The sequence below is a fragment of the Bradyrhizobium sp. RD5-C2 genome, assembly GCF_019972155.1.
Lineage (GTDB): Bacteria > Pseudomonadota > Alphaproteobacteria > Rhizobiales > Xanthobacteraceae > Bradyrhizobium.
Genome location: NZ_BOVL01000059.1, coordinates 111,300 through 156,585, shown reverse-complemented (window position 1 = coordinate 156,585; position 45,286 = coordinate 111,300). Strand labels below are relative to the sequence as shown.

Here is a 45,286-nt window from a genome sequence, read left to right as displayed (position 1 = left end):
TGGCCTCGACCTGATCGTGGGTGACGTAGATCGCCGTGGTGCCGAGCTGCTTCTGCACCCGCGTCCCCTCGAGCCGCATCTGCACCCGCAGCGCGGCGTCGAGGTTCGACAGTGGCTCGTCGAACAGGAAGGCCTTCGGCTCGCGCACGATGGCGCGCCCGATCGCGACCCGCTGGCGCTGGCCGCCGGAGAGCTCGCGCGGCTTGCGCTCAAGATAGGGCGTGAGATTGAGCGTCGCCGCGGCGGCCTCGACCTTGCGGTTGATCTCGTCCTTGGCGATCCCGGCCATCTTCAGGCCGAAGGCGATGTTGCCGCGCACGCTCATGTGCGGATAGAGCGCGTAGGACTGGAACACCATCGACAGGCCGCGCTTGGCCGGCGGCACGTCGACCACATTGCGGCCGTCGATCAGGATGGCGCCGCCGGTGACGTCCTCGAGCCCCGCGATCAGCCTCAGCAGCGTGGTCTTGCCGCAGCCCGACGGACCGACGAAGACGACGAAGGAGCCGTCGGTGATCTCGAGGTCGGCGCCCTTGATGATATGGACCGGCCCGAACGATTTTTGCACACCCTGCAGCGTAATCTGACCCATGGGACAAGCCTTTCTGCTACTTGACCGCGCCGAACGTCAGGCCGCGGACGAGCTGCCGCTGACTGAACCAGCCGAGCACGAGAATGGGCGCGATCGCGAGCGTCGACGCCGCCGACAATTTCGCCCAGAACAATCCTTCCGGGCTGGAATAGGATGCGATGAACACGGTGAGCGGCGCGGCTTCGAGCGTCGACAGATTGAGAGTCCAGAACGCCTCGTTCCACGCCAGGATCAGATTGAGCAGCAAGGTCGAGGCGAGCCCCGGCACCGCCATCGGTGTCAGCACATAGATCAGCTCGCGCCCGATCGTGGCGCCGTCCATCCGGGCAGCCTCGAGGATGTCCTTCGGGATCTCCTTGAAATAGGTGAACAGCATCCAGATCACGATCGGCAGGTTGCCGAGGCACAGGATGAAGATCAGGCCGCTTCTTGTGTCGAGCAGGCCGAACGTCCGGTAGATCAGGTAGATCGGCACCAGCACGCCGACCGGCGGCATCATCTTGGTGGAGAGCATCCAGAGCAGCACGTCCTTGGTACGCTTGGTCGGCGAGAACGCCATCGACCATGCGGCCGGGATCGCGATCAGCATCGCAATCAGCGTCGACCCGCCGGCGATGATGATCGAGTTGAGCGCGTGGTGGAGGTAGTCGCTGCGCTCCTGCACCGTGACGTAGTTCTCCGTCGTCCAGTGGAAGAACAGGAACGATGGCGGGATCGCGAAAGCCTCGAGCTCGGTCTTGAAGCTCGCCAGCACCATCCAGAGGATCGGGAAGAAGATCAGGAAGCCGACCAGCCAGGCCGCCGCCGTCGAGATCACCTTGTTCCGGGTCGTGACCATCCGCGCCATGACGTTACGCCTCCAGATTCCGGCCGACGATGCGAACGAGGAAGAACGCAACGATGTTGGCGAGCACCACCGCGACCAGGCCGCCCGCAGAAGCGCTCCCGACGTCGTACTGGATCAGCGCCTGCGAATAGATCAGGAAGGCGATGTTGGTGGTCTGCAGCCCGGGGCCGCCGCCGGTGGTGACGAAGATCTCCGCGAACACCGTGAGCAGGAAGATGGTCTCGATCAGGATCACCACCGTGATCGGGCGCGCGAGATGCGGCAGCGTGATGTAGATGAAGGTCGAGATCGCGCTCGCGCCGTCCATCTCGGCGGCCTCCTTCTGTTCCTCGTCGAGCGATTGCAGCGCGGTGAGCAGGATCAGGGTGGCAAACGGCAACCACTGCCAGGAGATGATCAGGATCACCGAGAACAGCGGCGCGTCGTTGAACCAGTCGATCGCCGGCAGGCCGAACAGTTGTGCGATCCAGGCGAACAGGCCCGACACCGGATGCATCAGGAGATTCTTCCAGACCAGCGCGCTCACCGTCGGCATCACGAAGAATGGTGCGATCACCATCAAGCGGACAATCGAGAGCCCGACCACCTGCTGGTCGAGCAACAGCGCCAACGGCACGCCGAGGATGATCGTGATCGCGAGCACGGAGCCGACCAGCACCAGGGTGTTCTGCAACGAGGCGAGGAAGGCAGGATCGGTGAGGAAGTAGCGAAAGTTCTCCAGCCCGACGAAGGATTCAGAGCCGGGATCGAGCAAATTGTAGTGCAGGGTCGCGAAGTAGATCGTGAGCGCCAGCGGCACGATCATCCAGATGAACAGCAGTGCCACGGCGGGCGTGAGCAGCGTGCGTGCGAGCAGTTGGGTCTGCTGGGTCGCCATCCCCGCCTCCTTCTCTCGAAAGGAGCGACCATCCCGCTGCGGGACAGGATGGTCGCAGTGATCCAGCTCGGGAGGTTTGAGCTGGTCGGGCGGCCAATGCGCGTGCTGCGCCCTGGCTTTGTCTGGGCGTGGTTTATTTGATGTAGCCCGCGCGCTTCATCTCGCGCTCGGTCGCGGACTGCGCAGCCGAGAGCGCCGCATCGACGGTGGTCGAGCCGGACAACGCGGCCGAGAACTGCTGGCCGACCTGGGTGCCGATGCCCTGGAATTCAGGGATCGCCGCATACTGCACGCCCACGTAAGGCACCGGCTTGACGGTCGGATGGCTGGGGTCAGCCGCATCGATCGAGGCCAGCGTCATCTTGGCGAACGGTGCCGCCTTCAGATAGTCGGGATTCTTGTAGAGCGAGGTGCGTGTTCCGGGAGGTGCGGCGGCCCAGCCCTGCTTGTCCGCGACGAGCTTGGTGTAATCCTTGCTGGTCGCCCAGGCGATGAATTTCTCGGCCGCATCGACCTTCTTGGAGCCGGCGGGGATCGCGAGGCTCCATGCCCACAGCCAGTTGGCGTTCTTGCCGAGCCCGGTGTTCGGGGCCAGCGCGAAGCCGACCTTGTCGGCAACCTTGGAATCCTTCGGGTTGGTCACCATGGACGCCGCCACTGTCGCATCGATCCACATCGCGCATTTGCCGGCGCTGAACAGCGCGAGGTTCTCGTTGAAGCCGTTGGACGAGGCGCCGGGGGGTCCGGCCTGCTTCATCAGGTCGACATAGGTCGTGAGCGTCTTCTTCCATTCCGGCGAATTGAACTGCGGCTCCCACTTCTCGTCGAACCAACGCGCGCCGAACGAGTTGGACATCGCGGTCAGGAACGCCATGTTCTCGCCCCAACCGGCCTTGCCGCGCAGGCAGATGCCGTAGACGCCGCCGGCCTTGTCGGTCAGCTTCTTGGCTGCATCGACCACGAAGTCCCAGGTCGGGCTTTCCGGCATCTTCAAGCCGGCCTTGTCGAACAAATCGGTGCGATACATCACCATCGAGCTCTCGCCGTAGAACGGTGCGGCATAGAGCTTGCCGTCGACCGAGACGGCATCCTTGATCTTCGGCAGCAGGTCACCGACGTCGTAGTCGGCGCCGAGCTTGTCGAGCGGCACCAGCCAGCTCTTCTTGGCCCAGATCGGTACCTCGTAGGTGCCGATGGTGAGCACGTCGAACTGGCCGCCCTTGGTGGCGATGTCGGTGGTCACGCGCTGGCGCAGCACGTTCTCCTCGAGCGTCACCCATTTCACGGTGATGTCGGGGTTCTTCGCGGTGAATTCGCTGGTGAGCCCCTGCATGCGGATCATGTCGCTGTTGTTGACGGTCGCCACCGTCAACGTGGTCTGGGCGATCGAGGGGGCAGAGATCAAAAGAGCAGCCGCGCCCGCAACGGCGCAAAGGACGTTTTTCAAGGTGACCTCCCTTATGTCACGTTGAGCATATGCCCACGTGTTGAGCGTATGTTCATCCCGTCGTTAAAATTTGTCAAGCACGCGGGTGCGCCGTCCCGCGCGATCGCGGGTTCCATCACAGCCTGGGAGGGAGGTGTTTGCGGAGGCGACCGGGAAACGGCTGGCAGTGAAATGGATGAGCTGGAGCGGCATCGAAGGTTCACCTCTCCCGCTTGCGGGGGAGGTCGGATTGCATCGAAGATGCAATCCGGCTGGGGGCTCTCTCCACGACACGACTCGAGGATAGACCCCCACCCAACCCTCCCCCGCAGGCGGGAGAGGGAGCGCACCCAATTCGTGACTTCTAGCGATCCAGCACCGCGCGTGCGGTGGCCTCATCCGTAATGAGGCCGTTGATCACCCGGCCCGCCAGCGCGGCCCTGATCGACGGCACCTTGGCGACGCCGACGGCCGCCGCAATCGTGGTCGACACCGCAGGGATCTGCGGCGGAATGCTGGTCAGCCGCTTGTTGGTGCCACCCTTGATCAGTTTGCCCTTGGCGTCATACGCCCAGCCGGTCACCTCGCCGACCGCGCCGAGCCGCATCATCTCCAGCAACTCCTCGCGGGTGACGAAGCCGTCGACATGGACCTGGGCCTTCTGGTCCATCTGGCCGATGCCGATCAGCCGCAGATCGGCCTTGGCGGCGACCGCCCTCACCCGCGCGATCGGATCGATCCGGATCATGCGGTTGCGCTCGTCCTCGCTCGACATCAGGAACGGCAGCGGCATCGGGTAGTGCCGCGCACCGGTGCGGTCGGCGAGCCGTCCGACCGTGTCGTAGAAGCTCGCCGAGCCGTCGGCGGAGATGTTGCCGACCAGCGAGACGATCTGATGATCGGGCCGCTCGATCGGCGAGACCCGCTCGACAGCGGCGCGCACCGCGCGGCCAGTGCCGAGTGCCACGATGACAGGCGTCTCCGAGCGCAGCGTCATCTCGAGCAGATTGGCACTGCGTTCGGCGATCCCGGCATTCGACAGCGGCGCCGCCGGATCGGATGGCACGACGTCGCAATGCACCAGATCGAACCGCGCCTTCAGCCGCGATGCCAGCTCCATGCAGGCCGCAATGGGGTGCTCGAGACGAAACGTGATCAGCCGCTCGGCAAGACAGAGCGACACCAGGCGCTGCGCCGAGGCACGCGACACCTGCAGCATTTTCGCGATTTCATCCTGGGTGTGGCCCGCGATAAAATACAGCCAGCCGGCGCGCGCCGCATCGTCGAGGCGAGACTTTTCGTTATCGGGCGCAGCCATGATTGTGCGTCAGCCTTCGTTCCAGAAATCCGTCATCGCGGCGAAGATTCGATCCGCCCCGGCCTGCTTCAGCAGAGCACTGCCGTCCGCCAGCCGATAGTGGGAGCCACCGACAAATCCCCACACTTTCATCCCGGCGGCCCTCGCCGCCATCACCCCGCTGACGCTGTCCTCGATGACCAGCGTGCGGCGTGGCTCGGCTCCCATTTTGCCGGCGGCAAACAGGAACAGGTCCGGCGCCGGCTTGCCATGCTCGACCATCTGCGCGGTGTAGAGCCGCTGTCCGAAGCTCGCGGCAAGACCGGTCAGCTCCAGCGAATACTTCACCCGCTCGAGATCACTCGATGAGGCGACACAATACGGCAGCTGCAATGCCGCGAGCACGGCGGCGATGCCCGCAATCGGCTTGAGCTGCGAGCGGAAGGTCTCGCGCACCTGCTGCGCCAATTCAGGCAAGAAGGTCGCCGGCAACGGCTTGCCCACGCTCCGGCAATACGCGACCAGAGCCGTGGTGCTGCGCCCGAGGAAGAGTTCGAGCGCCCGCTCGGTGCTCATCGCGATGCCGGCCTTCATCATCGCCTCGGCGAGGCAGCGGCAGCTCAATTCCTCGCTGTCGACGAGCACGCCGTCACAGTCGAAGATGACCAGATCGGTCTGGGGCAGCCGCGGATCCATCCGCACATGAGATCATATGCTCACGCCATGAGCAATAGATCACAGTTCCGCGCGCGGAATGCCGCGCCTCAAATGGTCGCGGTGCACCGCCAACCATGCTGTGCGACAAGGCGAAATGCCGCATGACACACCTCTGATCGCGACCGTCGTCGCGGGCCTTGGACTCGCTTTCGTCTTCGGAACCATCGCGCAGCGCTTCCGGGTTCCGCCACTGGTCGGTTATCTCATCGCGGGCGTTGCCGTGGGTCCGTTCACGCCCGGCTTCGTCGCCGATCAGGCGCTGGCAACCGAGCTCGCCGAGCTCGGTATCATTCTCCTGATGTTCGGCGTCGGCCTGCACTTCTCGCTGAACGACCTGCTGTCGGTGCGCGCGATCGCGGTGCCCGGCGCCATTGCGCAGATTGCGGTCGCCACACTGTTGGGCCTCGGCCTCGCGCTCATGATGGGCTGGACCATCGGTGCCGGGCTGGTGTTCGGGCTCGCGCTGTCAGTCGCAAGTACCGTGGTGCTGCTGCGCGCGTTGCAGGAGCGCCGCCTGATGGACACCGAACGCGGCAAGATTGCGGTCGGCTGGCTGATCGTCGAGGACCTCGCGATGGTGCTCGCGCTGGTGCTGTTCCCGGCGGTGGCGAGCTTCCAGGGCGGCGATGGCGCCGCGCTCGTCTCCGATCCACTCGCCACCCGCTTCGGCCTCGGGCTGACCGGCGTGCTGGTGCTGACGCTGGTCAAGATCGCCGTGTTCATCGCGCTGATGCTGGTGGTCGGACGCCGGCTGATCCCATGGGCCCTGCACTACATCGCACACACCGGCTCGCGCGAGCTGTTCCGGCTGGCCGTGCTGGCGATCGCGCTCTGCATCGCGTTCGGCGCGACCAAGTTGTTCGGGGTGTCGCTGGCGCTCGGCGCTTTCTTCGCCGGGATGATGCTGCGGGAATCGCCGCTCAGCCAGCGCGCTGCCCAGGAGACCCTGCCGCTGCGCGACGCATTCGCGGTGCTGTTCTTCGTCTCAGTCGGCATGCTGTTCGATCCGTTCAGCGTGGTGCGCGAGCCGTGGCCGTTTCTCGCGACACTGTTCGTTATCGTGGTCGGCAAGTCGCTGGCGGCACTTTTGATCGTCGTGCTGTTCCGTCACCCGATGGCGACCGCCCTGATGATCTCGGCGAGCCTTGCCCAGATCGGCGAATTCTCCTTCATCCTGGCCGAACTCGGCGTTGCGCTCAATCTGCTGCCGAAGGCCGGCCGCGACCTGATCCTGGCCGGCGCGATCTTCTCGATCATGCTCAACCCGCTGGTGTTCGCGGTGGTCGACTGGCTGACCTCGCGGCTCGAGAAACCGCAGGCTTCCTCGCCAACCGCTGCAACCGCTGAACCGATCCCGATCACCGACTTGCAGGATCACACCATCCTGATCGGCTACGGCCGGGTCGGCAGTCTCGTGGGTGATGCCCTGCATCAGCGCAAAGCGCCGTTCCTCGCGGTCGAGGCGTCCGACGACACCGTCGCAAAGCTCAGGCGGCGCGGCATCGAGGCCCTGATGGGCAACGCCGCGCGCGCCAGCGTGCTGCGCGCGACCAATCCGGCCGGCGCACGATCGCTGGTCATCGCCATTCCCGAAGCCTTCGAGGCCGGACAGATCGTCGAGCAGGCGCGCGCCGCCAATGCCGATATCCGGATCATCGCACGCGCGCATTCCGACGCCGAGGTCGATCATCTGAAGGGCCTCGGCGCCGACATCGTGATCATGGGCGAGCGCGAGATTGCCCGCGGCATGATCGAGGAACTCGACCGCAGGCACGCTGGCATTGCCGTGCAGACTGCGACGACCGCGAGGGAAGATTCTGCGGCCTGAGATAACAGCATCCACTGCGCGACGAAAGGAGATCAAGACGTGGCATTCAAGAGCCCGCACGTTTCACTGGTGTCGTTCTCGATCGAGATCGGCGCCGATGCCGCGACTAATGTGATGCAGATCGAGACCGACCTGCATCTGAACACCCGCCATCCGAGCTATGACGCCGCGGCAATCGAGCGTCTGGTGCGCGACGCGCAGGCCTATCTTGCCGGCAATGCCGACCAGATCACGCAAATCCGGCTGGTCTCCAACCGCAGCGGTCAGACCTGAAGAAATCAACCGCCGAGGAATGCGGGCGCCAGATCTTCCTGCACGATGATGTTGGCAGCCTCCGTCGTCAGCTCGCTGCCGACGAGATCCAGGTTTTTCGCGGCCTCGAACAGCATCGCGCGGACGTCGTCCGGCGTCAGGACGCCCTTTGCGATCAGCTTGCGCACCAGCGCCTGCAAAATCAGAACGTCAATCTCGCCATGGGCCAGCGGCGTCGGCTTGTCCGTCATGATCGTCTCCCGGGACTGATGATCGCCGCTAGCGAGGCGGCTAGCGCGGCGATGACGCGATATCCTTGTGCAATTCTTCAAACGCACGGCGCAGGCCGTGCAGCTGGTCGACCAGATGCAGGATGACGTCGATCCCCTCGTCGTTGACGCCGAAATCGCCCTTCAGATCCCGGATCAGATGGGCGCGCGCCACGTCGGTGTCGGAAAAGCTGATCTCCTGCGTAGTCTCGTCCGGAACCAGCCATTGCTGCTCGATCCAGAACTCCAGGGTCTGCACCTCGAGACCCGCATCGATGAGGAACTGCTGCCTGTTCATGATGCACCATCATCGCGTGGATTGAATCCCTTACGATCCCAGTCCGACACGAACGCCTCGAGCGCGGGATCGGGTCCCTTGGGCAGGACCAGCTTGAGCTTAACGAACTCATCGCCGTGACCGCCGCCGACCTTGGGCGCGCCCTTGCCGCGCAACCGCATCGTCGTGCCGGTGTTCGATCCCTTGGGAACGGTCATGGTGACCGCACCCGTCGGGGTCGGAACGTTGACCTTGCCGCCGAGCACAGCCTCCGACAGCGAGATCGGCAATTCGAGCGAGATATCGTCGCCCTCGCGGGTGAAGCGCGGATCGGGGCGCACCTCGACCTCGATCAGCGCGTCGCCGGGACCGCCTTTGCCGCTGCCCGGCATGCCCTTGCCGCGCAGACGAATGACCTGGCCGTCGATGAGGCCCGGCGGGATCGTCACCTCGAGCGTGCCGCCATCAGGAAGCGTCAGGCGCTTGCTCGCGCCGGTGATCGATTCCGCGAAATCGATCGCAAGGCTGTAGTGCAGGTCGCGGCCGCGTCGGTTGGCGCGTGCCTGCTCGCTGCGCCGGAGCAATTCGGCGAACGCATCGTCCTGGTCCATGTAGTCGGCATAACCGGAATTGTCGGCATAGGGATGCCCCCCGTCCGCGGTGGCGAAATCCCGGTAGTAGCGATGCTGCGGCCGTTCGGCGCCGCTGGCGTCGATCTCGCCGGCGTCGAAGCGCTTGCGCTTGTCGGCATCCGAGAGCAGATCGTTCGCCGCAGCGACTTCCTTGAACTTTTCTTCGGCCGCCTTGTCGCCCGGATTGAGATCCGGATGCAGCTTCTTCGCCAGCTTTCGATAGGCCTTCTGGATATCGGCCGAAGACGCCGTCGGGGCAACGCCAAGAACCTCGTACGGATTTCTCACAACCTGCTCCGCAACACCGTGAGGGCACCTGCAATCATGAGGGCGCAAAAGCAGCCGATTTGCAAGTGCGCTCGCACGTCGCCCGGCGATGGGCGAGCCAGCATGCGCGCAGATCGCGGCCCGCTACGAGGTATGTCCGGGGTCGAGATAATTCGGAATGTTCTTTTTCTGCTGCGGCGTCATCCTGGCGGGATCCGGCTTGCCCGGCACGCCCCTCGGACCGAGCAGGGCGCGCTGCATATCGTCTTCGCTCAGGCGCGGCTTGCCGTCGTCAAGCTGTCCGCTACCACCGTGACTCTGTGCCATGACCGACCTCCAGTGATGATCGCTTGCGCACGGGCAGAAGAGAGTGCGCGCTCCGCAGGAACGAGCCGGCGGAGCGCGATCTTACCTCAACGTTGCTCCCCCCGCTTCTCCTCTGCAGGGTGACCTGCGGCCGGCGCAGCATGCGGCGGCGCCTGAACGTGCGGCGCGGCCTGAACGTGCGGCTCCGGCCGAGCCGCCTGCTGCGGATGCGCCTCAGGGCGAGCCATCGTCTCCGGCCGTGCTTCCGGCCTAGCCGCAGGCTCCGGTCGTGGTTCGGGCCTTGCTGCCTGCTCCGGCCGCGCGGCAGGCTCCGGCCGCGGTTCCTCCTTGCGCACCTCCTCAGGCCGCCTCTCCGGCGCGGCAGGCCGCGCCGCTTCCGTTGCAGGCCGCGGCTCGACCCTCGGCTCGGCGGCGGGCGCTGCGCGCTTCTCCTCGACCGCAGGCTTGCTCACCTCGGCGGGCGGATGTGCCGCAACGCCCTTCTCGGGGACCGGAAGCGCATGGGATTCGGCGGGCGCCGGTGCGGCGGGACGCGGCTCAACCTTCGTCTCGGGAGCCGGAGCTGCGCGCTTCTCCTCGGCTGCCGGCTTGTTCTGCTGCGCCGCCGGAAGCTCCTTGCCCGGCACCGGAAGCGCGTGGGAGTCGGCCGGTGTAGCTGCGGTTCCTGGCCGCGCCAGCTCCCCGGCCGCCGGCCGTGCAGCGTTGGCAGGCACCACCTCGCCGGCCGGCCGCGCGCGGACCACGCCCGGTCCCTTCAGCTCGCCGGGCCGCGCCGTTGCGGCAACGGCGGGCACGCCATTGTTGGTTCGCTTGAACAGGCTCGGATCCTGGCTTGCGGTCTCGACCTGCTTGCGTTGCAACGGCGTCGCCGCGAAATGCTGCTCCTTGGCGATCGTACGTTCGGCGGGAGTCGGCCGTACCTCGATGCCGCCGCGGCCGCCATTGTAGCTGACGTTGTTGATGGTGGTCTGATTGATCGTGACGTTCTTCTCGTAGACGTTGGTGATGCGAGCGCCTTCCAGATTATTCACGGTGCGATTGTAGAAGAAGTTGCCGTGATCCCAGCGGCCGCCTTCATAGCCTGAACCGCCGTAACCGAAGCCGTAATTGACGCCTCCGTAGAAGCCGACGCGATCTCCCCAATAGCCCTGATGGAAAATGAAGCCGCCGCCGAACGCGCCCCAGTAGCCGGGGGTCCAGAGCAGCCCGACCCGCGGCGGCTGCACCCAGGTGCCCGGCACCCAGTAGTAATCGCCCCGATCCTCGTCCCACGACCAATTGCCCGGTGACCACATGTAACCGGGCCCGGGCACCGGCGGCTGATCGTAGGTCGGCAGCGGCGGCGGCGCGGTGTCGACGGCAGAGACCGGCGCGCATGCCGCATCCTGCGCGATTGCCGGCACAGCCGTCGCAGTGAACAGCGCCGTGGCGATCGCGGCGCACGACGCGGTCGAAAGGAAACGAGTGATCATTGGGAGCCTCTTCGATGAACACGTTCAACGTGAGAACCGGAACAAAAGTTCCGTGTATCGGCAACGCACCGATACACTTCATCGCTAGCGCCTTGACCTTACATCAACCTGAAACAGCCGGAAACGCAGCGCGCAGCTATTCATCGACGGTTCAGAGTGTGCAGTGACTCATCATCGCGCGATTCAGTGGAACAACGCGCGATTCACGTCTGCATCATCGCGTGCACTCCGCGAGGTGCGAGTCGACAGTTACTGAATCGCGAACATGACTTCGGCTCTCGCACGATTGCAACGATCCAGGATCGTCGCGCCGCTCGCTTCGCAAGCACCGCGATCAGCCGAGCCACCACCGCCGTGATGCGGACCCCGATTTGTCGGCGCGTCCGTAGCAGTGCCGCCGGATGAGTGCCAGAAGCGAACACCGGCAGTCGCAACACCTCAAAAGCGGTATGCCGGCGGCCACGCTCCGCGATTGACACACCCCTGAAACGACCACACGATACGACCTGCGACAGCGTCAGGCCCGCGGTTTTCCGCCGGCGCGATTGCAACTCGGCTGCCGCATGATGGATGTCATCGTTCCGCCATCTGTCGCCGGCGGCAATGCGTGGCATGACTTGATCTCGACGAGCCTGTGCTGCCTTGAGGTGCCACCATGAACATTGAAAAATATACCGATCGCCTCCGCGGCTTCATTCAATCGGCCCAATCGTTGGCGATGCGCGAGGGGCATCAGCAGTTCTCGACGCTCCATATCCTGAAGGTGCTACTGGACGACAATGAGGGCCTCGCGGCCGGCCTGATCGACCGGGCCGGCGGCAACTCGCGCGCGATCCTCAAGGCGACCGAAGACGCGCTGGCGAAGGTGCCCAAGGTCAGCGGCGCCGGCTCCGGACAGATCTATATGGCGCCCGAGACCGCGCGCACCTTCGCCGCCGCGGAACAGGCGGCCGACAAGGCCGGCGACAGCTTTGTCTCGGTCGAACGCATGCTGCAGGCGCTGGCAGCCGACAAGGACAGCGAAGCCGGCAAGCTGCTCGCCAAGGGCGGCGTCAATCCGCAGAACCTGAACGCGGCGATCAACGCGCTGCGCAAGGGCCGCACCGCCGACAGCGCGTCGGCCGAGAATGCCTATGACGCGCTGAAGAAATACGCCCGCGACCTCACCCAGGCCGCGCGCGACGGCAAGCTCGACCCGGTGATCGGCCGCGACGAGGAGATACGCCGCACGATTCAAGTTCTGTCACGCCGCACCAAGAACAATCCCGTCCTGATCGGCGAGCCCGGCGTCGGCAAAACCGCGATCGTCGAGGGCCTGGCGCTGCGCATCGTCAATGGCGACGTGCCGGAAAGCCTGCAGGACAAGGCGCTGCTCGCGCTCGACCTCGGCGCGCTGATTGCCGGCGCCAAGTATCGCGGCGAGTTCGAGGAACGGCTCAAGGCGGTGCTGCAGGAGGTGACGTCCGCCGAGGGCGGCATCATCCTGTTCATCGACGAGATGCACACCCTGATCGGCGCCGGCAAGGGCGACGGCGCGATGGATGCATCGAACCTTCTGAAACCCGCGCTGGCCCGCGGCGAACTGCACTGTATCGGCGCCACCACGCTCGACGAATATCGCAAGCATGTCGAGAAGGATGCGGCGCTGGCGCGGCGGTTCCAGCCGGTGTTCGTCTCCGAACCGACCGTCGAGGATACCATCTCGATCCTGCGCGGCCTCAAGGACAAATACGAGCAGCATCACGGCGTGCGCATCGCGGATTCGGCGCTGGTCGCCGCCGCGACGCTGTCGAACCGCTACATCACCGACCGCTTCCTGCCCGACAAAGCCATCGACCTGATGGACGAAGCGGCGGCGCGGCTGAAGATGCAGGTAGATTCCAAGCCTGAAGAGCTTGACTCGCTCGACCGCGAGATCATCCGCCTCAAGATCGAGCAGGAGGCGCTGAAGAAGGAGACCGATCTCGGCTCCAGGAGCCGCCTGCAGACCCTCGAGAAGGATCTCGTGGATCTCGAGAAGAAATCGGCGGACATGACGTCGAGATGGCGGTCGGAGAAGAGCAAGCTCTCCGACGCGCAGAAGATGAAGGGCGAGCTCGAGCAGTTGCGCACCGAGCTTGCCAATGCGCAGCGCAAGGGCGAATTCCAGAAGGCGGGCGAGCTGGCCTATGGCCGCATTCCCGAACTCGAGAAGAAGCTCGCATCGGTCGAGGCGAGCGAGACCTCGTCCGCCAGCGAGACCGTGACCGCCGACAATATCGCGCAGGTGGTGTCGCGCTGGACCGGCGTGCCGGTCGACAAGATGCTGGAAGGCGAGAAGGACAAGCTGCTGCGCATGGAGGAGATGCTCGGCAAACGCGTCGTCGGCCAGGCCGAGGCGGTCCGCGCGGTGTCGACCGCGGTGCGCCGCGCCCGCGCCGGCCTCCAGGATCCGAACCGGCCGATCGGCTCGTTCATGTTCTTAGGTCCGACCGGCGTCGGCAAGACCGAACTCGCAAAAGCGCTCGCCGAATATCTGTTCGACGACGAGACCGCGATGGTCCGGCTCGACATGTCCGAGTTCATGGAGAAGCACTCGGTCTCGCGGCTGATCGGCGCGCCGCCCGGCTATGTCGGCTACGACGAGGGTGGCGCACTGACCGAAGCCGTTCGGCGGCGGCCGTATCAAGTGGTGCTGTTCGACGAGATCGAGAAGGCGCATCCCGACGTCTTCAACGTGCTGCTGCAAGTGCTCGACGACGGCCGTCTCACCGACGGCCAGGGCCGCACCGTCGATTTCCGCAACACGCTGATCATCATGACATCGAACATCGGCGCCGAGTATCTCGTCAACCAACCGGAGGGACAGCCGACCAGCGCGGTGCGCGAGCAGGTGATGAACATGGTGCGGGCGCATTTCCGCCCCGAATTCCTCAACCGCATCGACGAGATCATCCTGTTCCACCGGCTGCAGAAGAGCGACATGGGCCGCATCGTCGAAATTCAATTCTCGCGCCTGCGCAAACTGCTCGAGGATCGCAAGATCGATCTCGAACTCGATCCGAAGGCGCGCGATTGGCTGGCGGAGAAAGGCTGGGATCCAGCCTATGGCGCCCGCCCGCTGAAACGGGTGATCCAGCGCAGCGTGCAGGATCCGCTCGCCGAAATGATTCTCGCCGGCGACGTGCGCGACGGCTCGCAGGTGAAGCTCTCCGCCACCAAGGCCGGCCTCACCTTCAACGGCAAGAAGCCCGAGAACGCTGCGGCGGACGAATTCGAACCGGTGTGAGAGAAGCCCGGATGGCCAACGACGCGCTGTCATCGCCGCGTCGTCCAGGCGCATCATATGCAAGCTGAATGTGCAAGCCGACCTGCAACCAGGGAGAGCGTCATGACGCAGCAGAACATCAAGGACAACATGGAGGTCATCGGCGCCGATGGTGTGCATGTCGGCACCGTCGATCACGTGGAAGGCAACCGCATCAAGCTCAAGAAGAGCGAGAGCGACGGCTTCCACAAAGGCCATCACCACTATATCGAGCTCGGCTTCGTCGCCGGTGTCGAAGGCTCCAAGGTCCGGCTCTCCGCCAACGCCGCCATTGCCGTGACCCTTGAGGAGGAGAAGTCCGGCAAGCCGGTTGGTCCGTCCGCGGAAGCCTAGCGATCCGGGCTCTTGTAAAGGCTCCGATGGCATGCTCCTCTGCTCTGTCTGGACGTCGATCCGGCGTCCAGGCGAGACCTTTTTCGCGTTAAAGTGCCGTTAGTTAAGGAGAGATGCGTGCCATCAGCCGTTCCGCAACCGGTCGCTGCGAAGCTGACGCGCGCGGCCATCTTCCTTGCGGTCACGATCAAGCCCAATCCGGAATATGATACTGTGGTGCGGTCGCTGTGTGCGGACGTGGCTGCGCTGGTGCGCGCGGTCGGCTTCCGCGATCTCGAGGGCCGGCTGTCCTGCGTCATGGGCATCGGCTCGGATGCATGGGACCGGCTGTTCGGTGCGCCGAAGCCGAAAGGTTTGCATCCGTTCCGCGAGATCAACGGCGTCCACCACGCCGTTGCGACACCGGGCGACCTGCTGTTTCACATCCGCGCGGTGCCGATGGACCTGTGCTTCGAGCTCGCGACACAGATCATGTCGCGGCTCGGCGATGCGGTTGCGACCTCGGACGAGGTGCACGGCTTCAAATATTTCGACGAGCGCGACCTGCTCGGCTTCGTCGACGGCACGGAGAATCCGGAGGACCAGGCGGCCACCGACGCCACCATCATCGGCGACGAGGACCCAGCCTTCGCCGGTGGCAGCTATGTGATCGTGCAAAAATACCTGCACGACCTGGAGAAGTGGAACGAGCTGCCGGTCGAGATGCAGGAGAAGATCATCGGCCGCACCAAGCTGTCCGACATCGAGCTCGACGATGCGGTGAAGCCGAGCTACGCGCACAACGCCCTGACGACGATCGTGGAGAACGGCGAGGAGCTCGATATCGTCCGCGACAACATGCCGTTCGGCAACATCAGCAAGGGCGAGTTCGGTACCTACTTCATCGGCTATGCCAAGTCCCCGCACCGGATCGAGCAGATGCTGGAGAACATGTTCGTCGGCAGGCCGCCGGGCAATTACGATCGCCTGCTCGACTTCAGCCGCGCCGTGACCGGCACGCTGTTCTTTATTCCGTCGGCGACCTTCCTGGAAGATGTCACCGGCGAGCCACCCGCGCCGGCTGAGCCGTCGCTGGACGACGCCGGGGCTGGCGAGGCACCTGCACAAAGAATATCGCCGTCCGACGGCTCGCTCGGGATCGGCTCACTGAAAGGAGACGCTGGACATGAATAATCTTCATCGGGGATTGGCCCCCATCTCTGACGCGGCATGGGCCCAGATCGAAGAGGAAGCCTCGCGGACGTTGAAGCGCCATCTGGCCGCGCGCCGTGTCGTCGATGTCGATGGGCCGAAGGGCACGGACTTCTCCGCGGTAGGCACCGGCCATCTGAAGAAAATCGCGACACCCGGCGACGGCGTCGAGGCAACGCAACGCGACGTCCGCGCGCTGGTGGAGCTGCGCGTGCCGTTCGAGCTGTCGCGCCAGGCGATCGACGATGTCGAACGCGGCTCCAATGATTCCGACTGGGATCCGCTCAAGGACGCCGCGCGAAAGATCGCCTTCGCCGAGGATCGCGCGGTGTTCGACGGCTACGCCGCCGCCGGCATTCAGGGCATCCGCCAGGGCACCAGCAACCCGGTGCTGACGCTGCCGTCGAGCATCAAGAATTACCCCGCCGTGGTCGCGCAGGCGGTCAGCCAGTTGCGGCTCGCCGGCGTCAACGGTCCCTATACGCTGCTGCTCGGCACCGAGCCCTACACCGCGATCGGCGGTGCGACCGACGACGGCTATCCCGTGCTGCAGCACATCCAGCGCCTGATCGACGGCAAGATCATCTGGGCACCGGCGATCGAGGGCGGCGTCCTGCTCACCACCCGCGGCGGCGATTTCCAGCTCTCGATCGGTCAAGACCTCTCGATCGGCTATCTCAGCCACTCCGCGACCTCGGTCCAGCTGTATTTCCAGGAGACCATCACCTTCCTGATGCTGACCAGCGAAGCGTCGGTGGTGCTTGCGCCGGAGGCGAAGAAACCCGCCTAGTCTTACCGGCGTTGACTCTTCCAGGACGCCTCCGGCCAATCTGTGCCGGAGCTTCCGTTGAACTGCAACGAAGAGGAGGCGCGCAATGGACTACGATCTCTACATCAACCCGAAGAAGGCATCGGTCGGCCTTTATGTCCGCAAGGGCGCCGGCCTCCCCGATCTCGGCGACGCCAAGGACTGGGTGTTCGACGGCACCTCGGCGCAGGCCAACCTGCCGCCGCAGCTCGTGAAAGAAATCGAGGCCAACGGCCACGCCTTTCGCGACATGGACTGAGCTCAGCGGCTACTTCTCGCCGACCTTCACCGGCGCGGTCTCGGGCATCAGGCTCATGGCCACGATGCCGACCGCCGCCGCGAGCAGCAGATACCAGGACGGCGCCAGCGGATCTCCGGTCACGTGCAGCAGCCACGTGACCACGAGCTGCGCAGTGCCGCCGAAGGTCGCGATCGCCACCGCGTAGATCGTCGCGAACACACCGCCGCGGATATTCTGCGGCAGCGCTTCGGTGAAGGCGGCGTAGAACGCCGTGAACGGCAGCGATCCGATGAATGACAGGATGCCGAAGCCGAACAGCAGCGACCACGCGCCGGGGTCCCGGACGATCCACAGGAAGGCCGGATAGGTCAGCACCAGCACGACGAGCTGCGGCCAGATCATGATCGGCTTGCGTCCGAGCCGGTCGGCAAGCCAGCCGCCCAGCACCGCGCCGATGATTTGAAGTCCGTTGCTCACCAGCGATACGGTGAAGGCGAGCGACGGCAACACGTGCAGCGTATTCTTGGCGTAGGTCGTCATGTATTGCGTCACGTAGGTCGAGATCGTGCCGCTGGCCAGGATCATCACGGCCAGCAGGATCACGCGACTGTGCCGGCGCGCCAGCACGACATGGTTCGCGCGCTCTACGCCCGCCGCGGCGCGCTCGCCGTGCGGCACGGTTTCCGGCAGCGTCCGGCGCATCCAGATGCCGAACGGCAGGCAGACCGCCCCGAGCAGGAATGCGACGCGCCATCCGTAGGCCTGCAGCATGTCGGGCGCCATCGTGCTGCTCAGGATGACGCCGACAAGAGCGCCGACGGTCGCCGCGATCTCCTGGCTGGCCGGCTGCCATGCCACCACAAGGCCGCGATTCCTGGGTGCCGCGATCTCGATGAGATAGGCCGTGGTCGGTCCGACCTCGCCGCCGAGCGCGAATCCCTGCATCATCCGCGCCATGATCACGATCATCGGAGCCACGACGCCGATCGCGGCATAGGATGGTGTCAATGCGATGGTCAGGATCGCGCCACCCATCAGCGCAAAGCTCAGCAGCATCGCCGGCCGCCGGCCGACCCGGTCGGAGAAGATGCCGAGCACGACGCCGCCAATGGGGCGCGTCAGGAAACCGGCGCCGAAGGTCGCAAGCGACAGCATGAGGCTGCCGTATTCGCTATGCGCGGGAAAGAAGGTGCGCCCGATCTCGGTCGCAAAGAAGCTGTAGGTGATGAAGTCGTAGAACTCCAGCATGTTGCCGATGGTCGCGGCGAAGGCTGCGCGCTTGACATCGAACCCTTCCCTGCTCGCAATGTCCGGCAACGCTCTCGTCCTTAGGCTGGCTGTCCGGAGCGAGTATCATTCCTCAGGCCATGCAAGGCAAGCTATGGCGTAGCGCGCGTCCGCATGCAACGCGAGCGATGATATCGCTGTGCTACCCGCATCGAATGGGTTTGCAACCGCGGAGGATCGGCCCGGAACGCAGCTTGCACGCACCAGCAAGTTCAGTCCCTTGTCGACGAGGACCCGGTACCGTTGAACAGCAGATACAGGGCGTGTGGGTTGGTCGTCAGATAGCGCCAGAACAGCCGGCGCGGCTCGAGCCAGACACGCCAGGCCCATTCGAGCCCGACGATCTGCATCCATCTCGGCGCGCGCGGCCGCGATCCGGACAGGAAGTTGAACAATCCGCCCGACGTCTTGATGACACCGACATTGCCGAGCCGCGACATGAACTCGTCGACGAAGGCCTGTTCGTAGGGCACGCCAAGCGCGACCCAGAGAAAGTCCGGCGCCAGGGCGTTGATCTCATCCACCTTGGCCCGAAGCGCATCGCCGCGCAGATAGCCGTGCGAATGGCCGACGATCTTGAGCGCCGGATAGGCCCGGCGGACATTGGTGATGGCCGCCTTGTTCTCGACCTCGTTGGCACCAAACAGATAGAAGGTCAGCCCGAGTTCTTCTGCCTTGCGCGCGACGTCGTGGAACAAGTCCGTGGTCGCAACGCGCTCGGGAAGCGGGTTCGGCGACCGCAGCTTCGACACCATCACCAGCGGCTGCCCGTCGGCATTGATCAGGTCGGCGGCACGGAACAGCCGATCGGTCATCGGCTCGGTGGAGCAGCGCGACAGCACCTCGCCATTGGCTGACGTCAGATACAGCGGCCGATTGATACGCCGGTTCGGATGCACCGCCTCGACCATGAAGTCCGCGGTCTGCTCGCGATCGAGCACGGCGAGCCGCAGCCCGCCGATGGTCGCCCGGAGAACGCCGGCAGTCGCAGCCCTGCCGACAGGATTGATGCGACGCTCCACGCCGCTCGATGATCCGGCTGGCACATCCGAGGACGAAACCGGTTGCCCGGCGCTCGAAGTGTCGCAAATCCGGACAGATGGAGCAGCCACATCCGAATCGAGACGCCGAGGCCGCTCGCGATCGGCCTGTAGGGGCGAAATTGCGTCGGAAACACGGGCTTTTTGGCTGTTAGTCAACATTTCGGCAGGGCTCCAGTCCTTACGAGCCCTAAACTGCAATATCCGGTCCAGACCGCTTGCGATCTCGCGTGGCAGTTTGATGTAAGACGAGCCGCAAGAGATTGTTAACGAAATCTGGCGGCACCGCGACAGCATCACACTGGATCCCGCCAGGCCGGCGACGTTCGAGCAGCAACACTGCGCAAAAGGTCGAGGGACCGCATTAATACAAATCGCATTCTCCCGGTGCCCGAGGTCGTCAGCCTTTGCTATAAGGAGATCACGGCGGCTCGACCGACGCTTTTGAAAACTCGTTTGTTTGGTTTCACATGAATAAGAATGATGACGCGTTCGATGTCTGCATCGACGACGCATTCGACTTCCTGTCTGAAGAATACGCGACATTGTTCGAAGGCTCGGACGCGACCGCCTTTCAGCATCCGCTGTGGCTCGACAGCCTCTATCGCAAGCTCGCTCCCGCCGCGGCGGCGAAGCCGCTGGTCGTCGTCGTCCGTCATCGCGCCAACAAGGCGCTGGCGGCCGTGCTGCCGCTGTTGCGCGTGCGACGCGGGCCGATGCGGACGATCGAATTCGCCGACCTTCGCGTGTCCGACTATTTGTCGCCGGTCTGCGCCACGACGACATTCGCCGACCTGCTGCAGGACCGGCAGGCCTGCGAGAAGCTTCGCAAGCTGGTCCGGCCGTTCGACCTGCTGCGCATTCCCAAGCTGCTTGATGCCAGGATGCCGATCGAGAATTTGCTCGGGGCGCCTCACCGCAGTCTGATGGATACCAATGCCTACGCGACGGTCTTGTCCGCGCCGTTCGAACAATGGCAGATCAACGCGCTGGGCAAGTCCTATGTGAAAGAGCTGGCGAAGAAGTGGCGCCAGATCCACAAGAAGGGCACGCTCACCTTCGCATGTTGCACCGACAGCGCTTCGATCGGCGAAGCCATGGACGTGATGAGGAAGTTTCGCGGTCCGCGGTTCCACGCACACGGCGATGGTGACCTGCTGCAGCGACCGGAGTACTTCGATTTCTACTCGAGCGTGGCGCTTCGCGGCATGGGCTCCTTTACCCGACTCTACACCATGAAGATGGATAGCGAGGTCATCGCCACGGCACTTGGCCTCGCCCACAGCGGCCGCCTGCTCATCGTCATGACGGCTTTCGACATCGAGGGATACAAGAGCCAGTCGATCGGCGCGCTGACGTTCGAAAGTGTCGCCAAGGATTGCATTGAGCGTGGAGACCGGGTGCTGGATTTCACCATCGGTGACGAGCCCTACAAGATGCAGTTCGGCGGGCAGCCCACGCCGATGTCGAGCGTGACGCAGGCCGGCAGCGCGGCCGGTTCGCTTGCATTGTTTGCGCTGAAGCAGGCGCCCTGGATCAAGCAAGCGGCGAAGCGGGTGACCGACCTCAGGCCGATCCGCACTTCGACCGGTACACGCTAGATCGTGATGAGATCAGTTTGAGCTGGACCGCGTCGAAAGTTCACCCCTCCCTTGGGAGAGGTGAACCGAGACCGCACCAAGCCGATTTCAATCAAAACTCATCCGGCTTTAGAGCCGTTTGACACGCGCCCCCTTAGCGGAGTGCGCTGCGGACACGCATGACCCATCCCGGATGAATCCGGTCCACCTGATGCGTGACCATGCGGCGCAGGAAGTGCAGTTTCCGCTGCATGGTCCAGCGCACGTCGGTGTTGGAGGTCAAAGCCTCGCGGAAGCGCGCCAGTTGCAGCGAATGCCGGTCGGCGGCGAGCTTGTCGTGATCGGAATAGAACTGCGCGATCTTCTCCGTGCCCATCCCGTCTGTCTCGAGCCAGCGCGGCACATATTCGGTGCAGAGACGCTCGACATCCACCAGGAGCCGGCTCACGCCGGTACCGGCCGCGGGACAATTGGTCTGGTAGGCATCGCCGATCAACACGACGCCGGGCTGCAGATGGCCCTCGGTCACTGACAGGTCCATGACCCAATTGTGGACCTGGCCGACGATCTGGAAATCGCCGAGGTAGCGCTCCAGTCCCGGCATCAGGCGAAGCAGCGTCCGTCTTGTGTCGCGGCGCAGCTCGCGCATGATCGGATCGGTCGGATCGCGGAACATGAACAGGTTCGCCCGCATGCCACCCGACATCGGAAACAGGCTGAGATAGTCGACGCCGTCAGCCGCCTGCTTGCCGTAGCAGGTCAGCGCGTCGAAGCCGAACGGCGCGTTGTCCGGCTTTGCAATGGTGAACCCGAACGAAATCGAGTGGCGCTCGGCAAGCATCTGCCGGCGCATTCCGAGATTATAGCCAAGCGCGCCCGCCATGCCGGTCGCCAGGACGACCAGGCGCGAGACGACGCGCTTTCCGGAGGCCAGCGTCAATTGCTGGCGGTCCTCGCTGCAGCTGACATTGGTCACCTGGTCGAGCAGGAAGCTGGACGCATCCAGCGTCAGGCCGCGGGCCATATTGACGAGGTTGGCGTAGGAAATCCCGTAGGACCGGCCGACACCGATATCGACCAGTCTGCCGTCCCTGATGTTGAGCACGCGGTCATAGGGCGCGGCGACCGCCTCGACGTCATCAATGAAGCCCAGGCGTCGGAAGATATCGATCTGCCGCCCGGCGATCTTTTCGACCCGAAATTCATCCGGCGGGATCGAGCGCTTGTCGATCAGGACGACGCGATAGCCAGCCCGGGAGAGGACGGCCCTCGCGAGCGAGCCCGCCAAACCGGCGCCGACAATGGCGACATCCGCTTCGATCGTTTCAGCCTCGCAGGTTGCGATCGGCTGGGTCATGCTTTCCTCGGCAATCATCTTTGTCCGCTCCGACGGCTAATTGGTCACGGAACTGCAATTTCCTTGCCCGCCCTGCCGCCGCGCCAAACGGACACGACGAGTTCCAGTATTGAGGTTAACAAAACCCCCCGCACCACGATCAGCCCCTTCCCGGCACGTGGCTTGCAGTCATAGAGGTCGTGAAACTGATGTTTTGGACGCTCCACAGCAGGCTGGCAGGACGATCGGCTGGCCGTGGAGCTTCGGCGAATGCCGTTGACGCGCTAACGCGGTTTCAACCAGCAGGGTCCACGCTGTTGAACCGAGCGGCGGGGAACAATCCAATCTGCACCGTTTGGACACAGCAAGGACGGCAGCGTTCCAGAATGGAGCAGCGCGACATATTGGCCAGGTTCACGGCTGCGTGGCGCCTGAAGGCTGAAAGGAACGGAATTTTAGCAAGAGAACATTAACGCTCCTGACCTCACCGATTGCTAGGGTCAGCAGCCTGACAGGATATTGAGACCTCACTTGTGATTGCCTCTGTTCTTCAAATGCTACGGCGCGATGTCACGCGCGGCGTTGCCGGCACCATCCTCCTCAAGGTTGGCAGCGGCGGACTCGCGTTTGCCCTGTTCTCGCTGGCGGCGCGGACGATGACGCCCGACGCGTTCGGAGACTTCGCAACCTTGCTCTCCGTCGCCCAGATCGCGGCGGTCGTGGGCCTGGTCGGTCAGGAGCTGCTGCTGGTTCGCTTCCTCAATGAGTACGAGGTGCGCGGCCAGGCCGAGCTCACCAAGGGCGTGCTGCTGTCGAGCCTGAAGTACTCTGCGATCGGGATGCTGATCTCGATCGCCGCGATCGCCGCGGTGGCAGGCATTCGCGGCGAATGGTGGCTCTTGATCCTCTCGGTCTCGGCGTTCACCGCCGTCAATGCCGGGCTGATGCTTGGCAGCCAGATCGCACGATCACTGGTCAGCATCCTGATGGGCGAAGGCAATCGCGAATTCTTCTGGCGGGTTGCCGTCGTCCTGGTCCTGATCGCGGTGCTGTTCAGCCACCGCCAGCTCACCCCGGCCGAACTGTTCACCGCGATGACGGTCGCGATGGCGTTGGGGCTGGTCGTGCAGATCGTGTCGATCATGCGCGTGCTGCCGAACCTGCGTGCGGTCACAGCGCGCTTCGAGACGTCGCGCTGGAACCGCAGCGCGTTCCGCTTCTGGCTCGCCTCGATTCTCGAAGCAGCGAACCAGTATTTCGACGTCATCCTGGTCTACTGGATGCTGGATCCGGCCACTGCCGGCGTCTATTTCGCCGCCTCGCGCCTGGCGAACATCTTCGCAATGCTTTCCGCTGCGCTCTACACGTTCGGCGCGCGCCGGCTGCCGTCGCTGTATTTCAGCAAGAATCACCGCGAACTCGAACATACGCTGAAGCTGATGGCCGAGGTGACCGCGCTCTGCGTGCTCAGCGGGCTCGTCATCGTCTGGGTCGGCGCTCCCTACCTGCTCGGCCTGTTCGGACCGCACTTCGCCGCGCAGCAGTGGGTGTTGATCGTGCTCGCGATCGGAACGGCCTTCCAGGCGGCAGGCGGGCCGTCGGCCGCGGTCCTGCAGCTGACGGGGCATGAGCGCGATTATGTTCCTGTGGTCGCCGCCAACGTGGCGTTGCGGCTGGTCGGATTTGTCGTGCTGATCCCCTGGCTCGGCGTGCTCGGGGCGGCGATCTCGGCGACGGTTTCCCTGGTGCTCGCCACCATCGCACTCAATGTGCTGTGCCGCCGGCGGACCGGCGTCGACCCGTCAATTCTGGTGCTGTCGCATCTCTCGTCGTCGAAGGCCGGCGCCTACGCGGTCCGTGTTGCGGATGGCAAGGACTAGAGCGTCTTCGAGCGAAAGCCTGTCCCGCACTTGATGCGGGATGGACGCCGGTTCGCGTGAAGAAAACGCGTCAAACTGAAATCGAGAGCTTCAGCTGGCCAATCCCAGGGCTTCGCGCTGGGGATTGCTGACCGCGACATTGCCCGGCACGCGATTGACGACGAGCGCAATCGGGACCGAACCGAACCTGGACAGATCGGCCCGCGCCTTGCCGATCGCAGCCGTGCTGGCAGCGCCCTCGCGAACCACGAGGATCACGAGGTCGGCATGGGCGGCCAGCGCGACGGCGGCCGGCTGCATGGCAAGCGACGATGCGTCGACAATGATCAAGCCGAAATCAGCGCGAATGTCGTCCTGCGGATAGGGCGGCGCCTTGCTGCTGGCGCCGAGCAATTCGACGACCGACGGCAGATCGGCCTTGATGATCCCGGCACCTTGCGGCGGCGCGGCTTCGGCGCGGCTGGTTTCCATCTCGATCAGGACGCTGAGCATCCCGTTCTTGACGGCGGACCGGTTGAGCGACCGTGCGACGGTGCTGCCGCCCGTACCGGTCTCGACTGACAGCAGCAGCGCCACCTTGCCGTGCTCACCCGGAAGCTGCTCGATGTTCTCGATCAGCAACTGAAGATGCGGACTGAGATCGGGCTCGGCCGTCGCCGAAATCGGGGTCTGCCAGACGCTCCTGACGGCATCTGGCGACACCATGTTGGGAATGCGGGCCAGCACCGGCAGGCCCGGCGGCAGCGCAGATTGCGGCGCGGCCGGAGCCGGCACCGGTGCGGGCGCAGGCGCCTCGGCGCGGCGAAGCGGCGGAATGCTTTTGATCGGGAGCTGCTTCAGATCGAGACCGGGAACAGCGACAATCGCCGTCGACGTCAGCAGCGAGACGATCGCGAGCGCGACGAGCAGCAGGGGTAGCGGCGGAAGCGTCGAACGAATCGGCGGCGTCGCCGGAGATGCGATCTTGGTCTGCGAGTTCTGAAGCCCGCGCTGCTCGTCGGTCGTCCTGTAGCGCGACAGGAACTGCTCGTAGATGTTCTTGTTGGCGTCGGCGTCGCGCTGCAATTCCTGCAACTTAACGAACGCCTGGCCGTCGACCAGGATCTGCGACTCGGCCGACTTCAGTTGGTCCTCGAGCGCCTTCTGCTGATCGCGCTGCGCCTCGTATTCCGACTTCGCGGTGTCGATGTTCTTCTTGCGCTCGATCTCGATCTGCCGGTTGAGATCGCTCAACTGGCTGAGCGCCATCACGAGGTCGGGATGACGATCGCCGAGCACGCCGCGCTTCTGCGCGATCTGGTCGTTGAGCGCGGAGCGCTGGGCCCGCAGCGCGCTCAGCAGGTCCTGCTTGACCGGCCCGTCGACATTGGCCTTCAGGTCGCGTTGCAACTGCTCATAGCGCGCCTTGGCTTCTTCAGTGCGAGCGCGCGCCGCAGCGACCTGCTGCGTCAGGTCGGTGACGCGCAGCTGCTGCGTGGTGGATTCCTTGCCGGCGTTGACGATCCGGTGCTCGAGCTTGAACTTGGCAACGGCATCTTCCGACGTCCGCAGCCGGTCGTTCAAGGTCTTGAGCCGGCTCTTCAACCAGTCGGCGGCCTCGTCGGTTGCCACGCTACGCGTCCCGCGCTGGCTGGCGACGAACGCCTCGGCCACCGCATTGGCGTAGTACGCCGCGCGCTGCGGGTTGTCGGATGTGAACTTGATGGCGATAACATAGGTTAGTCCGCGCCTTGAGATATCGAGCCGGTTGCGAAACCGGTCGAGCAGACGCGTCGTGTCGGTCTTGCCTCCGGAGATGTCGTTGTCCTCGGCGACCTTGAGCTGATCGATCAGCGGCCCGAGAAATCCATCGGACTTGGCGATCTCGACGTAGCTTTGCAGTGCTGCGGCATCTTGACCGATGCCGGGCAGGACGTCCTGATCGGCGGTTACGCGCTGCTCGCGCGGGTCGACGACGACGAGCGCCGTCGCGGCGTAACGCGCCGGGATCAGCATCAACAGGATGATACCGACCGCGAAGATGACCGCGGCCAGCATCAGGATCCGTTGACCCTTCTCACGAAAAAAGGCCAGCACGCCAGGAATGCTAAGCACGCCCTTGGTGGTTTCCGCCGAAGATTGGCCGGCCGGCACGCCGGCAGTTTCCCACGACGCTGCGGGTTCCGTGACTTCGGAACGTCTCGGGCCTAAGCGGCTACCGAACTTCATGGGCTCTGACTCGAATTCAACTGACAGTACTGCTCCAACGTAAATATCTATGGTTAATCGCCGGTTACCCCCTCTTCGCGTTGCCGTAACCAATTAGTTAACGAGCCGGCGGTACCCTGTCTGTGAGATAATAGCTCTCGATTGCCGACACATGTCTGATTGCTAAATGAGCAGTAACCTCAACACGCGCTACTCGATGCACGAGCGCGCTTCGCGTGATAGTTACGCGCGCAAAAATGAAGGGGGCGAATCCACTCCTTCAACGGGTGAGGAATCCGTGCTCCAGCAGACGCCAAGCACAGAATTGCGCGAGGCATCGACCGCATCGCGCGATCGACCGAACGAGCGCAAGCGAAAGCTGCGCGTTGTCCTGGTGCAGACCCAGGCCGAGAACGCCGGCGCGCAGGAGATCTCGCGGCTGCTCGGCGCCGGCCTCACCGCGCGCGGCTATGACGTCGCCAACCTGTTCTTCTTCCGCAAATCGGATTCCTTCGACGAGCCGCCCAATACGTTCTACTGCGCGCAGACCCGTCCGGGAAACCCGGTGGCGCTGCTGCGCATGCTGTGGGCGCTCGCCGGTCATCTCAGGACCATCAAACCCGACGTCGTCCTGACCTTCCAGCACTTCGGCAATGTGATCGGCGGCGGCGTGTCGCGCCTCGTCAGCCGCGCCCCCGTGATTGCCAACCAGGTATCCTCGGCGCTGTCGATGAGCATGCCGGTACGCGCCGCCGACATCATCATGGGCTCGACCGGCTTCTTCCACTGCATCACGCTGAACTCGCGCGACATGGAGCGCGAATATGCGCGCTATCCCGCGCCGTATCGATCGCGCATGAAGCACGTCCCGCACGGCTTCGACGACAAGTCGCATAGCCTGCCGAAGGACGTCGCGCGGCAACAGTTCAAGCTGCCGCCGGACCGTACCCTGCTCGGCTGCGCGGCACGCCTGCACCCGCACAAGCGGCTCGATGCGGCCATTCGCCTGCTGGCTGCCGATCCGTCCTGGCACCTTGCGCTCGCCGGCCAGGGCGCGGATGAAGGGCGGCTGAAGGCGCTCGCGGACGAGTTGAAGGTATCCGACCGGCTGCACTTCATCGGCGAGATTCCACCGCGCCTGGTGGCCGATTTTCTGACCTGCCTCGACGTCTTCGTATTCCCGACGCAGGCCGAAACCTTCGGCCTTGCCGCGGTCGAAGCCGCGAGCGCCGGCCTTCCCTGCGTCGTGAACGATCTCCCCGTGCTGCGCGAGGTGCTGTCCTACCAGGGGCAGCCTGCCGCGGTGTTCGTTGACGCGGCGAACGAGGCCGAATTCGCAGCGGCCGTGTCGAAGGTCCTGACAGATCGTGTGTTGAGCGCTCAGCTGCGGCAAAGCGCCGTGGGCCTGAAGTCGCGCTATTCGTTGGATGCCATGATAGAGGAATACGTCCGCATTCTCGGCGACGCTGTGGGGGCGGACGCGCACTAGGAAGTTGGGCTGGCCATGATTATCGAGTTTCGCTGCGATCGCGCGCAGCCGCGGCTCTGGATGAGCCGCGAGTCGCTGCGCGTCAACGATCAAGATATTCCCGTTCAAATCGCCTGGACCACGACGCCGGAGCCTCGACCCGCCGGCCTCGACATGCTGTTCGAGCTCGAGCGCATCGTCCTGCGCAAGGGCAAGACCGGCGAGGCCGACCGACCGAAGACGATCCCGGAGCGTCCGCGCGCCGGCAACCCCGACGTGGTGGTCGACTTCACCACTGCCGCGCGGGATCCGAACTGCTCCGCCAGGCTCTATCTCCGTCCGCGGTTCAACGGGCACGCGGGAGAAAGTGCGGTACTTTCGGCCATTCTCGCCGGCGATCTGCCGGTGATCGAAATCGTCAATGAGCTCGACGGCGCGGTGATGGACCGCGGCCATCCCTCCGCAGAAATCGCGGCCGGCCTGAGCGGCGGGCTCGAAACAGTGATGGCACGCACGCTGTCGATGCTGCCGCCGATATTGTCGGGAGCTCCGCGGCTGGTGCCGCAATTGGCTGCTTCGGCGAATGGCAGGGTACCGCGAAATCCCGCGCCCTTTGTCATGCGCGGCGTGGCGACTTCGATCGCGAAGGAAATCTATCGCCTGTGCTGCTACGCGCCGCATTGGCATGTCGGCTGGCGCTTTGCCGACAACACGGATATCTGGCGCACCGGCGACTTGTCGGGGCCGGTCTGGAACGTGCTCGCCGATCCCGGCAACCACTTCTATGCCGATCCCGTCCCGGTGAGATGGCAGGGCAGGACCTTCGTGTTCTTCGAGGACCTCGACCACCGGACCGGCAAGGGCATCATTTCCACGATCGAATTCGACGGCAGCGGGCCGATCGGCACGGTGATGCCCGTGCTCGAGGAGCCCTGGCATCTGTCCTACCCGTTCCTGATCGAGGATGGCGGCGAGCTCTGGATGATCCCGGAAAGCACTGCGCACCGCGACGTTCCGATCTACAAATGCATCCGCTTTCCGGACAAGTGGGAGCGGCACTCAACGCTGCTGTCCGGCCTCGAATTGGCCGACGTGACGATCACGCAGCACAACGGCCTCCACTACATGTTCGGAGCCTGGCGCGATGGCACCGGCGGATATTCCGACACGCTCGCGATCTATTACGCCGGGCAATTGCTCGGCCCCTGGCAACCGCACGCGGCCAATCCGATCCTGATGGATCGCGCGACCACGCGGCCGGCCGGAAACTTCGTCACCGTCAATGGGAAGCTGTGGCGGCCGGTGCAGGACTGCACCAACGGATACGGCGCCGCGCTCGGCCTTGCGGAAGTGCTCGAACTGTCGCCGACGACCTACAAGCAGGCCGTTCGACATCTGCTCAAGCCCGGGCCGCTATGGAGCGGACGCAAGCTCCACACGCTCAACCGGTGCGGTCAGCTCGAGGTGATCGACGGCTCGCGGGTGCAGCCGAAGACCACGGCGTTGCTGGCGAGCCTGCGGTCGAGCGACCGCTCATCGCAATGGGGCTGGCATAGCCCGCTGGCGAAGCCGATCGCACGACGGCTCCACTAGCGCGCTGCGTTAGTTATCCCGGCGACGGCTCAGTTCGGCTCCGCGCTCAGCACGCCGCCGAACTGCTCCCAGGAGCTCCCCGTCCAGCGCTGCAGCTGAAGCTGCGTATAGGCCATGCTGTTGTCCGGCCCGGTGTTGACTGTGATGCCCGGCATCAGGGTCGGCAGCACAAGTCCCTTGATGTTGCGCGCCTGCTTCACGATGTTCTCGCGCGACAGGTCGTCGCCGCACTGCTTCAGCACCTGCTCCAGGATCTGGCCCTGCTGGGTCCCGAACAGATAGTTGCTGTCGCCGATATCGGCGCCCGGAAGATATTTCTCGAAGTGGGCGCGATACCATTTGATGCCGGGATCGTCGGCCCACTTCTTGTCGTTCGGATCCTTCGCGATGGTCGCGACGACGACGCCGACCGCCTTGTCCGCCCCGGCCGGCACGATGGTCGAGGACACCGAGCTCGACACGTAATTCACGATGGTGAGCGGCGTCCAGCCGATCTCGCTCGCCTTCTTGATCGCCTGCGCGGCGAATTTCGGCGTGCCGGCGATCAGGAATGCCTGGGCGCCCGACGCCTTCAACGTCACCACGCGGGATTCGATGGTGGGCTCGGTGACCTCATAGGGAGATGTCACCACCTTCCTGTCGAACTCGCCCTTCAGGGTTTCCTTGAACGCCGCCACGAAGTCACGGCCGAGATCGTCGTTCTGGTAGAGGATCGCGATCTTGGCATCGGGCGCGGTCTGGGCAATGTATTTGGCGTAGACCTTTCCTTCGGTGTTGTAGCTCGGCAGCCCGGTGGTGGTCAGCGGGAACTCGGCGAAGTTTGCAAACTTGGTCACGCCGCTGACGACGAAGAGGTGCGGCACCTTCTTCGCGGTCACGTATTTGATGGTCGCGCCGATACCGGGCGTGCCCAGCGGGCTGAACAGGAACGCCACCTCGTCGCTCTCGATCAGCTTGCGGGTCTGCTCCACCGCCTTGGGCGGTGAATAGGCATCGTCATAGGTGATGAGGTTGATCTTGCGGCCGTTGATGCCGCCGCGATCGTTGATTGAATGCACGTAGGCGATCAGGCCCTTGCCGGTATTGCTGAGCGGGGACGCCGGGCCGCTGAACGGGAATGTCGCCCCGATCCTGATTTCCGATTCCGAGATGCCGGGCGTTTCGGCGCGGACCGCAGTTGCGGCAACAGCCGCGAGCATCGCGATGGACACTGTAAACGTCTTCACCGACATGAACTCCCCCTGAACTCTTATGAATTGACCGGCTGTTGTGACTGCCGCGCGGCGCCTACCAGGCTTCGCCGAACGGCCTGATCTCGACGTTGAAAGACCACGCGCTGCGGTCCTGATGGGCGACGTGCCAGACCTCGTCGGCGATCGCTTTCGGCTTGATGAAGAAGTCGTCCAGCCGCTCCGGCCAGCGCTTGCGCGTCCATTCCAGATCGATCACGGCGTCGATCACGAGATAGGCGACGTGGACGCCTTGCGGCCCGAGGTCGCGCGCCATCGCCTCGGCCAGAATGCGCTGCGCCGCCTTGGTCGGAGCGAACCCCGCGAAGCCTGCCTTGCCGCGCAAGGCCGAGGTGTTGCCGGTCGCAACGATGGCGCCCTTGCCGGCGCTGATCATCGCCGGGGCAAACCGCCGCGCCAGATACAACAGCCCCATCGTGTTGACCTGGAAGTTACGATTGAGAATCTGCGGATCGATCTCGCGGAAGGTACCGAACGCCCCCCCGACGGCGTTGTGGATCACGACACTGGGATGGCCGAGATCCCCCTCCACCGCCGAGGCCACCGTCTCGACCTGCGCGGGGTCGGAGACATCGCATCGATAGGCCTTCGCCCCCTGCAGTTGCTTCTCGAGCGCTGCGAGACGCTCCTCGTTCCGGGCGAGAAGCGCGACCCGATAGCCGCCTTCAGCGAACCTCCGGGCGAGCGCCGAACCGGTGCCGGGCCCAACGCCGGATATCAGACAGACGGGTGCGGTCATGCAGTCAATCCTCCGCGTTGCAGCCAACAATTTTCAAGATCACGCGGCCGCCTTCGACAGCAGCTTCTCGACGTAAGGCTTGAGCTCCGGCCTGAAATGCGCGTGCTCGACCAGCCGGGCGAAGTGCGCGAACATCAGCGGATACGCATCCCGCACCCCGGGATGCAGGATCTTGTCCAACCCCTGCTTCTGCAGCTGCTCGGTCCGCGCATGCTCGTTCATGAACAGCGCGAGCTCGGCGGCAAGGCAGATGTCGGCAATCGAGACGCCGTTTCCGACCAGCGCCTCTCGCCGTGGCGACAGTGCCTGCTCAATCCCGGAGGCATAGATTGCGAACGCATCCTTGGCGCGCGCATGAATCGCGGCATCGACCGTGCCGCCCGACAGCGCTAGCAGATAGATCTGCGTGTCCCGCGCAAACACCAGGCTGACGTCGAGGAAGCTGTCGATCCTGGACGCCTCATAGGCGTCACGTCCATAGAGCGGAAACGCCGCCTCACCGAGCCGCGCCACCGCGCGCATGATGCTGTTCGATTCGAAGATCCCGACCTTGCCGTCGGCGCCGAACGCGGCCGGCACATTGCCGAACGGCTGCGCCGCCATGAACGCGTCGGTCTTGAAGAGTTGCGCGCCGGTCAGTCCGACCCGGCCGGTCCGCGCCAGCGACGACAGCGAGGCGCGTTCGTGCTCGGTGAGAGGATGGGCATCGTAATCCCACAGCCAGTCGCTCAATTCCTTGCCGGAGGCGCCGCGCACCTCGACGTCGACGCCGCAGAACCGCGCCGCAATGGTTGCCTTCCAGACCCGCGGGTTCGGCAGATAGGAGAAGATGCGCAAGGCGGCCATGATGGCTGCTCCGGGTGCTGTTGCTTCAGGCGGCCAGTTTCAGGATCTTGACGACGTCGCCGGGCTCGCGGATCGGCTGCGGGTTGGTCCGCGTGAAGATCGACAGCATGGCGTTCCGGCCGATCAGCTCGAAGCGGTCTTCGCCGACGCCGACATCGGCAAGCCGCCGCGGCAGGCCGAGCTCCGCGATGAAGCCGGCGAACGCCTCGCTCGCGTCACGGCCGGGCGCACCGAGTGCGGCGGCGATCGATTGCTGGGCGGTTTCCGTCGCGGGACGGTTGTAGCGCAGCACGCTCGGCATCATCACCGCCGTGCAGAAATAATGCGGCACGTCGCAGGTTCCGCCGAGCACATGGCCGATCGCGTGACTTGCGCCCATCGGCACCCGCGACTGCAGTCCGAAGGCCGACAGCCACGAGCCGAGCTGGCAGTTCAGCCGCGCCGCCTCGTCGTCGGGATTGGCCTTGGTGCGCAGCAGGCCATCATGCAGATAGCGCAGTCCCTGCTGGCACACCGCATCGACCAGCACGTTGGGGCGGCTGGAGCAGATCGCCTCGATGCCGTGGTCCATCGCCCGCGTGCCGGAGCCGAGCCAGAGCTTCTCCGGCGTGTATTTGGTAATCGCGGGATCGAGGATGATGCTGCGCGGCATCATCATCGGGTGATTGAAGATCTGCTTCAGCTTGCGGCTGGTGTCGGTGACCAGCGCACCGGAATTGTACTCGCCGCCCGAGAGCGTGCTGGGGATCGCGATCATCCGGACTTTTGGCGTGCGGAACGGTCCGAACCGGCGGTCCGGCGTGGTTTCGAAACCGTCGAGCCCGGCGGGTTCGAAGATCTCGTGCTCCATGCACATCAGCACAATCTTCGCCGCATCGACCACCGAGCCGCCGCCGATCGCGACCACGAGGTCCGCCTTGGCTTCGCTGGCCTGTCGCGCGATCTGGGTCACGATATCCCGCGTCGTGTGCTGCGGCACGCCGTCGAAAGTCGCGGCATGGCGATCGCCGAGCGCTTTGCGGATCTTCTCGATCTCGTCGGTCGTGCTGTTCAACGTTCGGCTGGCGATCAGGTAGACGCGCTTGGCGCCCAGCCGCTCGGCCTCCTCGCGCAGCGCTTCGGCCGCCGGCTTACCGTAGATCACGGATTCCATGGTCGGGTACTGATGGCTGCCGATGACGCGCATGCTTTCGCTCCCTCGCTGTGTCCGTGAGTTCCGCTGCCGATCAGGCCGACAGCTTGGTGAAATCAGGCTGGCGCCGTTCGGCGAAGGCGGCAAAGGCCTCGCGCGCTTCCGGTGTCGTCAGCCGCTGCTTGAACAACACGCCCTCCTCGGCGATCTGCGCCGCGATCCGCTGCTGCTCGCGCATCAGCTGCTTGGTCATGCTGAGCGAACCGGCCGGCCGCTTGGTCAGCGCGACCGCCGCGTCATGCGCCTTCTTGCGCAGATCGGCCTGCGGCACGACGGCATTGGCGAGGCCGGATGCCAGCGCGCCCGCCGCGTCCATCGGCTCGCCGAGCGCGAACATCGCATAGGCACGCGCGTGCCCGATTCTTAAGGGCAGCAGCCAGCTCGACGCCGCCTCCGGTACCAGGGCCAGATTGACGAAGGGCGTGATCAGCCGCGCAGTCTCGGCGAGATAGACCAGGTCGCAGTGCAGCAGCATGGTGGTGCCAACGCCGACCGCATTGCCCTGCACGGCCGCGACCAGCGGCTTTCCGACCTTGCTGATGGTCTCGATGAAGCGATGCGCGGGGCTATCGACCGCACTTTCGCCGCGTGCCTGGCTCGCGAAATCGGCGAGGTCGTTGCCCGCGGTGAAGCTGTCGCCATCGCCCTGGAACAGGATCACGCGGACGGATGGATCTGCCTCGGCCTGCTTCAGCGCGTTCGACATCGCGTCATACATGGCGCCGGTCAGGGCGTTCTTCTTCTCGGGCCGCTGCAAGGTCAGCGTCATGACGCCGGCGGCGACTTCCACTTTGACATGCTCTGTCATGGCACGCTCCCGTCAGGCGACCGCGCGGGCCGCTGTGGTTTCGAACTTGCCGTCGAGGAAGCCGGTCAGCCGTTGCCGGATGATGGCTTCAGCCTCGGACATGATGCGGTCGATCAGCTCCTTGACCGTTGGGATGTCGTGGATCAGGCCGACCACCATGCCGCAGCTCCAGGCACCGGCATCCATCTCGCCGTCGATCATCACCTTCGGATAGACGCCGGCGACCTGCTCGTGGATGTCCTCGATCTTCAGCTTGCCGCCCTTCTCGCGCTCGATCTCGAGCAGCTCGTCGACGCCCTTGTTCTTCAGCACCCGCTCGGTGTTGCGCAGCGCCCGCATCACAAGCCGCGTGTCGAGCTCGTCGGCATCGAGCAGCGCCTGCTTCACATTGGCATGGACCGGCGCTTCCTTGGTCGCGATGAAGCGCGTGCCCATGTTCATGCCGGCAGCGCCCATCGACAGCGCCGCGACGAGGCTGCGCGCATCCGCCATGCCGCCCGAGGCGACGAACGGGATTGTCAGCTCGTCCGCCGCACGCGGCAGCAGGATCATGTTGGGGATGTCGTCCTCGCCGGGATGGCCGCCGCACTCGAAGCCGTCGACACTGACCGCATCGCAGCCGATCTTCTCGGCCTTCAGCGAATGCCGCACCGAGGTGCATTTGTGGATCACCTTGATGCCGGCCGCCTTCAGCGCCGGCATGTACTGCTCCGGGCTGCGGCCCGCGGTCTCCACCGCCTTGACGCCGCCCTCGCGGATAGCAGCGATATATTCGGGATAGGGCGGCGCGGTGAAGCTCGGCAGGAAGGTGAGGTTCACGCCGATCGGCTTGTCGGTCATGTCGCGGCAGCGCGAGATCTCCTTCGCCAGCAGCTCCGGCGTCCGCTGGGTCAGGCCGGTGATGATGCCGAGGCCGCCGGCATTGGACACCGCGGCCGCCATCTCGGCGAAGCCGACATAATGCATACCGCCCTGGATGATCGGATGCTGGATACCAAACAGTTCAGTGATTGCTGTCTTCACAAGTCTCTCCCGCGTTTCCGATCAGTGGACGATTTCGAGCAGGCCCGCTGCGCCCATGCCGCCGCCGATGCACATGGTCACCACGCCGTATTTCGCCCTGCGCCGCCGGCCCTCGATCAGGAGGTGGCCGGTGAGCCGCGCCCCGGTCATGCCATAGGGATGGCCGATCGCGATCGAACCGCCATTGACGTTGAGCTTGTCCGGATCGATGCCGAGCTTGTCGCGGCAATAGATCACCTGCACCGCGTAGGCCTCGTTGAGCTCCCAGAGATCGATGTCGTCGATCTTTAGGTTATGCCGCTTCAGCAGCCGCGGGATCGCCGCGACCGGACCAACGCCCATCTCGTCCGGCTCGACGCCGGCGGCGACAAAGCCACGGAAGATGCCGAGCGGCTTCAGCCCCTTCTGCGCGGCGATCTTGTCGCTCATGATCACGCAGGCCGAAGCGCCGTCCGAAAGCTGGCTGGCATTGCCGGCGCTGATGGTCTTGCCCTCGAACACCGGCTTGATCTTGGCGAGGCCATCCGCCGTGGTATCCGGCCGCGGGCCCTCATCCTTCGTTAGCGTCACCTGCTGGAAGCTGACTTCCTTGGTGTCCTTGTTGACCACGGCCATCTTGGTCGTGAACGGCACGATCTCGTCGTTGAAGCGGCCGCCTTGCAATGCGGCGCCGACGCGGCGCTGGCACTCGAGGCTGTACTCGTCCTGCTTGTCGCGGCCGATCCCGTAGCGCTCGGCGACGACTTCGGCCGTCTCCAGCATCGACATGTACATCTCGGGCTTCATCGCCATCAGCTCATCGTCGACGGCGTGGAACCGGTTCATGTGCTCGTTCTGCACCAGGCTGATCGACTCGATGCCGCCGCCGATCGCGATCTCGACGCCGTCGAGCATGACCGAGCGGGCTGCGACCGCGATCGCCTGCAGGCCGGAGGCGCATTGCCGGTCGATGGTGGTGCCGGCAACCGTGACCGGAAGGCCGGCGCGGATCGCGCCCTTGCGCGCGACATTCATCACCATGGTGCCCTGCTGCATGGCACAGCCCATCACCACGTCCTCGACCTCGTCGGGCGCAATGCCGGCGCGCTTGACGGCTTCGGCCATCACGTGGCCGGCCAGGGTCGGACCGTCGGTATTGTTGAGCGCGCCGCGATAGGCCTTGCCGACGCCGGTGCGCGCGGTGGAAACGATGACTGCATCCTGTGACATGCTTGCCTCTCTGGCTTATGCGACCGCATCGAGCTGCGCGAAGCGCAGCACGTGATAGGCGGGATCGCCGAACTGGATGTTGATGGAGGAAATCCGCTTGAAGTAGTGGCCGACATTGAGCTCGTCGGTCATACCCATGCCGCCGTGCAGCTGCACCGCCTGGTCGGCCACGAACTTGCCGGCATAGCCGATCTTGGACTTGGCGCCCGAAACCAGCCGGGAGATGCCGGCCTCATCGTCGCTGAGGCTGAGGCTGAGATGCTGCATCAGGGACAGCGCCTCCTGATGCGCGATGAACATGTCGACCATCCGGTGCTGCAGCACCTGGAAGCTGCCGATCGTGACGCCGAACTGCTTGCGCGTCTTGGAGTAGTCGAGTGTCGCGTCGTTCAGTTCGCCGATCGCGCCGACCGCCTCGGCACAGAGCGCGCCGATCGCGCGGTTGCGGCAGGCTTCCAGCGCGGCGACGCCCTCGCCTTCCCCACCAAGCAGTTCGCCGCGTACGCCGCGCAGACTGATCTCGGCAGCCCTCCGGCCATCGATCGTCCTGAAGCTTTGCAGGTCGAGATTCGCGGCGCGGCGATCGACCACGAACAGGCTGACGCCGCCGCGATCGTGACGATGGCCCGAGGTGCGGGCGGAGACGATCAGGTGATCCGCCCAGGGCGCCGCCATCACCGCCGTCTTCTCACCGGTAAGGACATAGTCGTTGCCCTCCCGTCGGGCCGCGGTAGTGACCGTGGCAAGATCGAAGCGCGAGCCCCTCTCGGTCCACGCTAATGCCCAAAGCTTGGTCCCCGCGATGATGTCGGCGATATAAGCTTGCTGCTGCGCGTCGGAACCCGCCTGCTCGAGCAGGCCGCCGGCAACGACAACCGTCTCGACGAACGGCTCGACCACGAGACGGCGGCCGAACTCCTGCATGATGATCATGGTCGACAGCGGTCCGCCGCCGAGCCCGCCGGCGGCTTCCGAAAATGGCGCGGCGAGCAGGCCGAGCTCGGCGAACTCGGCCCAATGCTTGCGGCTGAAGCCGTCCTCGCTGGCGACGATCTTGCGGCGCGCATCGAAATCGTACCGGTCGCGCAGCAGCCGCTGCACGCTGGACCGCAACAATTCCTGCTCTTCCGTGAACTGGATATCCATCCGATCCTCTCGTGTCGCTGCTGCTAGAGCGCGATGCGATGCGCTCCAACGCCTTTGAGCATCATGCTCTAGAGACCAAGCACCGCCTTGGCGATGATGTTGCGCTGGATCTCGTTCGATCCGCCGTAGATCGAGAGCTTGCGCGAATTGAGGTATTTCTCCGATGCCGTGCGTCCGTAGTCCGGCCCCGGCATGAAGCGGTTGGCGCTGACCGGATGCTCGCGGATCGCAAGGCCGTCATTGCCCATCGCCCGATGGGTCAGCTCGGTGATATTCTGAAAGATCTCGGTGCCGCGGATCTTGAACAGCGAGGCCGCCGGCCCCGGATCGATGCCGCGCGCCATCTGGGCGACGACCCGAAGCTCGGTCGCCTCCAGCGCCAGCACATCGAGCTCGACGCGGGCGATGTCCCTGATGAATTCAAGATGCGCCGGATCGTCTTCCGGGATCTCGGCCTTCACGATCTTCTTCAGCCGCGCGATGTAGCGCGTCGAGCGGCCGATGCCAGCCATGCTGGTGCGCTCATTGCCGAGCAGGAATTTGGCGTAGGTCCAGCCCTTGTTCTCCTCGCCGATCAGATTTTCGGCGGGAACACGGACGTTCTCCAGGAAGACGTCGTTGACCTCGTGCGAGCCGTCGATGGTGATGATCGGGCGGACCGTCACACCCGGCGACTTCATGTCGATCAACAGGAACGAGATGCCGGATTGCGGCTTGGCGGCCGGATCGGTACGGACCAGGCAAAAGATCCAGTCGGCATGCTGCGCCAGCGTGGTCCAGGTCTTGTGCCCGTTGACGATGTAGTGGTCGCCGTCGCGCACCGCCTTGGTGCGGACGGTGGCGAGATCGGAGCCGGAGCCGGGCTCCGAATAGCCCTGGCACCACCAATCCTCGCCGGACAGGATGCGCGGCAAGAACTTCGCCTTCTGCGCCGCGTTGCCGAAGGTGTAGATGACCGGGCCGACCATGGTGACGCTGAACGCCAGCGGCGGCATGGTGCCGGCGCGCGTCGTCTCCTGCTCGAAGATGAAGCGGCGGGTGATCGACCAGCCCGGTCCGCCATACTCTTTGGGCCAGAGCGGGGCGATCCAGCCCTTCTCGTGCAGGATGCGATGCCACAGCAGCATCTGCTCCTTGGAGAGATCGGTCTCCGGATTGGGGACGCGCATCTCCGCCGGATAATTGTCCTTGATGAAGGCGCGGACTTCGTCGCGAAACGCCGCGTCTTCAGGAGATAGCGCGAGCTCCATCTGCCGTGCTCCCTACCACTTCTCGCCGAAGGGGCGGATTTCCAGCTCGAAGGTCCAGGCGCTTTTCGGCTGCTGGTAGAGCTGCCAGTAGGACGTGGCGACCGAAGCGGGTGGCATCAACAGATCGGGATCGTCGAGCGCGTTCGGGCCGAGCGCCTCGATGCGGCGCTGCCGCACCCATTCGGTGTCGACGCCGGAATCGATGATCAGATGCGCGACGTGAATGTTCTTGGGCCCCAGCTCGCGTGCCATCGCCTGCGCCACGGCGCGCAGGCCGAACTTGGCACTGGCAAACGCAGCATAACCGCTGCCGCCGCGCAACGACGCGGTGGCGCCGGTGAAGAAGATGTTGCCCTCGCCGCGCGCCGTCATCAGCCGCGCCGCCTCGCGTCCGGCCAGGAAGCCGGAGTAGCAGGCCATCTCCCAGACCTTGCGGAACACGCGCTCGGTGGTCTCCAGGATCGGAAAATTGACGTTGGCGCCGATGTTGAAGATGCAGACTTCCAGCGGCGCATGCTTGTCGGCATCGTTGAGGAACGAGATGATCTCCTCTTCCTTGCGCGCATCGAGCGAGCGGGCGTGGATTTCGCCGCCGGCGGCCTCGATCTCCTTGACCAGCGGCGCGAGCTTGTCGCCGTTGCGACGGCCGGCGAAGACGGTGAAGCCCTCGGAAGCGAACTTCTTGGCGATCTCGCCGCCGATAAAATCACCGGCACCAATGACGGCCACCGTCTTGTTTCTCTTCTGCATGGTGTACTCCGGTTGTGTTTGAGTGAACTGGCTTGCGGCGTCGGCTCAGCCTCAGCTGCGCAGCGACTCCGCCAGCTTGTGCTTCAGCAGCTTGCCCGTCGATGTCGCGGGCAGCGCATCCATCAGGATAATCTCCGACGGGCGCTTGTACGAGGTCAGTTGCGGGGCAATATGGGCCATCAGGTCCTGCACGGTGGCGGTCGAACCCTTGATCAACTGCACAAAGGCAATGACCTCCTCATTGCCCTCGACCGGCCGGCCGACCACGGCGCACTGCACCACGGCGTCGTGCGTGCTCAGCACCGCCTCGATCTCGGCCGGATAAACGTTGAACCCGGAGCGGATGATCATCTCCTTGGTGCGCCCGACGATGTAGAGGACGTCATTCTCGAAGCGGGCGAGGTCGCCGGTGTTGAACCAGCCGTCGGGATCGATCGCCTTGGCGGTCAGATCGGGCGCGCGGTAATAGCCGCGCATCACGTTCGGGCCACGCACATGCAGCTCGCCGACTTCGCCCGGTGCAACCGGCTTGAGGTCGCGACCGACCAACTTTGCCTCCAGACCCGGCATCACGGTGCCGACCGCGTGGTCGGCTCGCGGGTTATCGGGCCGGACACCGGAGATGCCGGGCGAGCATTCGGTGATGCCGTAGCCATTGAGCAGCGGCAGCCCGAGCTCCTGCTCGACCCGGGATTTAAGCTCGAGGTCGAGCGGCGCACCGGCCACCGAGATCACGCGCAACCGGCCGCGATCGAGCTTCGGCAGGCCCGCATTGCGCCGGTATTCGAGCAGGCGCTGATAGGTGGCGGGCACGCCGTTCAGGATCGTGATGCCCTCGTCGGCCATCGCCTTGACCAGCGCGGCCGGATCGTATTTGGCGACCAGCCGCACGGTGGCGCCGACCATCAGGGTCATGGTCAGCAGCGAGATGCCGACGATATGCGAGATCGGCAGCACGCAGTATTGCACGTCATCGGCCGCCATCTTGCGGAAGCCCGCGGTGCCGCGGGCGCTGAACAGCAGATTGCGATGGGTCAGCATCACGCCCTTCGGCGTACCCGTGGTGCCGGATGTGTAGATCAGGACCGCAACCTGGTTGGCGCCGTCGGCCTCGACCGGCTCGGCAGTGGTCGCCAGATTCAGGCCGGTGACGGCAACGCCACGGAGCGGGCCGACATCCTGCACGGCAGCCTCATAGCGTGCAGCATGGGCGGCTGCCTCCTGCGAGACGTCAGCGGTCAGCAACACACGGCGGGCGCCGCTGTGATCCCTGATCTGATCCAGCTCACGTGGCGACAGCCGCGGATTGACCACGATTGACCAGACATCGAGCCGGCTCGCCGCCAGCAGCAGGCAGGCCAGCGGAATTGAATTCTCGCTCACGATCATCATGCGGTCGCCGGCGCGGATGCCCAGCGCCTGCAATGCCTCGGCGACACGACCGACCGTTCGATCGAGCTCGCGATAGGTCAGCCGCCCCTTGTCGTCGACCAGCGCCGGATGATCCGGCGTCGCGGCGACGTGGTGATCGATCACCTCGTGGATGCGGTTCGGCAAGCCTTCCACACTTCCTTCGATAATCCGGATCGGCGCCTGCACTGAAACCTCCCTGTCGCTGCCCTTCGGGCTTGTTGTGTTGAGGAATTTTCCGCTCAGGCGGTCTTGCGTTGCCCGGCTGCGAGCTGCGCGACGATCTCTTCCTCGACCTCCCGCACCTTGTCCTTGCCGAAGAAGATCTCGTTGCCGACATAGAACGTTGGTGATCCGAACGAGCCGCGAGCGACCGCGTCGCTGGTGTTGTCGATCAGCTTCTTCTTGACGTCATCCTGCTGGGCGCGGGCGATCAGACGGTCGATGTCGATCCCCGAGGACAGGAATGCCTCGCGGAACACCTGCGGGTCATCCATCTTCTTGGGCTCGACCCACATGTGGTTGTAGGCCGCGCGAAAATAAGCCTCGAACACACCTTCGAACTGTGCGGCCACCGCGCCGCGCATCAAGGCCAGCGTGTTCACCGGGAAGAACGGGTTCATGGTGAACTTCGTGACGTTGTGGCGGCGCAGGAAACGCTCGGTCTCGAGCGCGTTGTATTCGGGCTTGTTCTTGATCCCGCGCAGCGACTCGCCGGGCGACATATTGCCGGTCGCCTTGTAGACGCCGCCGAGCAGCACCGGAATGTAGTCGAACTTGACGCCGGTGCGCTTCTCGATCCCGGGCAGCGCGAGTTCGGCCAGATAGGCGTTGGGGCTTCCGAAATCGAAATGGAATTCGACCTTGAGCGGAGCAGCCATGGAACGCCCTTCCTTTCGATGGGCGGCCATCGCCTGTTGCCGCCGGTTGATTGTGGCCGGGACCATAAGTTCTATTTTAGAACTGTCAATATGATATTTGTCATCCAATGGCTGAGCGGCAGCCGTTGCGTAGGCATCCTATTGAAATGACGTCAGTTCTGTTTTAGAATTTTATGTGCGATGCCGTCGCAGATCGCAGGAGACGCCGATGAAATGGGATACCCTCGAGGAGGAGCCGTGCTCGCTGGCCCGCACGGTCGCTGTGATCGGCGACCGCTGGAGCCTGTTGATCCTGCGCGAATGCTTCCTGCGCATCCGCCGGTTCGATGACTTCCAGGCATCGCTCGGAATCACCCGGCATCTGCTCGCCGACCGGCTGAAGAAGCTGGTGCGGTTCGGCGTGCTGCGCAAGATCCCTTATCAGGAGGCGCCGAAGCGCTACGAATACATCCTGACGCAGAAGGGCCTCGACCTCTATCCGATCATCATGTCGATCGTGCACTGGGGCAACATCCACATGGTCGATGCGCGCGGCCGGCCGTTGCTGCACGAACACAAAACCTGCGGGAAGATGTTCGATCCTGTCATGGTCTGCTCGGAATGCGGCGAGCCGCTGAGCGCGAAGGCGGTCCATGTGCATCCGGGCCCCGGTGCCCGGAAATCGTCGCCGGTGCACGCCAGCGCGCGGGAGCGGGCCAAGCGCGCCGCTGAATCGACCTAGATATCAGCTCGCTTCAGTGCGACGGCGCAGCCATCAGTGCGACATTGCCGCCGAGCAAACAGCCGACAGCGCGGCCGCCGGCAAAGCCGATGCGGACGCGGATCTCCGACAGACGCCCCATCGCCCTGCCCTGCAGGATTCGGATCTCGTCGTCGTTCGGCGCGACCAGACCGCTATCGAGCAACCCGAATGCCAGCGCCGCGGCGGCGATGCCGGTTGCGGCATCCTCGCGATAACCGGACGAGCGCGGGAATTGGCGCGCCTCGAACAGACGCGCCTCCCGGTCGATCACCGCGAAGGGATAAAGCCCGGTCGAACCGATCCGGCCGCAGGCCGCCTCAACGGCATCAGTCGCGGGATCAAGCGCATTCAGCGCCTCCGGCGAGCGCATCGGGATCAGGGTCTTGATCCGCGATGTGACTGCATTGCACGGCGGCGTCGTGCCGATCGCATCCGGCCCGACCGCGAGCGCGCGGAGCACGTCATCGCGTTGCGCATCGGTGAGCGGAACGGTCTTCCCGGCCGGCTGGGTGATCTCGACGTTCGGCTCGCCGTTGCGATCCCGGCTGATGAAGCCGGTGACGGGGCCGCTGCGCGTCGAGATCCGGACCGTATCGCTCGGCAGCTTGCCATGGCGCGCCAGCAGCCAGAGCGCGCCGATGGTGGCGTGGCCGCACATCTCCATTTCGTGGTTCGGAACGAAGAAGCGGAACGTGGCGTCGAAATCGTCGCTCTGCGCCGGCAACACGAAGCCGGACTCGTGACCGTGGCGGCGCGCGACATCCTGCATCTCGGACGCGCTCATGCCGCCTGCATCGACCACGATCGGACAGGGATTGCCGCCCTGCCCATCCACCGTGAACACGCTGACCATCTCGGCTGTCGTCATGATGTCGTCCGCTCGTCTTGCGTTGCTATTTGACCAGCATCGCGCCGGTTTCCGGATGCTGCAACCAGCCGAGCAGCGCCGCGTGGAAGCGCGCCGGCGCCTGGATCTGCGGCGAATGGCCGAGGTCGGGGAATTCGATCAGCTGCGCATGCGGGATCCGGTTGGCGGCCTCCTTACCGAGCACCGGATAATTGCCGAGGGTCTTGCGGATCTCCGGCGGCGCGGTGTCCTTGCCGATCGCGGTGGTGTCCTTGTCACCGACAAACAGCAAGGTCGGCGGCTTGATCTGCTCGAATTCGTAGAACACCGGCTGGGTCGCGATCATGTCGTAGAGCCGCGCCGAGCTCGACGCCACGGCGGCGCGGCCCTCCCCGCGATACATGCCGGCCAGCATCTGCACCCAGGTCTCGTAGGACGGATCCCAGGTGTCGGCATAGTAAGTGGCGCGTTCATAGGCGCGGATGCTGTCGGCGGTGACGCGGGTCTCGCGCTGCATCCAGCCGTCGAGGCTGAGCCACGGCACGCCCTTGGCCTTCCAGTCCTCGAGCCCGATCGGATCGACCAGCACCAGGTGATCGGTGGCCTCCGGATACATCAGCGCGTAGCGCATCGCGAGCATGCCGCCGGTCGAATGGCCGACCATGATCGCGTGTTCGATCCCGAGCGAAGCCAGCAGCGCACGGCTGTTGCCGGCGAGCTGCTGGAAGGTAAACTGATAGCGTTCCGGCTTACTGGATTTGCAGAAACCGATCTGGTCCATCGCGATCACGCGATAGCCAGCACTGCTGAGCGCCTTGATGGTGCCGTCCCAGGTGGCGGCGCAGAAGTTCTTGCCGTGCAGCAGCACCGCGGTCTGCCCGTTCGGTGTCGCCGGCTTGACGTCGAGATAGGCCATGTCGAGCTCCTGCCCCTGCGAGCTGAAGCGATAATGCTCGACCGGATAAGGATAGTCGAAACCCTGCAATTCCGGTCCATAGGCCGGCTCGGCGGCCGATTGCGCCCATGCGCCGGACGAACCGAGCGCGACGGTCGCAGCGACGGCAAGGTGAAACAGGGTTTTCAGGTGCATCTCGGCAAAATCCAGAACTCAGGGACGACGTCGTGATGCCGTAGCCGAACGGTCGGGCGCCATCCAGCGCCCAGCGATGATTTGTTCGTGATCCGGTGGTGAAACTACGCCGGATCGAACGCCCGGATCGGCGGCAGATTGCCGTTGAACCGCTCGACCTCGACGGTCGTGAGCTGGCCGGTGCAGCCCTGCGCGAAGGATGACGTGCCGATGTCACGGGTCAGCACGTTCGGATTGCCGTGCACGCAGAGCGGCGCCTCCTCCTCGGGGTCCATCGGATCGTACCAGGCGCCGGTCGGCAGCTGGACCACGCCGGGCGCGATGCCGTCGGTGACATGCACCGCGGCGAGACAGGCGCCGCGCGCGTTGAAAATGCGGATGATGTCACCCTCAGTGATGCCGCGTGCCTTGGCGTCGCGCGGGTTCATGCGCGCGACCTCGCGGCCGCGATGCTTGGCATCCAGTGAGTGGCCGCCGAAGTCGAGCTGGCTGTGCAGGCGCGTCACCGGCTGGTTGGCGACGAGGAAGCACGGCGTGTCCGGCTTTGGCGTATCGGTCTTCTCGAGCCAGACCGGATGGCCGGGACAATCGGCATCGCCGTGATCGGCGATCTTTTGCGAGAAGATCTCGATGCGGCCGCTTCGTGTCGGCAACGGCCGCGCGATCGGGTCCTCGCGAAAACGGCGCAGCGAGCCGCCGTCGTCGAGATGTTGCGGCACGACCAGGCTGCCGCGCGCCCAGAATTCCTCGAAATCAGGTGCCTCGAGCCCGC

At 64.6% G+C, this 45,286-nt stretch carries 42 protein-coding genes; 12 read left to right on the top strand and 30 right to left on the bottom strand.

Going from position 1 to position 45,286, the window contains the following annotated elements; all coding sequences use genetic code 11:
• The 6 genes from BraRD5C2_RS37910 to BraRD5C2_RS37885 all read right to left on the bottom strand — a co-directional run.
• The coding region (locus BraRD5C2_RS37910) for an ABC transporter ATP-binding protein (RefSeq protein ID WP_223977335.1) at positions 1–592 on the bottom strand (592 nt) is incomplete at its 3' end.
• Between the two features lie 16 nt (positions 593–608).
• Positions 609–1,439, bottom strand: a complete 831-nt coding sequence (locus BraRD5C2_RS37905) for a carbohydrate ABC transporter permease (protein WP_092116645.1) — start codon at positions 1,437–1,439, stop codon at positions 609–611.
• Positions 1,440–1,443: 4 nt separating this feature from the next.
• On the bottom strand, positions 1,444–2,316 hold the full coding sequence (locus BraRD5C2_RS37900) for a carbohydrate ABC transporter permease (RefSeq protein WP_223977332.1): 873 nt from the start codon (positions 2,314–2,316) through the stop codon (positions 1,444–1,446).
• Between the two features lie 133 nt (positions 2,317–2,449).
• Positions 2,450–3,763 carry an ABC transporter substrate-binding protein gene (locus tag BraRD5C2_RS37895; protein ID WP_223977330.1) on the bottom strand — a complete coding sequence of 438 codons (1,314 nt, stop codon included), beginning with the start codon at positions 3,761–3,763 and terminating at the stop codon, positions 2,450–2,452.
• Between the two features lie 343 nt (positions 3,764–4,106).
• Positions 4,107–5,060 (bottom strand): sugar-binding transcriptional regulator, encoded by a 954-nt coding sequence (locus tag BraRD5C2_RS37890; RefSeq protein ID WP_223977328.1) that lies wholly within the window; start codon positions 5,058–5,060, stop codon positions 4,107–4,109.
• A gap of 9 nt (positions 5,061–5,069) precedes the next feature.
• Complete coding sequence (locus tag BraRD5C2_RS37885) at positions 5,070–5,735, bottom strand: HAD family hydrolase (protein ID WP_223977600.1); 666 nt, start codon at positions 5,733–5,735, stop codon at positions 5,070–5,072.
• Between the two features lie 115 nt (positions 5,736–5,850).
• On the opposite strand from BraRD5C2_RS37885, the gene ybaL reads away from it, so the two are divergent.
• On the top strand, positions 5,851–7,584 hold the full coding sequence (ybaL, locus tag BraRD5C2_RS37880) for a YbaL family putative K(+) efflux transporter (protein WP_223977325.1): 1,734 nt from the start codon (positions 5,851–5,853) through the stop codon (positions 7,582–7,584).
• A gap of 39 nt (positions 7,585–7,623) precedes the next feature.
• On the top strand, positions 7,624–7,857 hold the full coding sequence (locus BraRD5C2_RS37875) for a hypothetical protein (protein WP_223977323.1): 234 nt from the start codon (positions 7,624–7,626) through the stop codon (positions 7,855–7,857).
• Between the two features lie 5 nt (positions 7,858–7,862).
• Here the strand turns inward: BraRD5C2_RS37875 and BraRD5C2_RS37870 are convergent, their stop codons facing one another.
• From BraRD5C2_RS37870 to BraRD5C2_RS37850, 5 genes are all read right to left on the bottom strand, one after another.
• Complete coding sequence (locus tag BraRD5C2_RS37870) at positions 7,863–8,087, bottom strand: hypothetical protein (protein WP_021081495.1); 225 nt, start codon at positions 8,085–8,087, stop codon at positions 7,863–7,865.
• A gap of 40 nt (positions 8,088–8,127) precedes the next feature.
• A complete protein-coding gene (locus BraRD5C2_RS37865; RefSeq protein ID WP_223977321.1) occupies positions 8,128–8,403 on the bottom strand; it encodes a chaperone modulator CbpM in 276 nt (91 codons plus the stop codon).
• Positions 8,400–9,302: a DnaJ C-terminal domain-containing protein gene (locus BraRD5C2_RS37860; RefSeq protein ID WP_223977319.1), complete on the bottom strand. Its 903-nt coding sequence runs from the start codon at positions 9,300–9,302 to the stop codon at positions 8,400–8,402. The genes BraRD5C2_RS37865 and BraRD5C2_RS37860 overlap by 4 nt, the downstream gene beginning before the upstream one ends.
• 123 nt (positions 9,303–9,425) lie before the next feature.
• The gene (locus tag BraRD5C2_RS37855) at positions 9,426–9,608 is read right to left on the bottom strand and encodes a hypothetical protein (RefSeq protein ID WP_223977317.1); all 183 of its coding nucleotides are present in this window, start codon (positions 9,606–9,608) and stop codon (positions 9,426–9,428) included.
• Positions 9,609–9,694: 86 nt separating this feature from the next.
• Positions 9,695–11,080: a YXWGXW repeat-containing protein gene (locus tag BraRD5C2_RS37850; RefSeq protein ID WP_223977315.1), complete on the bottom strand. Its 1,386-nt coding sequence runs from the start codon at positions 11,078–11,080 to the stop codon at positions 9,695–9,697.
• Between the two features lie 655 nt (positions 11,081–11,735).
• Between BraRD5C2_RS37850 and clpB the strand changes: the two genes are divergently transcribed.
• From clpB to BraRD5C2_RS37825, 5 genes are all read left to right on the top strand, one after another.
• On the top strand, positions 11,736–14,348 hold the full coding sequence (gene clpB, locus BraRD5C2_RS37845; RefSeq protein WP_223977313.1) for an ATP-dependent chaperone ClpB: 2,613 nt from the start codon (positions 11,736–11,738) through the stop codon (positions 14,346–14,348).
• A 102-nt stretch (positions 14,349–14,450) separates the two neighbouring features.
• Positions 14,451–14,720, top strand: coding sequence for a DUF2171 domain-containing protein (locus tag BraRD5C2_RS37840; protein ID WP_050628119.1), 270 nt, complete (start codon positions 14,451–14,453; stop codon positions 14,718–14,720).
• A 117-nt stretch (positions 14,721–14,837) separates the two neighbouring features.
• Positions 14,838–15,893: a Dyp-type peroxidase gene (locus BraRD5C2_RS37835; protein ID WP_223977311.1), complete on the top strand. Its 1,056-nt coding sequence runs from the start codon at positions 14,838–14,840 to the stop codon at positions 15,891–15,893.
• Positions 15,886–16,701 carry a family 1 encapsulin nanocompartment shell protein gene (locus tag BraRD5C2_RS37830; RefSeq protein ID WP_223977309.1) on the top strand — a complete coding sequence of 272 codons (816 nt, stop codon included), beginning with the start codon at positions 15,886–15,888 and terminating at the stop codon, positions 16,699–16,701. The genes BraRD5C2_RS37835 and BraRD5C2_RS37830 overlap by 8 nt, the downstream gene beginning before the upstream one ends.
• Before the next feature lie 85 nt (positions 16,702–16,786).
• On the top strand, positions 16,787–16,978 hold the full coding sequence (locus tag BraRD5C2_RS37825) for a hypothetical protein (protein ID WP_097672779.1): 192 nt from the start codon (positions 16,787–16,789) through the stop codon (positions 16,976–16,978).
• A gap of 9 nt (positions 16,979–16,987) precedes the next feature.
• Here the strand turns inward: BraRD5C2_RS37825 and BraRD5C2_RS37820 are convergent, their stop codons facing one another.
• Together BraRD5C2_RS37820 and BraRD5C2_RS37815 are read right to left on the bottom strand one after the other, a co-directional pair.
• Entirely contained in the window at positions 16,988–18,277 is a 1,290-nt protein-coding gene (locus BraRD5C2_RS37820; RefSeq protein ID WP_223977307.1) for an MFS transporter, read from the bottom strand.
• A 182-nt stretch (positions 18,278–18,459) separates the two neighbouring features.
• Positions 18,460–19,269: a WecB/TagA/CpsF family glycosyltransferase gene (locus BraRD5C2_RS37815; protein WP_223977305.1), complete on the bottom strand. Its 810-nt coding sequence runs from the start codon at positions 19,267–19,269 to the stop codon at positions 18,460–18,462.
• 488 nt (positions 19,270–19,757) lie between these two features.
• On the opposite strand from BraRD5C2_RS37815, the gene BraRD5C2_RS37810 reads away from it, so the two are divergent.
• Positions 19,758–20,888, top strand: a complete 1,131-nt coding sequence (locus BraRD5C2_RS37810; protein WP_223977302.1) for a GNAT family N-acetyltransferase — start codon at positions 19,758–19,760, stop codon at positions 20,886–20,888.
• A gap of 133 nt (positions 20,889–21,021) precedes the next feature.
• On the opposite strand, the gene BraRD5C2_RS37805 is transcribed toward BraRD5C2_RS37810, so the two are convergent.
• Positions 21,022–22,242 (bottom strand): FAD-dependent oxidoreductase, encoded by a 1,221-nt coding sequence (locus tag BraRD5C2_RS37805; RefSeq protein WP_223977299.1) that lies wholly within the window; start codon positions 22,240–22,242, stop codon positions 21,022–21,024.
• A gap of 515 nt (positions 22,243–22,757) precedes the next feature.
• Between BraRD5C2_RS37805 and BraRD5C2_RS37800 the strand changes: the two genes are divergently transcribed.
• Positions 22,758–24,083 (top strand): lipopolysaccharide biosynthesis protein, encoded by a 1,326-nt coding sequence (locus BraRD5C2_RS37800; RefSeq protein WP_374708098.1) that lies wholly within the window; start codon positions 22,758–22,760, stop codon positions 24,081–24,083.
• Positions 24,084–24,173: 90 nt separating this feature from the next.
• Here the strand turns inward: BraRD5C2_RS37800 and BraRD5C2_RS37795 are convergent, their stop codons facing one another.
• Entirely contained in the window at positions 24,174–26,291 is a 2,118-nt protein-coding gene (locus BraRD5C2_RS37795) for a GumC family protein (protein ID WP_223977292.1), read from the bottom strand.
• Positions 26,292–26,568: 277 nt separating this feature from the next.
• On the opposite strand from BraRD5C2_RS37795, the gene BraRD5C2_RS37790 reads away from it, so the two are divergent.
• Both BraRD5C2_RS37790 and BraRD5C2_RS37785 read left to right on the top strand, forming a co-directional pair.
• Positions 26,569–27,759 carry a glycosyltransferase family 4 protein gene (locus BraRD5C2_RS37790; RefSeq protein WP_374708097.1) on the top strand — a complete coding sequence of 397 codons (1,191 nt, stop codon included), beginning with the start codon at positions 26,569–26,571 and terminating at the stop codon, positions 27,757–27,759.
• 15 nt (positions 27,760–27,774) lie between these two features.
• Positions 27,775–29,331, top strand: a complete 1,557-nt coding sequence (locus tag BraRD5C2_RS37785) for a glucosamine inositolphosphorylceramide transferase family protein (protein ID WP_223977287.1) — start codon at positions 27,775–27,777, stop codon at positions 29,329–29,331.
• Between the two features lie 29 nt (positions 29,332–29,360).
• On the opposite strand, the gene BraRD5C2_RS37780 is transcribed toward BraRD5C2_RS37785, so the two are convergent.
• The 12 genes from BraRD5C2_RS37780 to BraRD5C2_RS37725 all read right to left on the bottom strand — a co-directional run bounded on the left by BraRD5C2_RS37780 (position 29,361) and on the right by BraRD5C2_RS37725 (position 41,835).
• Positions 29,361–30,563 carry an ABC transporter substrate-binding protein gene (locus tag BraRD5C2_RS37780; protein ID WP_223977283.1) on the bottom strand — a complete coding sequence of 401 codons (1,203 nt, stop codon included), beginning with the start codon at positions 30,561–30,563 and terminating at the stop codon, positions 29,361–29,363.
• A 55-nt stretch (positions 30,564–30,618) separates the two neighbouring features.
• Complete coding sequence (locus tag BraRD5C2_RS37775; protein ID WP_223977280.1) at positions 30,619–31,320, bottom strand: SDR family NAD(P)-dependent oxidoreductase; 702 nt, start codon at positions 31,318–31,320, stop codon at positions 30,619–30,621.
• Positions 31,321–31,359: 39 nt separating this feature from the next.
• Positions 31,360–32,166, bottom strand: a complete 807-nt coding sequence (locus tag BraRD5C2_RS37770; protein WP_223977276.1) for a glutathione S-transferase family protein — start codon at positions 32,164–32,166, stop codon at positions 31,360–31,362.
• 25 nt (positions 32,167–32,191) lie between these two features.
• On the bottom strand, positions 32,192–33,352 hold the full coding sequence (locus BraRD5C2_RS37765) for an iron-containing alcohol dehydrogenase (protein WP_223977274.1): 1,161 nt from the start codon (positions 33,350–33,352) through the stop codon (positions 32,192–32,194).
• Positions 33,353–33,392: 40 nt separating this feature from the next.
• The gene (locus BraRD5C2_RS37760; protein WP_223977271.1) at positions 33,393–34,166 is read right to left on the bottom strand and encodes an enoyl-CoA hydratase-related protein; all 774 of its coding nucleotides are present in this window, start codon (positions 34,164–34,166) and stop codon (positions 33,393–33,395) included.
• 12 nt (positions 34,167–34,178) lie between these two features.
• Positions 34,179–35,189 (bottom strand): NAD(P)H-dependent flavin oxidoreductase, encoded by a 1,011-nt coding sequence (locus tag BraRD5C2_RS37755; protein WP_223977268.1) that lies wholly within the window; start codon positions 35,187–35,189, stop codon positions 34,179–34,181.
• Between the two features lie 21 nt (positions 35,190–35,210).
• On the bottom strand, positions 35,211–36,398 hold the full coding sequence (locus tag BraRD5C2_RS37750; protein WP_223977266.1) for an acetyl-CoA C-acyltransferase: 1,188 nt from the start codon (positions 36,396–36,398) through the stop codon (positions 35,211–35,213).
• 15 nt (positions 36,399–36,413) lie between these two features.
• On the bottom strand, positions 36,414–37,544 hold the full coding sequence (locus BraRD5C2_RS37745) for an acyl-CoA dehydrogenase family protein (RefSeq protein WP_223977264.1): 1,131 nt from the start codon (positions 37,542–37,544) through the stop codon (positions 36,414–36,416).
• A gap of 68 nt (positions 37,545–37,612) precedes the next feature.
• Complete coding sequence (locus BraRD5C2_RS37740) at positions 37,613–38,794, bottom strand: acyl-CoA dehydrogenase family protein (protein ID WP_223977262.1); 1,182 nt, start codon at positions 38,792–38,794, stop codon at positions 37,613–37,615.
• A 12-nt stretch (positions 38,795–38,806) separates the two neighbouring features.
• Positions 38,807–39,544, bottom strand: coding sequence for an SDR family oxidoreductase (locus tag BraRD5C2_RS37735; RefSeq protein WP_029080407.1), 738 nt, complete (start codon positions 39,542–39,544; stop codon positions 38,807–38,809).
• A 51-nt stretch (positions 39,545–39,595) separates the two neighbouring features.
• A complete protein-coding gene (locus tag BraRD5C2_RS37730) occupies positions 39,596–41,143 on the bottom strand; it encodes a class I adenylate-forming enzyme family protein (RefSeq protein ID WP_223977260.1) in 1,548 nt (515 codons plus the stop codon).
• A gap of 53 nt (positions 41,144–41,196) precedes the next feature.
• The gene (locus BraRD5C2_RS37725) at positions 41,197–41,835 is read right to left on the bottom strand and encodes a 2-hydroxychromene-2-carboxylate isomerase (protein WP_223977258.1); all 639 of its coding nucleotides are present in this window, start codon (positions 41,833–41,835) and stop codon (positions 41,197–41,199) included.
• A 208-nt stretch (positions 41,836–42,043) separates the two neighbouring features.
• Here BraRD5C2_RS37725 and BraRD5C2_RS37720 point away from each other — a divergent pair, with 208 nt between their 5' ends.
• Positions 42,044–42,556 (top strand): winged helix-turn-helix transcriptional regulator, encoded by a 513-nt coding sequence (locus tag BraRD5C2_RS37720; protein ID WP_092126007.1) that lies wholly within the window; start codon positions 42,044–42,046, stop codon positions 42,554–42,556.
• 13 nt (positions 42,557–42,569) lie between these two features.
• Here the strand turns inward: BraRD5C2_RS37720 and BraRD5C2_RS37715 are convergent, their stop codons facing one another.
• The 3 genes from BraRD5C2_RS37715 to BraRD5C2_RS37705 form a co-directional block, all read right to left on the bottom strand.
• The gene (locus tag BraRD5C2_RS37715) at positions 42,570–43,445 is read right to left on the bottom strand and encodes a PhzF family phenazine biosynthesis protein (RefSeq protein ID WP_223977256.1); all 876 of its coding nucleotides are present in this window, start codon (positions 43,443–43,445) and stop codon (positions 42,570–42,572) included.
• 25 nt (positions 43,446–43,470) lie between these two features.
• On the bottom strand, positions 43,471–44,514 hold the full coding sequence (locus BraRD5C2_RS37710; RefSeq protein WP_223977254.1) for an alpha/beta fold hydrolase: 1,044 nt from the start codon (positions 44,512–44,514) through the stop codon (positions 43,471–43,473).
• Positions 44,515–44,618: 104 nt separating this feature from the next.
• On the bottom strand, positions 44,619–45,286 hold a 668-nt coding region (locus BraRD5C2_RS37705; protein ID WP_275945295.1), incomplete at its 5' end, for a molybdopterin dinucleotide binding domain-containing protein.

Bases quoted from the DNA above. Each gene is read 5' to 3' on its own strand.
- BraRD5C2_RS37720 (WP_092126007.1), top strand. From the start codon at position 42,044: ATGAAATGGGATACCCTCGAGGAGGAGCCGTGCTCGCTGGCCCGCACG.
- BraRD5C2_RS37725 (WP_223977258.1), bottom strand. From the start codon at position 41,835: ATGGCTGCTCCGCTCAAGGTCGAATTCCATTTCGATTTCGGAAGCCCC.
- BraRD5C2_RS37770 (WP_223977276.1), bottom strand. From the start codon at position 32,166: ATGGCCGCCTTGCGCATCTTCTCCTATCTGCCGAACCCGCGGGTCTGG.
- BraRD5C2_RS37890 (WP_223977328.1), bottom strand. From the start codon at position 5,060: ATGGCTGCGCCCGATAACGAAAAGTCTCGCCTCGACGATGCGGCGCGC.
- BraRD5C2_RS37795 (WP_223977292.1), bottom strand. From the start codon at position 26,291: ATGAAGTTCGGTAGCCGCTTAGGCCCGAGACGTTCCGAAGTCACGGAA.
- BraRD5C2_RS37810 (WP_223977302.1), top strand. From the start codon at position 19,758: ATGAATAAGAATGATGACGCGTTCGATGTCTGCATCGACGACGCATTC.
- clpB (WP_223977313.1), top strand. From the start codon at position 11,736: ATGAACATTGAAAAATATACCGATCGCCTCCGCGGCTTCATTCAATCG.
- BraRD5C2_RS37855 (WP_223977317.1), bottom strand. From the start codon at position 9,608: ATGGCACAGAGTCACGGTGGTAGCGGACAGCTTGACGACGGCAAGCCG.
- BraRD5C2_RS37775 (WP_223977280.1), bottom strand. From the start codon at position 31,320: ATGACCGCACCCGTCTGTCTGATATCCGGCGTTGGGCCCGGCACCGGT.
- BraRD5C2_RS37745 (WP_223977264.1), bottom strand. From the start codon at position 37,544: ATGGATATCCAGTTCACGGAAGAGCAGGAATTGTTGCGGTCCAGCGTG.
- BraRD5C2_RS37905 (WP_092116645.1), bottom strand. From the start codon at position 1,439: ATGGCGCGGATGGTCACGACCCGGAACAAGGTGATCTCGACGGCGGCG.
- ybaL (WP_223977325.1), top strand. From the start codon at position 5,851: ATGCCGCATGACACACCTCTGATCGCGACCGTCGTCGCGGGCCTTGGA.
- BraRD5C2_RS37740 (WP_223977262.1), bottom strand. From the start codon at position 38,794: ATGGAGCTCGCGCTATCTCCTGAAGACGCGGCGTTTCGCGACGAAGTC.
- BraRD5C2_RS37840 (WP_050628119.1), top strand. From the start codon at position 14,451: ATGACGCAGCAGAACATCAAGGACAACATGGAGGTCATCGGCGCCGAT.
- BraRD5C2_RS37735 (WP_029080407.1), bottom strand. From the start codon at position 39,544: ATGCAGAAGAGAAACAAGACGGTGGCCGTCATTGGTGCCGGTGATTTT.
- BraRD5C2_RS37900 (WP_223977332.1), bottom strand. From the start codon at position 2,316: ATGGCGACCCAGCAGACCCAACTGCTCGCACGCACGCTGCTCACGCCC.
- BraRD5C2_RS37830 (WP_223977309.1), top strand. From the start codon at position 15,886: ATGAATAATCTTCATCGGGGATTGGCCCCCATCTCTGACGCGGCATGG.
- BraRD5C2_RS37870 (WP_021081495.1), bottom strand. From the start codon at position 8,087: ATGACGGACAAGCCGACGCCGCTGGCCCATGGCGAGATTGACGTTCTG.
- BraRD5C2_RS37800 (WP_374708098.1), top strand. From the start codon at position 22,758: ATGCTACGGCGCGATGTCACGCGCGGCGTTGCCGGCACCATCCTCCTC.
- BraRD5C2_RS37805 (WP_223977299.1), bottom strand. From the start codon at position 22,242: ATGATTGCCGAGGAAAGCATGACCCAGCCGATCGCAACCTGCGAGGCT.
- BraRD5C2_RS37710 (WP_223977254.1), bottom strand. From the start codon at position 44,514: ATGCACCTGAAAACCCTGTTTCACCTTGCCGTCGCTGCGACCGTCGCG.
- BraRD5C2_RS37750 (WP_223977266.1), bottom strand. From the start codon at position 36,398: ATGTCACAGGATGCAGTCATCGTTTCCACCGCGCGCACCGGCGTCGGC.
- BraRD5C2_RS37885 (WP_223977600.1), bottom strand. From the start codon at position 5,735: ATGGATCCGCGGCTGCCCCAGACCGATCTGGTCATCTTCGACTGTGAC.
- BraRD5C2_RS37850 (WP_223977315.1), bottom strand. From the start codon at position 11,080: ATGATCACTCGTTTCCTTTCGACCGCGTCGTGCGCCGCGATCGCCACG.
- BraRD5C2_RS37865 (WP_223977321.1), bottom strand. From the start codon at position 8,403: ATGAACAGGCAGCAGTTCCTCATCGATGCGGGTCTCGAGGTGCAGACC.
- BraRD5C2_RS37715 (WP_223977256.1), bottom strand. From the start codon at position 43,445: ATGACGACAGCCGAGATGGTCAGCGTGTTCACGGTGGATGGGCAGGGC.
- BraRD5C2_RS37760 (WP_223977271.1), bottom strand. From the start codon at position 34,166: ATGACAGAGCATGTCAAAGTGGAAGTCGCCGCCGGCGTCATGACGCTG.
- BraRD5C2_RS37825 (WP_097672779.1), top strand. From the start codon at position 16,787: ATGGACTACGATCTCTACATCAACCCGAAGAAGGCATCGGTCGGCCTT.
- BraRD5C2_RS37765 (WP_223977274.1), bottom strand. From the start codon at position 33,352: ATGCGCGTCATCGGCAGCCATCAGTACCCGACCATGGAATCCGTGATC.
- BraRD5C2_RS37780 (WP_223977283.1), bottom strand. From the start codon at position 30,563: ATGTCGGTGAAGACGTTTACAGTGTCCATCGCGATGCTCGCGGCTGTT.
- BraRD5C2_RS37785 (WP_223977287.1), top strand. From the start codon at position 27,775: ATGATTATCGAGTTTCGCTGCGATCGCGCGCAGCCGCGGCTCTGGATG.